This window comes from Specibacter cremeus (assembly GCF_003946885.1).
Taxonomy (GTDB): domain Bacteria; phylum Actinomycetota; class Actinomycetes; order Actinomycetales; family Micrococcaceae; genus Specibacter; species Specibacter cremeus.
In genome coordinates this window covers 31,321-76,711 of sequence record NZ_RWKQ01000021.1, presented here as the reverse complement: position 1 = coordinate 76,711, position 45,391 = coordinate 31,321, and the positions used below count along the sequence as shown (strand labels likewise).

General features: G+C 69.2%; 42 protein-coding genes and 1 pseudogene. 26 read left to right on the top strand and 17 right to left on the bottom strand.

Features of this window, described 5'->3' with window-relative positions; translation table 11 throughout:
- Positions 1 to 93: 93 nt before the first annotated feature.
- From EJC77_RS10140 to holA, 3 genes are all read left to right on the top strand, one after another.
- Positions 94 to 1,065 (top strand): ComEA family DNA-binding protein, encoded by a 972-nt coding sequence (locus tag EJC77_RS10140; RefSeq protein WP_125612208.1) that lies wholly within the window; start codon positions 94 to 96, stop codon positions 1,063 to 1,065.
- Positions 1,066 to 1,238: 173 nt separating this feature from the next.
- A complete protein-coding gene (locus EJC77_RS10135; RefSeq protein WP_125612206.1) occupies positions 1,239 to 3,125 on the top strand; it encodes a ComEC/Rec2 family competence protein in 1,887 nt (628 codons plus the stop codon).
- A gap of 175 nt (positions 3,126 to 3,300) precedes the next feature.
- The gene (gene holA, locus EJC77_RS10130) at positions 3,301 to 4,227 is read left to right on the top strand and encodes a DNA polymerase III subunit delta (protein WP_125612228.1); all 927 of its coding nucleotides are present in this window, start codon (positions 3,301 to 3,303) and stop codon (positions 4,225 to 4,227) included.
- A 133-nt stretch (positions 4,228 to 4,360) separates the two neighbouring features.
- Here the strand turns inward: holA and rpsT are convergent, their stop codons facing one another.
- Positions 4,361 to 4,621 carry a 30S ribosomal protein S20 gene (gene rpsT / locus EJC77_RS10125; RefSeq protein WP_125612204.1) on the bottom strand — a complete coding sequence of 87 codons (261 nt, stop codon included), beginning with the start codon at positions 4,619 to 4,621 and terminating at the stop codon, positions 4,361 to 4,363.
- Positions 4,622 to 4,981: 360 nt separating this feature from the next.
- Between rpsT and lepA the strand changes: the two genes are divergently transcribed.
- Both lepA and hemW read left to right on the top strand, forming a co-directional pair.
- Positions 4,982 to 6,838, top strand: a complete 1,857-nt coding sequence (gene lepA, locus EJC77_RS10120) for a translation elongation factor 4 (RefSeq protein WP_125612202.1) — start codon at positions 4,982 to 4,984, stop codon at positions 6,836 to 6,838.
- The gene (gene hemW, locus EJC77_RS10115; protein ID WP_125612200.1) at positions 6,835 to 8,067 is read left to right on the top strand and encodes a radical SAM family heme chaperone HemW; all 1,233 of its coding nucleotides are present in this window, start codon (positions 6,835 to 6,837) and stop codon (positions 8,065 to 8,067) included. Before lepA ends, hemW begins: the two co-directional genes overlap by 4 nt.
- Positions 8,068 to 8,211: 144 nt before the next feature.
- Here the strand turns inward: hemW and EJC77_RS10110 are convergent, their stop codons facing one another.
- Both EJC77_RS10110 and EJC77_RS10105 read right to left on the bottom strand, forming a co-directional pair.
- Positions 8,212 to 8,604, bottom strand: a complete 393-nt coding sequence (locus EJC77_RS10110; protein ID WP_240630072.1) for a DUF4870 domain-containing protein — start codon at positions 8,602 to 8,604, stop codon at positions 8,212 to 8,214.
- Between the two features lie 101 nt (positions 8,605 to 8,705).
- Entirely contained in the window at positions 8,706 to 9,557 is an 852-nt protein-coding gene (locus EJC77_RS10105) for a DUF3097 domain-containing protein (protein ID WP_125612196.1), read from the bottom strand.
- A 156-nt stretch (positions 9,558 to 9,713) separates the two neighbouring features.
- On the opposite strand from EJC77_RS10105, the gene hrcA reads away from it, so the two are divergent.
- From hrcA to EJC77_RS10090, 3 genes are read left to right on the top strand one after another with little or no spacing between them, the layout of a single operon-like run.
- Positions 9,714 to 10,727 carry a heat-inducible transcriptional repressor HrcA gene (gene hrcA, locus EJC77_RS10100; RefSeq protein WP_125612194.1) on the top strand — a complete coding sequence of 338 codons (1,014 nt, stop codon included), beginning with the start codon at positions 9,714 to 9,716 and terminating at the stop codon, positions 10,725 to 10,727.
- A 52-nt stretch (positions 10,728 to 10,779) separates the two neighbouring features.
- Positions 10,780 to 11,901, top strand: a complete 1,122-nt coding sequence (gene dnaJ / locus EJC77_RS10095; protein ID WP_125612192.1) for a molecular chaperone DnaJ — start codon at positions 10,780 to 10,782, stop codon at positions 11,899 to 11,901.
- Between the two features lie 5 nt (positions 11,902 to 11,906).
- Complete coding sequence (locus tag EJC77_RS10090; protein ID WP_125612190.1) at positions 11,907 to 12,671, top strand: 16S rRNA (uracil(1498)-N(3))-methyltransferase; 765 nt, start codon at positions 11,907 to 11,909, stop codon at positions 12,669 to 12,671.
- 29 nt (positions 12,672 to 12,700) lie between these two features.
- Here EJC77_RS10090 and EJC77_RS10085 read toward each other — a convergent pair whose 3' ends face one another.
- On the bottom strand, positions 12,701 to 13,636 hold the full coding sequence (locus tag EJC77_RS10085; protein WP_125612188.1) for a Gmad2 immunoglobulin-like domain-containing protein: 936 nt from the start codon (positions 13,634 to 13,636) through the stop codon (positions 12,701 to 12,703).
- Positions 13,637 to 13,959: 323 nt separating this feature from the next.
- Here EJC77_RS10085 and EJC77_RS10080 point away from each other — a divergent pair, with 323 nt between their 5' ends.
- The 5 genes from EJC77_RS10080 (at position 13,960) to EJC77_RS10060 (ending at position 19,525) form a co-directional block, all read left to right on the top strand.
- Positions 13,960 to 15,078 (top strand): PhoH family protein, encoded by a 1,119-nt coding sequence (locus EJC77_RS10080; protein WP_125612186.1) that lies wholly within the window; start codon positions 13,960 to 13,962, stop codon positions 15,076 to 15,078.
- Positions 15,075 to 15,548 (top strand): rRNA maturation RNase YbeY, encoded by a 474-nt coding sequence (ybeY, locus tag EJC77_RS10075; protein WP_125612226.1) that lies wholly within the window; start codon positions 15,075 to 15,077, stop codon positions 15,546 to 15,548. Before EJC77_RS10080 ends, ybeY begins: the two co-directional genes overlap by 4 nt.
- Positions 15,545 to 16,867: a hemolysin family protein gene (locus EJC77_RS10070; protein WP_125612184.1), complete on the top strand. Its 1,323-nt coding sequence runs from the start codon at positions 15,545 to 15,547 to the stop codon at positions 16,865 to 16,867. Before ybeY ends, EJC77_RS10070 begins: the two co-directional genes overlap by 4 nt.
- Positions 16,860 to 17,822, top strand: coding sequence for a GTPase Era (gene era / locus EJC77_RS10065; RefSeq protein ID WP_125612182.1), 963 nt, complete (start codon positions 16,860 to 16,862; stop codon positions 17,820 to 17,822). The genes EJC77_RS10070 and era overlap by 8 nt, the downstream gene beginning before the upstream one ends.
- Positions 17,823 to 17,926: 104 nt before the next feature.
- Positions 17,927 to 19,525, top strand: a complete 1,599-nt coding sequence (locus tag EJC77_RS10060) for an LCP family protein (RefSeq protein WP_125612180.1) — start codon at positions 17,927 to 17,929, stop codon at positions 19,523 to 19,525.
- 39 nt (positions 19,526 to 19,564) lie between these two features.
- On the opposite strand, the gene EJC77_RS10055 is transcribed toward EJC77_RS10060, so the two are convergent.
- Positions 19,565 to 21,529 (bottom strand): M13 family metallopeptidase, encoded by a 1,965-nt coding sequence (locus tag EJC77_RS10055; RefSeq protein ID WP_125612178.1) that lies wholly within the window; start codon positions 21,527 to 21,529, stop codon positions 19,565 to 19,567.
- A 266-nt stretch (positions 21,530 to 21,795) separates the two neighbouring features.
- Between EJC77_RS10055 and leuA the strand changes: the two genes are divergently transcribed.
- The 3 genes from leuA (at position 21,796) to EJC77_RS10040 (ending at position 25,318) form a co-directional block, all read left to right on the top strand.
- Positions 21,796 to 23,535 carry a 2-isopropylmalate synthase gene (gene leuA, locus EJC77_RS10050; RefSeq protein WP_125612176.1) on the top strand — a complete coding sequence of 580 codons (1,740 nt, stop codon included), beginning with the start codon at positions 21,796 to 21,798 and terminating at the stop codon, positions 23,533 to 23,535.
- Positions 23,536 to 23,695: 160 nt separating this feature from the next.
- Positions 23,696 to 24,448, top strand: coding sequence for a DNA repair protein RecO (gene recO / locus EJC77_RS10045; protein ID WP_125612174.1), 753 nt, complete (start codon positions 23,696 to 23,698; stop codon positions 24,446 to 24,448).
- A gap of 87 nt (positions 24,449 to 24,535) precedes the next feature.
- Positions 24,536 to 25,318: an isoprenyl transferase gene (locus EJC77_RS10040; protein ID WP_240630069.1), complete on the top strand. Its 783-nt coding sequence runs from the start codon at positions 24,536 to 24,538 to the stop codon at positions 25,316 to 25,318.
- On the opposite strand, the gene EJC77_RS10035 is transcribed toward EJC77_RS10040, so the two are convergent.
- The gene (locus tag EJC77_RS10035; protein WP_125612172.1) at positions 25,270 to 26,316 is read right to left on the bottom strand and encodes an alpha/beta hydrolase; all 1,047 of its coding nucleotides are present in this window, start codon (positions 26,314 to 26,316) and stop codon (positions 25,270 to 25,272) included. The two genes, EJC77_RS10040 and EJC77_RS10035, sit on opposite strands and share 49 nt — an antisense overlap.
- Before the next feature lie 8 nt (positions 26,317 to 26,324).
- Positions 26,325 to 27,986: an FAD-binding dehydrogenase gene (locus EJC77_RS10030; RefSeq protein ID WP_125612170.1), complete on the bottom strand. Its 1,662-nt coding sequence runs from the start codon at positions 27,984 to 27,986 to the stop codon at positions 26,325 to 26,327.
- A 76-nt stretch (positions 27,987 to 28,062) separates the two neighbouring features.
- Here EJC77_RS10030 and EJC77_RS10025 point away from each other — a divergent pair, with 76 nt between their 5' ends.
- Complete coding sequence (locus EJC77_RS10025) at positions 28,063 to 29,130, top strand: quinone-dependent dihydroorotate dehydrogenase (RefSeq protein ID WP_125612168.1); 1,068 nt, start codon at positions 28,063 to 28,065, stop codon at positions 29,128 to 29,130.
- 72 nt (positions 29,131 to 29,202) lie between these two features.
- Here the strand turns inward: EJC77_RS10025 and EJC77_RS10020 are convergent, their stop codons facing one another.
- Complete coding sequence (locus tag EJC77_RS10020; protein WP_125612166.1) at positions 29,203 to 30,207, bottom strand: aldo/keto reductase family protein; 1,005 nt, start codon at positions 30,205 to 30,207, stop codon at positions 29,203 to 29,205.
- A gap of 82 nt (positions 30,208 to 30,289) precedes the next feature.
- Positions 30,290 to 30,892 (bottom strand): DUF3043 domain-containing protein, encoded by a 603-nt coding sequence (locus tag EJC77_RS10015; protein WP_125612164.1) that lies wholly within the window; start codon positions 30,890 to 30,892, stop codon positions 30,290 to 30,292.
- Between the two features lie 74 nt (positions 30,893 to 30,966).
- Here EJC77_RS10015 and EJC77_RS10010 point away from each other — a divergent pair, with 74 nt between their 5' ends.
- From EJC77_RS10010 to EJC77_RS09990, 5 genes are all read left to right on the top strand, one after another.
- Positions 30,967 to 32,469 (top strand): dipeptidase, encoded by a 1,503-nt coding sequence (locus EJC77_RS10010; protein ID WP_420820313.1) that lies wholly within the window; start codon positions 30,967 to 30,969, stop codon positions 32,467 to 32,469.
- 35 nt (positions 32,470 to 32,504) lie between these two features.
- Positions 32,505 to 32,882 (top strand): HesB/IscA family protein, encoded by a 378-nt coding sequence (locus EJC77_RS10005; protein WP_125612162.1) that lies wholly within the window; start codon positions 32,505 to 32,507, stop codon positions 32,880 to 32,882.
- 139 nt (positions 32,883 to 33,021) lie between these two features.
- Entirely contained in the window at positions 33,022 to 33,894 is an 873-nt protein-coding gene (ctaC, locus tag EJC77_RS10000) for an aa3-type cytochrome oxidase subunit II (protein ID WP_125612160.1), read from the top strand.
- A gap of 12 nt (positions 33,895 to 33,906) precedes the next feature.
- Positions 33,907 to 35,613 (top strand): aa3-type cytochrome oxidase subunit I, encoded by a 1,707-nt coding sequence (gene ctaD / locus EJC77_RS09995; protein ID WP_205787079.1) that lies wholly within the window; start codon positions 33,907 to 33,909, stop codon positions 35,611 to 35,613.
- The gene (locus EJC77_RS09990; protein ID WP_125612158.1) at positions 35,610 to 36,011 is read left to right on the top strand and encodes a cytochrome c oxidase subunit 4; all 402 of its coding nucleotides are present in this window, start codon (positions 35,610 to 35,612) and stop codon (positions 36,009 to 36,011) included. Before ctaD ends, EJC77_RS09990 begins: the two co-directional genes overlap by 4 nt.
- A 74-nt stretch (positions 36,012 to 36,085) precedes the next feature.
- On the opposite strand, the gene EJC77_RS09985 is transcribed toward EJC77_RS09990, so the two are convergent.
- A complete protein-coding gene (locus EJC77_RS09985; RefSeq protein ID WP_125612156.1) occupies positions 36,086 to 36,382 on the bottom strand; it encodes an HPr family phosphocarrier protein in 297 nt (98 codons plus the stop codon).
- Positions 36,383 to 36,458: 76 nt separating this feature from the next.
- Here EJC77_RS09985 and EJC77_RS09980 point away from each other — a divergent pair, with 76 nt between their 5' ends.
- Positions 36,459 to 37,241, top strand: coding sequence for a GntR family transcriptional regulator (locus tag EJC77_RS09980; protein WP_125612153.1), 783 nt, complete (start codon positions 36,459 to 36,461; stop codon positions 37,239 to 37,241).
- 89 nt (positions 37,242 to 37,330) lie between these two features.
- On the opposite strand, the gene qcrB is transcribed toward EJC77_RS09980, so the two are convergent.
- The 4 genes from qcrB to ctaE form a co-directional block, all read right to left on the bottom strand.
- Complete coding sequence (gene qcrB, locus EJC77_RS09975) at positions 37,331 to 39,004, bottom strand: cytochrome bc1 complex cytochrome b subunit (RefSeq protein ID WP_125612151.1); 1,674 nt, start codon at positions 39,002 to 39,004, stop codon at positions 37,331 to 37,333.
- A 2-nt stretch (positions 39,005 to 39,006) separates the two neighbouring features.
- A complete protein-coding gene (qcrA, locus tag EJC77_RS09970) occupies positions 39,007 to 40,035 on the bottom strand; it encodes a cytochrome bc1 complex Rieske iron-sulfur subunit (protein ID WP_125612149.1) in 1,029 nt (342 codons plus the stop codon).
- 92 nt (positions 40,036 to 40,127) lie between these two features.
- A complete protein-coding gene (qcrC, locus tag EJC77_RS09965) occupies positions 40,128 to 40,916 on the bottom strand; it encodes a cytochrome bc1 complex diheme cytochrome c subunit (protein WP_125612147.1) in 789 nt (262 codons plus the stop codon).
- Positions 40,917 to 41,006: 90 nt separating this feature from the next.
- A complete protein-coding gene (ctaE, locus tag EJC77_RS09960) occupies positions 41,007 to 41,645 on the bottom strand; it encodes an aa3-type cytochrome oxidase subunit III (RefSeq protein ID WP_125612145.1) in 639 nt (212 codons plus the stop codon).
- Between the two features lie 187 nt (positions 41,646 to 41,832).
- Here ctaE and trpD point away from each other — a divergent pair, with 187 nt between their 5' ends.
- Entirely contained in the window at positions 41,833 to 42,894 is a 1,062-nt protein-coding gene (trpD, locus tag EJC77_RS09955) for an anthranilate phosphoribosyltransferase (RefSeq protein ID WP_276309070.1), read from the top strand.
- A gap of 32 nt (positions 42,895 to 42,926) precedes the next feature.
- Here the strand turns inward: trpD and EJC77_RS09950 are convergent, their stop codons facing one another.
- Positions 42,927 to 43,205 (bottom strand): Lrp/AsnC family transcriptional regulator, encoded by a 279-nt coding sequence (locus EJC77_RS09950; RefSeq protein ID WP_125612143.1) that lies wholly within the window; start codon positions 43,203 to 43,205, stop codon positions 42,927 to 42,929.
- A 30-nt stretch (positions 43,206 to 43,235) separates the two neighbouring features.
- Positions 43,236 to 43,661: a DUF3054 domain-containing protein gene (locus EJC77_RS09945; protein ID WP_240630066.1), complete on the bottom strand. Its 426-nt coding sequence runs from the start codon at positions 43,659 to 43,661 to the stop codon at positions 43,236 to 43,238.
- Between the two features lie 158 nt (positions 43,662 to 43,819).
- Between EJC77_RS09945 and EJC77_RS09940 the strand changes: the two genes are divergently transcribed.
- Positions 43,820 to 44,314 carry a VOC family protein gene (locus EJC77_RS09940; protein WP_125612142.1) on the top strand — a complete coding sequence of 165 codons (495 nt, stop codon included), beginning with the start codon at positions 43,820 to 43,822 and terminating at the stop codon, positions 44,312 to 44,314.
- Positions 44,315 to 44,323: 9 nt separating this feature from the next.
- On the opposite strand, the gene EJC77_RS09935 is transcribed toward EJC77_RS09940, so the two are convergent.
- Entirely contained in the window at positions 44,324 to 44,839 is a 516-nt protein-coding gene (locus EJC77_RS09935) for a YbaK/EbsC family protein (protein ID WP_205787071.1), read from the bottom strand.
- A 282-nt stretch (positions 44,840 to 45,121) separates the two neighbouring features.
- Here EJC77_RS09935 and EJC77_RS20360 point away from each other — a divergent pair.
- Positions 45,122 to 45,391: pseudogene (locus EJC77_RS20360) on the top strand (hypothetical protein); the annotation flags it as partial.

Genomic DNA, 45,391 nt, shown 5'->3' with positions numbered 1-45,391 from the left:
GCAACCATCGACATCGAGATCATCGCCGACAACACCCGCTTGACAACCCGCCAGCCAGCCTAACTACACGGCATTGGCGCTAGCGTCGCGGGCATGGCACGGCACAGCTGGAACGACACCTCCCCGGAACCCTCGCGCGCACCGGCTGCCCGCCCGGACTCGGGCCGGGCCGGCGTTGGGGGCCCGGTCCCCGTTGCCGCGCCCTGCAGTGAGCCGGCCGGCAGCCCGGCTGCCGGCGATTCCGGCGATGCGGGCGGTGCCGGCCTGCTGCCGGCCTCCGGGATGTACACGGCGGCCACGTGGCCGGCCCCGGCGGTCCCGGCCGGTGGTGTGCTGCCGCGGCTGCGAGTGCTCGTGTCGCTCAAGGCCCTGATCGTCGTGCTGGCCATGCTCACCGTGGCGACGGGGGTCCTGTGGCTGCAATCGGCCGGCATCCGCTTCGCGAGCGCGCAAGTGTCCGCCGGCGAGTCGCCGAAGGTCGCCATCCCCGGTCCGGTTCCGCGGGGAAGCTCCGCGGGGGACTCCCCACGGGGGCCGGACCCACCCGCATCGCCATCCCCGGTCCCCGCCGGTGCGGACGCGGCGGTCTTGACCGTCCACGTGGTCGGTGAAGTCAAGCGGCCGGGCGTCGTGCGCCTGCGGCAGGGCAGCCGCGTGCTCGACGCCGTGGCGGCGGCGGGAGGCGCCGGGGCGAATGCCGCACTGCAGGCCGTCAACCTGGCTGCCGTGCTGCGCGACGGCGAACAGGTCGTGGTCCCCAGCAACGCGCAGGTCGGCAGCGGCGCGGTGCCGACCTTCGCGCCAGTCGAGGGGCCCGCCGGCTCCTCGGGGGCCGGTGGTGCGGGCCAAGCGAACGGCGGCAAGGCGAACGGCGGCAGGGTGAACATCAACACGGCCACGGCCGCGGAGCTGGGCACATTGCCGCGCATCGGCGCCGTGCTGGCGAACCGGATCATCCAGTGGCGCACCGACCATGGCCCATTCACCACGATCGACCAGCTGGACGCCGTGCCCGGCATCGGCAGCAAGCTCCTCGACTCTCTGCGGGACCTGGTCGTGGTGTAGCAGCGGACAGTAACCCCGACCATTGCCCGCACGCAACCGACACCGGCCAGCGCACGGTGCGATACAAACGGTGCGATACAAGCGGTGCGATAAAGGAGCCGGCGACGGCTCGACATCCAGCGCGACTGACGGGCCGGCAGGCGGCCCGACGCGGGGAGGGACAAGGGGTGGCCATGGCGGAATCACGTTGGCAGCGTTACACGCGGGCCGCGGTAGAGGGAGCCTCGGAGGGATGCGTCGACGGCGCCGTCGACGGTTCCGCCGGCGGGGCCGGCATGACGCCGCCCCGGGTCCCGGCCGCGGTGGTGTTTCTTGCGCGGAAGGCCCGCGAGCGAATGAACGGCGGGGAGCGGTCCGTGGCGGCCCTGCCGAACGCAACCCTCGACGTCCGGCTCGTCCCGGCCGTGGCGGCGGCCTGGCTGGCCGCAATCGTGGGCCCCGGGATGGCCTGGGGTCCCTGCTTGTTCCTGGCGGCCGGATGCGCAATGGCCGCCGTGGGGCCGGCCGTGTGGCTCGCGGCACGATCCAGCCGAGATGCACGGCGCGCACGCCTCGCCGGGACGAGCCGCACGGGTGCCCGGACAACGACCCGGACGGGCCCCGTGCGGGCCTCCGCCGTCGTGGGGCTGGCTGGGGCCTGTGCTGCCGCGGTCCTGGTCGCCGCGGGACTGGCGCACCGGGGTGCGGACGTGGCTCCCATGGCCGGGGCGATCGCCGCCCGCCAGGGGATCGTGGCGACCCTCGTGATCGAATCGCGTCCCAGTCTGCTGGCCGCCGGTCCCGGGCGGGGCAACCGGTACGTGCTGGAGGCCGTCGTCACCCGGGCCTCGGCCGCCGGTCGCGTGTTCGACGCCGACACCCGGGTCCGCATGATCGCCGGGGACGCGTGGCGTGCCGTGACGGACGGGGACATCGTCGTGGCGGCCGGCGCCTTGGCCCCGGTCGGCGCGGCTGACGCCGTCGGCGCAACCTTCCAACCGGCCACGGCACCGCAGATGGTCGGGCACGTGCAAGGGATCGCGGCGCTGCCGCGTGGGCTGCGTGGCGGTTGGATCGCCGCCGCGCAGCGGACGTGGACCCCGGTCAACACGGACGTCGCGGCCCTCCTGCCGGGCATGGTCATGGGGGATCGCAGCGACGTCCCACCGGACCTGGACGAGGACATGAAGGTGGTCGGACTGACCCACCTGACGGCTGTCAGCGGTGCCAACTGCACGCTGGTGCTCATGTCGCTGCTGCTGGTGGGGAGGTTCCTGCGATTGCACCGTGGCGTGGGCATGGCCGTCGGGGGGATGGGCCTGGCGGGATTCGTCATGGTGGTCGGACCGGACCCCAGCGTCCTGCGTGCCGCCGTGATGGGCGCCATCGGTTGCGCGGCCATGCTGGCTGGCCGGCCGCGGAGGGCCGGCGCCCTGTTGTCCGGCAGTATCGTGGTGTTGCTCGTCTGGGCTCCCCGGCTGGCCGTGGACTACGCCTTCATCCTGTCGGTCCTGGCGACGTTCGGCCTGCTCGTGCTGGGCCGCCGCTGCGCGCGGTGGCTGGCGGTCATGCTGCCGTGGTGGCTGGCGCAGACCGTGGCTGTTCCACTGGCCGCACAGCTGTTTTGCGCCCCCGTCATCGTCTTGCTGCAACCGCGGCTGACCGTGTACGCGGTGGCGGCCAATGTCGCGGCGGCTCCCGTCATCACCCTGGTGACGACGGCGGGCACGCTCGGATTGGCGTTGTCCACGACGGTTCCCGTGGCGGCGGACGCGTGCTCGTGGGTATCCGGGGCGGGCACGTGGTGGGTGGCGTGGGTGTCCCGCGCCCTGGCGGCTCTGCCCGGGGCCGCGCTGCCCTGGCCGGGCGGCCTGACGGGGGTCGTGCTCATGGTGGTGTTCAACGGCGCGATCGTCGTCCTGCTCTGGGGTGCGGTGCATCGCCGCGAGGGTGCCGCCCTGGCGGCCCGCGTGCGCGCGGCCCTGCCCAAGCGGCTGCGTCCGATCGCCGGTTTCCCGGGCGTCGTCGTCGTCGCGGCAGCGGCGGCGGGGCTGCTGGCCGGGGCGGCCGGCAATGGCTGACCCGGCAGATTGGTGAAGCGGGTTGGTGAAGCGGGTTGGTGAAGCGGGCCGGGCGTGGCAAGGTAGAAGCCGTGATCGAACTACACGGCGCGGTGGCGCAGTGACCCCGCCGGCCGCCGCACCGAAGGTGACGGGCGCGGATTGGCGGGACGTACCCGTCGCGCCCATCGTGCTCATGCTCGGCGGCGAGTCATTCATCGCCGGGCGGGCCATGGAAAACCTGCGTCGCAAGTTGCGCGACACGCACGCCGACCTCGAGGTCACCACCCTGGACGCGTCCTCGTACCAAGCCGGGACGCTGACCGAGATCACCAGCCCGTCGCTGTTCGGCGAGCCGAAATTCGTCGAGGTGTCGCAGCTGGCCACGATGAACGACGATTTCCTGCTCGACGCGCTGAGCTATCTGTCGGACCCGCAGCCCGACGTCGTCGTCGGGCTCGCCCACGGCGGCGGCAACCGGGGAAAGAAACTGCTCGACGCCCTCAGGGCCTCCGGTGCGCCAGTCGTCGAGTGCAAGGAGATCAAGCGGGACACGGACAAGGCCGACTTCGTCAGCGGCGAGTTCACCGCCGCCCGCCGCCGCATCGACCGGCAGGCGATCGGGGCCCTCGTGGCAGCCGTCGGGGCCAGCCTCGCCGAGCTCGCCGCCGCGTGCAGCCAGCTCATCGCCGACAGCACGGGCACCGTCACGGCCGAACTCGTCGACAAGTACTACGGCGGCCGCGTCGAGGCGACCGCGTTCAAGGTCGCCGACGCCGCACTGGCCGGCAACGGCCCGCTGGCCCTGTCCACGCTGCGGCACGCGCTTTCTACCGGCGTCGACCCGGTGCCGCTCGTGGCCGCGCTGGCCATGAAGATGCGGGCCCTGGCCAAAGTCCACTCGGCCCGCGGCAGCTCGGCGCAGCTCGCCCGGGACTTGGGGATGGCGCCCTGGCAGGTGGATGCCGCCCGCCGCGACGCCCGCGGCTGGACGTCGGAGGCACTGGTGCGGGCCATCCAGGTCCTGGCCGAGGCGGACGCCCAGGTCAAGGGCGCCTCCCGTGACCCGGTCTACGCCGTCGAACGCGCCGTCACCGTCATCGCCACCTCGGTCCGCCGGTAAACGGTCCGCTGGTAACCGGTCCACCGGTGAGCGCCGGAACCCGGGGCGGGGCACCAAAGCCGGGCATTAAACACGTATGGCCGGCACCCGAGGGTACCGGCCATACGCAAGAGGTGCGAAGCAAATGCCTCCCCTAGAGGGCGTTGACCTTCTTGGAGATAGCGGACTTGCGGTTGGCAGCCTGGTTGGCGTGAATGACGCCCTTGCTGACAGCCTTGTCCAGCTTGCGGCTGGCGTTCACCAGGGCAACCGCAGCAGCATCCTTGTCGCCCTTGTCGACGGCCGTGTTCACTGCACGGACGGCCGTCTTCAGCTCGGACTTGACCGCGACATTGCGCTGACGCGCCTTCTCGTTGGTCAGGATGCGCTTCTTCTGGGACTTGATATTAGCCACGTTTGAACTCTCTTTTTAATGCGTACATTCGGTCGTAGAGGGCGTCGGTTGGCCGTTGACAGCGGCGTGGGGATGCTCGAATCAATGGTGAACGTCAGACCAACCAGCTGCGTCCGCCGACCTGCACGGACACACGCGCGTATCAGTCTAGCAGAGCGGGGTGCCGGTCACCGCCGGCCGTGGCGGACCGGACGAAGGCGCCCCGATGCCTGCCGCGCCGGCGTGGGCGCGTAGGCCCCCGCCCGGTGCCCGCAAGGTGGTGCACCGGTCCGTGTCCGACGGGCAAACGTGGGACACTGGTGGAAGACTTTTTGACCCGTACTTTTGACCCGTCCACGTTGCGACAGTTAGGACCCGCCAGTGTCACCCAAGGCCCGCACCGCACCGGTGCCCGCCGCCACCGATCCGGCGATCATCAGGAATTTCTGCATCATTGCCCACATCGACCATGGCAAGTCCACGCTGGCGGACCGGATGCTGCAGCTGACCGGTGTTGTCGAGCCACGAGACATGAAGGCCCAGTACCTGGACCGGATGGACATCGAACGCGAGCGCGGCATCACGATCAAGTCGCAGGCGGTGCGCATCCCGTGGGAGGTCGACGGCACGGCGTACTGCCTGAACATGATCGACACGCCCGGGCACGTCGACTTCACGTACGAGGTGTCCCGGTCGCTGGCCGCCTGCGAGGGGGCCATCCTGCTCGTCGACGCCGCGCAGGGGATCGAGGCGCAGACACTGGCCAACCTGTACCTGGCGATGGAAAACAACCTCACCATCATCCCGGTCCTGAACAAGATTGATCTGCCGGCCGCGCAGCCGGAAAAGTATGCGGCCGAACTGGCCAACCTCATCGGCGGCAAGCCGGAGGACGTGCTCAAGGTCTCCGGCAAGACCGGCATGGGTGTCGAAGAGCTGCTGGACCAGATCGTCAGGGAACTGCCCGCCCCGGTGGGAAACCCGGACGCGCCGGCACGGGCCATGATCTTCGACTCGGTCTACGACACTTACCGTGGCGTGGTCACCTATGTCCGCGTGGTGGACGGCAAGCTCAGCCCGCGCGAGAAGATCCAGATGATGTCCACCCGGGCCACGCACGAACTTCTTGAGATCGGTGTCAGCTCCCCGGAACCGGTCCCGTCCAAGGGCCTGGGCGTGGGCGAGGTCGGCTACCTGATCACCGGCGTGAAGGACGTGCGCCAGTCCAAGGTGGGCGATACCGTCACCACTTTCCTGAAGCCCGCCGCAGAGTCCCTGGGCGGCTACCAGGACGCCAAACCCATGGTGTTCTCCGGCCTCTACCCGCTGGACGGCACCGACTACCCGGTGCTTCGCGACGCCCTGGAAAAGCTGATGCTCAACGATGCCGCCCTGGTGTATGAGCCGGAGACGTCCGCGGCCCTGGGCTTTGGTTTCCGTGTGGGCTTCCTGGGCCTGCTGCACCTGGAAATCACCCGGGAGCGGTTGGAACGCGAGTACAAGCTCGACCTGATCTCCACCGCCCCGAACGTGGAGTACGAGGTCACGCTCGAGGACAAGAAGGTCATCCAGGTCACGAACCCCAGCGAATACCCGACCGGGAAGATCGCCGAAGTGCGCGAACCCATGGTGGCCGCCACCATCCTGGCCCCCAACGAATTCGTCGGCGCCATCATGGAGCTCTGCCAGTCCCGCCGCGGCATCATGGGCGGCATGGACTACCTGTCCGAGGACCGGGTGGAAATCCGCTACCGGCTGCCGCTGGCGGAAATCGTGTTCGACTTCTTCGACATCCTCAAGTCCAAGACCCGCGGCTACGGCTCGCTGGACTGGAAGGCCGACGGCGAACAGGTCGCGGACCTGGTCAAGGTCGACATCATGCTCCAGGGCGAGCAGGTCGATGCGTTCAGTGCCATCACCCACCGGGACAAGGCCTACGCCTACGGCGTGATGATGACCGGCAAGCTGCGCGAGCTCATCCCACGCCAGCAGTTCGAGGTACCGATCCAGGCCGCCATCGGCGCCCGCATCATCGCCCGCGAAAACATCCGCGCCATCCGCAAGGACGTGTTGGCCAAGTGCTACGGCGGTGACATCTCCCGCAAGCGCAAACTTCTGGAAAAGCAGAAGGAAGGCAAGAAGCGCATGAAGATGGTGGGCCGCGTGGAGGTTCCCCAGGAAGCCTTCATCGCCGCCTTGTCCTCGGACGACACGTCAAAGGACAAGTCCAAGAAGTGACCCCGCCCAGCACGCTGCCGCTCGGCGACCCGGCCCCGGCCGACGGCCTGCTGCCCGCCCAGGCGGCCGACGGCGCGGCGGGACGCCGGTTCAGCCTGTACGCACACATCCCGTTCTGCGCCGTGCGGTGCGGTTATTGCGATTTCAACACGTACACGGCCACCGAGCTTGGCGGCGGCGCGTCGCAGGCCGCCTATGCGGCCACGGCCGTCAAGGAGATCACCTTTGCCGCCCGCGCCCTGGACCTCTCCGGGGTGCCGGCGCGGCCCATGGGGACCGTGTTCTTCGGCGGCGGCACCCCCACGCTGCTGCCGGCCGGCGACCTGACCGCCATCTTGGCCGCCGCCGTCGACCAATGGGGCCTCGCCGCCGATGCGGAGGTGACCACCGAGGCCAACCCGGATTCGGTCACGGCCGACTCGCTGCGGGAACTGGCCGACGGCGGATTCACGCGCGTGTCCTTCGGCATGCAGTCGGCCGTGCCGCACGTGCTCAAGGTGCTGGACCGCACCCACAACCCGCAGCGGGTGCCGCAGGCCGTGGCGTGGGCGCGCGAGGCGGGCCTGAACGTCAGCGTCGACCTGATCTACGGGACGCCCGGGGAGTCCATGGCGGACTGGGAGACGTCCGTGCGGGCCGCGCTGAGCTATGAACCCGACCACATCTCCGCGTATTCGCTCATCGTGGAGGAAGGCACGAAGCTGGCCGCGCAGATCCGCCGCGGCCAGGTGCCGGACATCGACGACGACGACCACGCCGCCAAATACGAACTCGCCGACGCCCTGTTCGCCGAGGCCGGACTGCACTGGTACGAGGTCAGCAACTGGGCGCGCACGCCCGCCGACGCTTGCCGGCACAACCTGGCCTACTGGCGCGGCGACGACTGGTGGGGTGTGGGACCGGGCGCGCATTCCCATGTGGGCGGGGTGCGCTGGTGGAACGTGAAGCACCCCACGGCGTATGCCGGCCGGCTGGAGCAGGGGCTCTCGCCCGCCGCCGGACGGGAGACGCTCGACCCGGCCACGCGGGACGTCGAACGCATCATGCTCGGCTCCCGGCTGGCCGAGGGGCTGGCCGTCGAGACGTTGACGCCGGCCGGGCGGGCCGCCGTGGCGGGGCTCATCGCCGCCGAACTCGTCGACCCGCGGGCCGCGTTCGCCGGCACACTCGTGCTCACCCTCAAAGGGCGGCTGCTCGGCGACGCCGTGACGCGGGCTTTGCTCGACTGACGCAAAAGGTCTCGCGCAAAAGGTCTCGACGGGCTCGACCACCGATCCGGTGGTCGAGCCCGTCGAGACCTGCGGTGATTTCGACAAGCTCAATCACCGGACGGACAAGCTCAAACGCCGGACGGGCAAGCTCAAACGCCTCAGCTACTTGATCAGGCGCAGGTTGAACCGGTAGCGGTAGGGCTGGCCCTTGTTCACCTGCAACGCGGCCGCGACCGAATACACCGTCAGGAATACCCAGACAGCCAGCGCCAGGAGCGCGAAGACGCTGCTCAGGGCCGGGGAGAACAGGCCGAAGATCATGGCGAGCAGGTTCGCCAGGGCGGCCAGGATCGTCGGCGGGAGCGTGAAGTTCAGCGCCTCCAGCGATTCCTGGTCGGTGAACGGGCCGCGCCGGCGCAGGAAGATGTACACCAGCAGCGAGGGGACGAAGCCCAGGATGCCGCCGCAGTGTGCGACGAAGGCCCACTGGCGGTCTTGCGCCGGCGTCAGCGGCGGCCCGTCGACGGCGGGAAGGCGGTTCACCGGGTTGGTCACGACTGGGGTCCTCCGTGCTGCTGTGGACATGCCGTGGTGGGCATGCTGTTGTGGACGCCGCGGCGGGTGCGCGGCGCCCCGCACCTCGATGCGGCTTCCTACTAGGTTAGTGGAACGGTGAGGAAATCGATGACTTCCTCCACCCGGCCCAGCAGCGACGGCTCCAGGTCGGCGTAGCTGCGCACCCGCCCCAGCAGGCGCTGCCAGCCCAGCCCGATGTCCTCGGACGTCGCGTGTGGCCACCCGAAGGCGGCCAGGATGCCGGTCTTCCAGTCCGTGCCGCGCGGCACCACCGGCCACGCCGGAATGCCGAGCGCCTGCGGCCGGATGGCCTGCCAGACGTCGATGTACGGATGGCCGACGATGAGCACGTTCGCGGCGGCCCCGGGCACCCTCATGGCCTCCGCGGCGATGCGCGACTCCTTCGAGTCGGCCACGAGGTGGTCGACCAGGATGCCGAGGCGGCGTTGCGGGCCGGGGGTGAACGCCCGGATGGCGGCGGCCAGGTCGTCGACGCCGTGCAGCGGCTCGACGACGATGCCCTCCACGCGCAGGTCGTCACCCCAGACCTTCTCGACGAGTTCGGCGTCGTGCTTGCCCTCGACCCAGATGCGGCTGGCCTTGGCAACCTGGGCGCGCTGGCCGGCAACCTTCACGGAACCCGAGGCGGTGCGTGCCGGCCCGGCCGGTGCAGTCTTCGCCGCCGGCGCCGTGACCTCGACCGGGTGGCCGTCGATCAGGAACCCGAACCCCAGCTGGAAGGACTTGCGCGCGCCGCGCCGGTCCTCCAGTTCCATGATGTGCATGCCGCCGGACTTCTCGACCCGGACGACGGCGCCCACCCAGCCGGACTGGACGTCCTCGACGACGAGCCCCGCGGCGGCCGGCACGGCCGGCAGCTTCTTCCTCACCGGGGCGGACAGATCCTGCGCCCCCCACCTGCCGTAATCCACGCGGCTCCCTCTCGTCGATGTGCGCACCCATGCTAGCAAGGACGGGGCCACCCGGTGCGCCGGGCCCGCGCGGAAGGTACTAGACTTGGCACTTGAGTAGGCAGAGTGCTAACCGTGGGCCGGACCCGCACACGCAGTCGTGAGGAGGTGCAGGTCATGAGCGAACCGCGCAAGCTGGAGGTGTTGCGTGCCATCGTCGAGGACTATGTGCACTCCCGCGAACCGGTCGGCTCCAAGGCCCTCGTCGAACGGCACCGGTTGGGCGTCTCCAGCGCGACCATCCGCAACGACATGGCCGCGCTCGAGGAGGAGGGGCTGATCACGGCCCCGCACACGAGTTCCGGGCGCATCCCCACGGACAAGGGCTACCGCCTGTTCGTGGACCAGCTGGCCACCGTCAAGCCGTTGTCGGCGGCCGAACGGCGCGCCATCCACAGCCTGTTGGACGGGTCCCATGACCTCGACGACATCCTGGAACGCACGGTCCGCACGCTGGCGCACCTGACGAACCAGGTCGCCGTCGTCCAGTACCCGCGCTCCGGGCAGGCGACGCTGCGGCACATCGAATTCGTGTCGCTGGGTCCCGGGCAGGTGCTCGTCGTGCTGATCCTGGCCTCCGGGAAGGTGGAGCAGTGCGTCACGGATGTGGGCGCCGTCCTCGACGATGACACGCTCACCGGGCTGCGCAACCAGATGCTGGCCACGCTGAACGGGGAGACCGTCAACCGGCTGCCGTCGCTGCTGCGGGACCTGCCGGCCGACATCGCGGAACCGCTGCGGGGTGTGGCCGGCCGGCTGGCCGGCGCACTCGCCCAGCTGACCGAGGCGGCCCGTGAGGACCGGATCGTGATGGCCGGCACCGCCAACCTGGCCCGCTCCAATGTCGACTTCCCGCTGAGCATCGGCCCCGTCCTGGACGCGCTGGAGGAACAGGTGGTGCTGCTGCGGCTGTTGGAGGACATGGCCCAGGACTCGCTGGGCGTGGCGGTGAGCATCGGCCGGGAGAACCCCTACCGGGCGTTGGCGGAGGCGTCGGTCGTCGCCACCGGCTATGGCCCGGGCGAGGCGGCGAAGCTCGGCGTCCTGGGCCCTACCCGCATGGATTACCCGAACACCATGGCCGCCGTCCGCGCGGTGGCCCGGTACCTGTCCAAGATCCTGGCCGGCTAGCCGGCCCCGCAACCAAACAAGACACACACGATTTCGTAAAGGCGTAAAGACTTTGACCAACCACTACGACGTACTGGGAGTATCCCGCGGCGCGACCGGTGAGGAAATCAAGAAGGCATACCGGAAGCTGGCCCGCAAATTCCACCCGGACGTGAACGGCGGCGACGACGCGCAGGAGAAGTTCAAGGCCGTCACGCACGCCTACGAGGTGCTCTCGGACCCGCAGAAGCGACGCGTGTACGACACCACCGGCAACGAGAACGGCTCCGACAACGGCGCCGGCGGGTTCGCCGGGCAGGGGTTCGCGTTCCAGGACATCTTCGAGACGTTCTTCGGCGGCGGCGGCGGCCAGGGTCCGGAGCCGCGCATGCGCCGCGGCCAGGACGCGCTCATCAACGTCCGCATCGACCTCAAGGAGGCGGTGTTCGGCGTCAACAAGAAGATCGAGGTCGAGACCGCCGTCGTGTGCCCCACCTGCGAGGGCAGCTGCTGCCGTCCGGGCACGCACCCCACCACCTGCGACGTGTGCGGCGGCCGCGGGCAGGTCCAGCGGCCCATGCGCTCCATCCTGGGCCAGGTCATGACGATGGCCACCTGCGGCAGCTGCCAGGGGTTCGGCACCATGATCATCGACCCGTGCAACGAATGCTCGGGCGAGGGCCGCATCCGCAGCCGGCGCAGCCTGACCATCAAGGTTCCCGCCGGCGTCGGCACCGGCACCCGCATCCAGCTGGCCGGGCAGGGCGAGGCGGGCCCCGCCGGCGGCCCCGCCGGCGACCTGTACGTGGAGATGAAGGTCAACAACGATCCGGCGTTCATGCGCGAGGGCGACGACCTGCACGCCACCTTGAGCGTGTCCATGACGGCGGCGGCCCTCGGCACCGGACTCAACCTTGCCACGTTCGACGGCGAGCAGGAGATCAGCATCAAGCCGGGCACCCAGGCCGGCGAGGTCATCACCCTGCGCGGCCTCGGCGTCACCCACCTGCGCGGCTACGGCCGCGGCGACCTGAGGGTGCACGTCCACGTCGAGACCCCCACGAAGCTCGACGCCGCCCAGGAGGAACTGCTCAAGCAGCTGGCCAACCTGCGCGGCGAGGAGTTCACCGAGGGCAAGCTCGTCACCAGCGGCGGCATGTTCGCCCGGCTGCGCGACAAGCTCGGCAACCTCTAGCGCCCGTGACCAACCCGATCTTCCTGGCCGGCGCGGCGGAACTGGCGCCGCTGCGGCCGGGGGACGCGTTCACGCTGACCGGCGCCGAGGCGCGGCACGCCGTGACCGTCAAGCGGTTGGCCGCCGGGGAGGCGGTGGACCTGTCCGACGGCGGCGGGTTGCGGTTGACCTGCACAGTCACCGCCGCGGTGGCGGGGGAGCTGAGCGTGCGCGTCGAGGTGCGGGAGGACGAGCCGGAACCGCCACTGCGGCTGGTGCTCGTCCAGGCGCTGGCCAAGGGTGATCGGGACGAACTGGCCATCGAGACGGCCACCGAGCTGGGCGTCGACGCCGTCGTGCCGTGGCAGGCGGAACGCTCGATCGTGCGGTGGAAGGGCGAGAAGGCGGCCAGGGGTGCCGCCAAGTGGCGCAATGTCGTGGCCGCCGCCGCCAAGCAGGCGCGACGCGCACGCATGCCCGCCGTCGACGAACTCGTCACCTCCCGGCAGCTGGCCGCCCGGGTGGCCGGCGCCGCGCTGGCCATCGTCCTGCACGAGGATGCCACCGACCGGGCCAGGGACGTCGTACGGGATTGGCGGGCCGGCGTGCCCGACACGACCGGGGACATCCTGCTCATCGTGGGACCCGAGGGCGGCATGAGCGCCGCCGAGGTCGACGCGTTCACGGCCGCCGGGGCGCGGCTGGGCCTGCTGGGCCGGCACGTGTTGCGGTCCTCGACGGCGGGACCGGCGGCCGTCGTCGTGCTCAGCGACGAACTGGGCCGCTGGTAGGACCTTGTCCCGGGGGCGTTGGGGGCCGCCTATTTGAGCGTGAACGTCTTGGAATCGACGCCGACCTGGGAGCCCGGCACCGACGGGTCGGCGGTGAACACGCGGATCTCATAGGTTCCCGGCGCGGTCGTCACCTTGAAACTGAAGTCGCCGAGCTTGTCGGCGCCCGCCGCGATGGCGGTGGTCCCCGACTGCACGACGCCGCCACCGACGGCACGCAGCTGCCAATCGAGCGTGCCGGTGCTGGAGATGGCGCGGCCGGAAACCGTCACGGGCGACACCGTGAGCGCCGCGGCCTCGGGCGGGTTCACGACCCAGATGGGCGCCACGAACGTGTTCTCCCGGCTCAACGGATGGTCCAGCACCACCCGGCCGAACGCGTTGAATCCGGTGTGCCCGTCGACCAGGATCGACACCTGCAAGTTGGCGGCCGGGTCGACGAGCCCGGCCATGCTGGCCGCGGCCGTGGCGGTGTAGACCAGTTGGGCGATGGCGCGTTCGGCGATGCCGAGGTCGACCTTCGCGGCGAACGCATCGGCCGAGATGTCAACCGTGATCGTGTTGGTGCCCGAGATCGACACGCCCAGGCGCGACGGCTTGCGCCAGACCGTGAAGTAGTCCGGGTCGGCCGGGCGCTGGCTCGTCATGGCCGTCAGTGCGGCAACGATCGGATCCGCGTCCGGCTGGGCCTTCAGGAACTCCCGGTACAGGAACACGTCGTCGCCGCTGTGTCCCAGCCAGTACACGGGCATGGTGGCGGCCGCCGCCGCGGTCTCCAACGGCAGCGACGTGACCAGCGCGGACGCCGAGCCGCCGGAGGATGCCGGCATGGAGCCGTTGCCGCTGCTCGGGCCGCCGGCCATGCAGCCGCCCAGCGCGAGCACGAGCACGGCCGCCGGAACAACGCCGCCGAGCCCGCGGCGCAGCCGGCCACGGCGGACTGCTGGTGTGCGCGCTGCGGACATGACCGGGCTCTCTCGCTTCGTGTGTGGTTGGTGAGCGCGCACCGCAGACGGCCGGCTCGAACCGTTCAAGCTTGGCACAACCACGGTCGCCGAATGGCCGGTACGGGCCCGGCCGCGGCAACTGCAACCGTATCGAGACACATTCGAGACCGGCACTTGACCGGCCGGCCGACGGCCACCGTCCCCGGGCACTCGGGAAGCACGCGGCCGGGCGCTATATTTAAGGGGAACAACGCCCGACCCGGGCACCCCCAACACGGGATCGTTCACACAGGATCGTTCACACCAAGGAGAGATCGCGAGGCCCCGAGGGGGCCGAACCTATGGCGGAATCAACTTCGGCTCATCCGAGCCAGACAACCGCGGACGGCCTGGGCGCCGCCTTCCCGCACTCCATCGACCATGTCCGCACCGAGCTGCTCAGGTTCGACTCCACCGAACAGATGGTCGCCACGCTCGGCGCCGAGGACGAGGCCCTGCGCATCATCGAGGCCAGCTATCCCGGCGTGTCGCTGCTGGCGCGCGGCAACGAGCTGTCCATCAGCGGCCCCGCCGCCGAGACCGCGACGATCCTGCGGCTGATGACCGAGGCGCGCGGGCTCGTGGCCCGGGCCACGGTGCTCACGCCGGCCGTCTGGGAGCAGCTGGTGTTCATGCTCAAGGCCCGCACACCCTCGTCGCCGGTCGACGTGCTCACCCATGACATCCTGTCCAGCCGCGGGCGCACGGTGCGCCCGAAGACGCTGAACCAGAAGAACTACGTCGACGCCATCGACGAGTTCACGATCGTGTTCGGCATCGGCCCGGCCGGCACCGGCAAGACGTACCTGGCCATGGCCAAGGCGGTGCAGGCGCTGCAGCAAAAGGACGTGACCCGGATCATCCTGACGCGCCCCGCCGTCGAGGCGGGCGAACGCCTCGGCTTCCTGCCCGGCTCGCTCAGCGACAAGATCGACCCCTACCTGCGCCCGCTCTACGACGCGCTGCACGACATGATGGACCCGGAGACGATTCCCCGGCTCATGGCGGCCGGCACCATCGAGGTGGCCCCGTTGGCGTACATGCGCGGCCGGACGCTCAACGACGCGTTCATCATCCTCGATGAGGCGCAGAACACGACGCCGGAACAGATGAAGATGTTCCTCACCCGGCTCGGCTTCGGCTCGAAGATGGTCGTCACCGGCGATGTCACCCAGGTCGACCTGCCGGCGGGCGCCCGGTCCGGGCTGCGCGTGGTCCAGCAGATCCTGCACGGCGTCGAGGACGTGAACTTCTCCCTGCTCGACGCCTCCGACGTCGTCCGGCACCGCCTCGTCGGGGCCATCGTGTCGGCCTACAGCGTCTGGGACGAACAGCAGAACGCCGGTCCCGGGCCCCGCCCGCGCGGGCACAACACGACCGCCGGCACGCCGGCGCAACGAAGGGAACCGTGGAACCGGTGAGCATCGAGGTCAACAACGAATCCGGTGTCGAGGTCGACGCCGAGGACCTGGTCCGGCTCGTCAAGCACGTCCTGTCGGCCATGCACGTGCACCCGGAGACCGAGGTGTCCATCATCCTGGCCGACCTGGACACCATGGAGAAACTGCACATCGAATGGATGGACGAGCCCGGCCCCACGGACGTGTTGTCGTTCCCCATGGACGAGCTGCGCCCCGGCACCCCGGACCGGCCCACCCCCGCCGGGCTGTTGGGCGACATCGTCCTGTGCCCCGCCGTCGCACTCGACCAGGGGAAGGCGGCCGGCCACTCCATGGCGGAGGAGCTGCTGCTGCTCACCACCCACGGGCTGCTCCACCTGCTCGGCTACGACCATGCCGAGCCGGAGGAGAAGGAGGAGATGTTCGGGCTCCAGCGTGAGCTGCTCGCGGGCTTCCTCGGCCGGGCGGCGCCCCGGGAGACCATGCAGTGACAGCCGTTGCCCTGACGGCGGCGGGGATCGTCTTCGTGGCCGTGGCCGCCGTGCTGACGGCCGTCGAGGCGGCACTGAACTACTTCCCGCGCCACGACGCCGAGACCATCGCCGAGCACAGCCGCGGCCGGTCGCTGCAGCGCCTCCTGGCCGAACCCGGCGCGCACATGAACGCGCTGCGCTTCTGGCGGGTCTGGTTCGAGATGGCCGCCGCCGTCGCGGCCGCACTGGCCCTGTCCGCGGCGTTCGGCAACGAATGGCTGGCCGGGCTCGTGGCGACCGTCATCATGGCCGGCATCGGGTTCGTGCTGGTCGGTGTTTCGCCCCGGCAGTTCGGGCGCATGCACGCGGCCGCCGTCGTCGGGCGCACGGCCGGGCTGGTGCACTTCCTCAACCGCGTGCTCGGGCCCGTGCCGCAGTGGCTGGCCGCCCTGGGGCGCACCGTCGCAAAGGACGCGCCCGGCAGCGACGTCGCCTTCGTCAGCGAGGAGGAACTGCGCGAGTTCGTCGACCGGGCCAGCGACTCGGCGGCGATCGAGGACAGCGAGGCCGAGATCATCCAGAGCGTGTTCGACCTGGGCGACACGCTGGTCCGGGCCGTCATGGTGCCGCGCACCGACATTGTCGGCATCGACCAGGATGCCAGCCTCGACGACGCCCTCGACACGTTCCTGGGCTCCGGTTTCTCCCGGATCCCGGTCATCGGCGAGGACACGGACCACATCCTGGGCATCCTGTACCTCAAGGACGTCATGGCGGCCACGCACCGCCTCGCCGAGGCCGGTGCGGGACGCCGGGTGGAGGGGCTGGCCCGGCCGGTGCGGTACGTGCCCGAATCCAAGCCGGCCAGTGACCTGCTGCGCGAACTGCAGCTCGAATCAACGCATGTGGCCATCGTCATCGACGAGTACGGCGGCACGGCCGGGCTCGTGACGCTCGAGGATCTGCTCGAGGAGATCGTGGGCGAGATCATCGACGAATACGATTCGGAGGCCCCCGACGTGACGGACCTGGGCGAGGGCCGGTACCGGGTCCGGGCCCGGCTCGCCGTCGACGAGCTCGGCGAACTGTTCGACCGCGACCTGGACGACGACGAGGTGGACACGGCCGGCGGCCTGCTCGCCAAGCATCTGGGCCGCGTGCCGGTGGTGGGCAGCGTCGTGGTCGTGGCCGGCATCCGGCTGCTGGCCGAGCGGATGGAACCGCGCCGCAACCGGGTCAGCCACATTATTGCCTCCGCCGCCCCGGCGGCGGACACTGAAACCAGGCACGCTGACTCCAGTTCCCAGGGTGCCGCCCACAGGAGTGAAAATGACTAAGCCCGCCCCCGGACGCTTGCCGGAACCCGAGAACGTGGACCACCGGTCCGGCTTTGCCGTGCTCGTCGGCCGGCCCAACGCCGGCAAGTCCACGCTCACCAACGCCCTCGTCGGCGAAAAGGTCGCCATCACCTCGGCCAAGCCGCAGACCACCCGGCACACGATCCGCGGCATCGTGCATCGTGACGATTACCAGCTGGTGCTCGTCGACACGCCCGGGCTGCACCGTCCCCGCACCCTGCTCGGCCAGCGCCTCAACGACCTGGTCGCCGACACGCTCGCCGAGGTCGACGCCATCGGCTTCTGCCTGCCCGCCAATGAGAAGATCGGCCCCGGCGACCGGTTCATCGCACAGCAGCTGGCCAACGTCGGCCGCAAACCGGTCATCGCCATCGTCACGAAGACGGACACCGTGGACCGGCAGGGCGTGGGCGAGGCGCTCATCGCCGTCGAGTCGCTGGGACGGGAGGTCTTCGGCGCCGACGGGTTCGCCGCCGTCGTGCCGGTCTCCGCCGTCAAGGACTTCCAGGTCGACACCGTCGCGAAGGTCCTCTCCGGCTACCTGCCGCTCGGCCCGGCGCTGTACCCGGACGGGGAACTGACCGACGAACCCGAGGCCGTGATGGTCGCCGAGCTGGTGCGCGAGGCCGCGCTGGAGGGCGTGCGCGACGAGCTGCCGCACTCGCTGGCCGTCGTCGTGGAGGAGATCGTGCCCCGTGAGGGCCGCAGCGAGGACAACCAGCTGCTCGACGTTCGCGTGAACCTGTACGTGGAACGGCCGTCGCAAAAGGCCATCGTCATCGGTCGCGGCGGCGCCCGGCTCCGGGACGTCGGGACCACCGCGCGCAAGGGCATCGAGGCGTTGCTGGGCACCCGCGTGTACCTGGACCTGCACGTGAAGATCGCCAAGGACTGGCAACGCGACCCCAAGCAGCTTGTCAAGCTCGGATTCTGACCCCGGCGCCACACCCGCGACGTGCACAGCCGGCGTGAAGCTGGTTTCCAGAGAGCACCCGTAAGCTTGTCTCTTGTTCATTGAAGTCTTCGAGAGGTTCATCCATGGGGCGACGCCGCGCCAGCACGCCGGCCGACAGGTCTGCCGGACCCGGACAGCCTGACTCGGCCCCGGCCGGCGAGCCCGCCGGCCGGCACTTCGCCGTCCCCAAGTCCGCACGGCTGTGGCTGAAACTCACCGCGCTGGGCCTGGCCCTCGTCCTCGTCGTCGCGGTGGGCGGCGCCGGTTTCCTGTTGTGGCGGTTGCAGCAGAACGTGCACACCGACGACCTGAACGCGGCGGTCACGCTGCCGAAGTCGACGACGACCGAGGACACCGGGTCGATGCAGATCCTGATCCTGGGCACCGACACGCGCGCCGGCGCCAACAGCGAATACGGCACCACGGCGGACTCCGGCGGCTCGGGCAACTCCGACGTCATGCTGCTGATGAACATCTCCGCGGACAACTCCAACGTGAGCATCACCAGCTTCCCGCGCGACCTCATGGTGCCGATCCCGGCCTGCCGCAACTCCCAGACGGGACAGGTCATCCCGGCCCAGCCCATGGCCCAGCTGAACTCCGCACTGCTGGAGGCCGGGCCCGGGTGCACCGTCGCGGCCATCAACCAGCTGACCGGCCTGACCATCGACCACTTCATGCTGGCCGACTTCACGGCCGTGAAGGAACTGTCCAACGCGATCGGCGGCGTGCAGGTGTGCGTCGACCACGCCATGTACGACGACAACGGCTCCGGCCTGCGCCTGCCGGCCGGCAAGAGCCTGGTCCAGGGTGAACAGGCCCTGGCATTCCTGCGCACGCGGCACGCGTTCGGGGACGCCAGCGACCTCGCCCGCATCAAGGCCCAGCAGTACTTCCTCGGCTCGCTCGTGCGCAAGATCAAGACCGACGGCACGCTGACGAACCTGCCCATGCTCTACAACCTGGCGAACGTCGTCACGAAGAACCTGACGATCGACAAGGGCCTGGCGAACATCCCGGACATGATCTCCATCGCGACCCGGCTGAGCAAGATCGACCCGGCCAATGTCGCGTTCATCACCGTGCCCAACGAGGCGTGGGTACAGGACTCCAACCGCGTGCAGCTGAAGGAGCCCGACGCCGGGCAGCTGTTCGCCGGGCTGCGCAACGACGCCGACTTCACCGGTCACGCGAAGGCGTCCCCGAGCGCCACGGCACACCCCACGGCGGGCGGCGCGTCCGGCACGCCGGGCGCCACGCACTCCACGGCGCCGTCCCCGGCAGCGCCGGCGGCCCCCGCCTATGACAAGGCCGTGCAGCCGATCGGCGTCGTGAACGCCACGGGTGCCCCCGGCCGGGCCGACGACCTGCTAGCGGCGCTGGCCAAGGACGGGTTCACGGCTGCACAGAACTTCGGTGACGTCGCCGCGCAGCACACCACGAAGATCGCCTACGGGCCGAACATGGGCGACGTGGCCGCGGATGTCGCCAAGCTGTTCCACATCCCGGCCTCCGCCGTCGTCAGCGACCCCACGGTCAGCGGCGTGCAGCTGGTCGCCGGGACCGACTGGATCTCCGGCACCACCTTCGGCAAGACCGAACTGCCGAAGGACATCGTCTCCAGCACGGCGGCCGAGAAGAACGAGTGCCTGGTCGTCAATCCGTTGTTCTACACGAACTGACGCCAGGCATCCGACCGGCGGTTCATGGCCGGCGGGCCGCTACCAGATGCTCACCCGCGCATCCGGTTCCAGCCACAGCCCGTCCGCCGGCCCCGTGCCGAACGCCTCGTGGAAGGCGTCCAGATTGCGCACCACGGCGTTGCAGCGCCATTCGGCGGGGGAGTGCGGGTCGATGGCCAGGCGCCGGACCGCCTCCTCGGTGCGGATCTTCGAGCGCCAGCATTCGGCCCACGAGTAGAAGAACCGTTGCGCGCCCGTGAGCGAGTCGATCTCCGGTGCCGGGGAGCCGTCCAGGTCGAGCAGGTACGCCTTGTAACCGATGGCCAGCCCGCCCAGGTCGCCGATGTTCTCGCCGAGCGTGAGCTTGCCGTTGACCGTGTGGCCGGGCGCCGCCGCCGGTTCAAGCACCTCGTACTGGCCCACCAGACGCGCCGTGAGGGCCTCGAACGCGGCCCGGTCCACATCGGTCCACCAGTTGCGCAGGGCGCCGGATCCGTCGAACTGGGAACCCTGGTCGTCGAACCCGTGGCCGATCTCATGGCCGATCACGGCCCCGATGCCGCCGTAATTCGCCGCGGCGTCGGCCTCGGCATCGAAGAACGGCGGTTGCAGGATGGCGGCCGGGAACACGACCTCGTTCATGGTCGGGTTGTAGTAGGCGTTGACGGTCTGCGGGGTCATGAACCATTCATCCCGGTCGATGGGGGCGCCGATCTTGGCCAGCTGGCGCGCCAGCTCGAACGCATACGACCGTTCCACGTTGCCGGGCAGGTCGCCGTCGACGATCTCCAGCGTCCCGTAGTCGCGCCACTTGGCCGGGTAGCCGATCTTCGGCGTGAACGCGTCGAGCTTCGCCAGCGCCTTCGCGACGGTGTCCTCGCTCATCCAGGCCAGCCCCGCGATGGACTGCCGGTACGCTTCGACCAGGTTGCCGACCAGGGCCTCCATGCGCGCCTTGTGCGTCTGGGGGAAATGTTCGGCCACGTACAGCTGGCCGACCGCCTCGCCCAGGGCCCCCTCGACGAGGGCGACGCCGCGCTTCCAGCGGTCCTTGATGACCGGCGTGCCGCTGAGGGTGGTGCCGTAGAACGCGAAGTTCGCGTCGACGAAGTCGTCCGACAAATAAGGGGCCGCCGCGGATACCGTCCGCCAGGCCAGCCACGCCTGCCAGTCCGCCAACCGGTCGGCAACGAGCAGGGGGGCCTGGCCGCGGAAGAAGTCGGGCGTGGCGACGACGATCTCGGCCGTGTGCGCCGCGGACAGGCCGAGGCCCTCGAACCAGTCACGCAACAGCGGCAGCATCGCCACCACGTCCGATCCGGACATCAGGTTGTATGTTTTCTGCGGGTCGCGCAGCGTCACGGTGTCCCAGTGCGTGGCGGCGATCTCCGTCTCCAGGGCCAGGATCCGCGCGGCCTTGGCACCGGCCCCGGGCACTCCGGCCAGGGTCAGCATGGTTTCGATGTGCGGGACGTAGGCGTCGCGGATGCCCGCGTACTTTTCCTCCCGGTAGTACGACTCATCCGGCAATCCCAGCCCCGACTGGTGCAGGTGCAGCAGCGCGCGGTCGGGATTGCCGGCGTCGTTGTTCACATAGGTGCCGAACAGGCCGTCGCCGCCGGCGGCGTCGAACGCGCCCATCAGGGTGACGAGCGCGGACACGGAGCCGGCCGCCTCGATGGCGGCCAGCTTCGGTGCCAGCGGGGCGCCCGCCCGTTCGGCGATGCCGGCCTCGTCCATGAAGCTGGCGTACAGGGCCCCGATCTTCGCCTCCACGCTGCCGGCCTCGGCCGCACCGAACGTGGCCCGGTCGGCGGCGCGTTCGATGATGGTGCGCACGGCCGCCTCGGCGTCATCGCGCAGCGCAACGAACGATCCGCTGATCGCCCGGTCATCGGGGATGGTCTCCGCCGCCAGCCACTTGCCGTTCACATGCTGGTACAGGTCGTCTTGCGGCCGGACCGCCTGGTCAACATTGGCGAGGTTGATGCCGGAGTGCGTCATGGGAGAGGCTGCCCTTCGGGTCGGGGATGCTGGTGCGTTTCCTCCTCATCGTACGCGGCGTGCTAGGCTGAAATCGTGCGCACTGGAATGCTTCTTCTTAGCTGCCGCGGCGAGGCCTCCTTCACGGCGTCCTAGGTTTCCCGAGCCGGGTTCTTCCGAACCCCCGGGCCCTGACCTGCCGGATGATTTGGCCGCCCCTCGCTGCGGAGTTCGTGGTGCCCGGCCGACCTTCATCCTCATCGATTCACACGCAAAGGTCACATCCCATGCAGAACGCACAAAAGCCCTCGGGCATGCCCGTCCACCGCTACATCCCGTTCCAGGACCAGATCACCGTCGAACTGGCGAACCGCACCTGGCCGGACAAGCTCATCACGAAGGCGCCGCGCTGGTGCGCCGTCGACCTGCGCGACGGGAACCAGGCCCTGATCGACCCGATGAGCCCGGCCCGCAAACTGAAGTTCTTCAAGCTGCTGGTCCAGATGGGCTACAAGGAGATCGAGGTCGGCTTCCCGTCCGCCTCGCAAACCGACTTCGACTTCGTCCGCCAGCTCATCGAGGGCGGCCACATCCCCGACGACGTCACCATCCAGGTCCTCACCCAGGCCCGTGAACACCTGATCGAGCGCACCTACGAGGCGCTGGCCGGGGCCAAGACGGCCATCGTCCACCTGTACAACTCCACCTCGGTGCTCCAGCGCAAGGTCGTGTTCCGCCAGGACCAGGACGGCATCATGGACATCGCGCTGCAGGGCGCCCGGCTGTGCAAGAAGTACGAGGAAACGCTCGAGGACACGAAGATCACCTACGAGTACTCGCCGGAGTCGTTCACCGGCACCGAGCTCGACTACGCCGTGCGCGTGTGCAACGCCGTGGCCGACATCTTCGAGGCGTCCGCCGACAACCAGGTCATCGTGAACCTGCCGGCGACCGTGGAGATGGCCACCCCGAACGTGTACGCCGACTCCATCGAATGGATGAGCCGCAACCTGCACCCGCGCGAGGGCATCATCCTCTCCCTGCACCCGCACAACGACCGGGGCACCGGCGTGGCCGCCGCGGAACTGGGGTACCTGGCCGGCGCGGACCGGATCGAGGGCTGCCTGTTCGGCAACGGCGAACGGACCGGCAACGTCGACCTGGTCACCCTGGGCCTGAACATGTTCAGCCAGGGCATCGACCCTATGATCGACTTCTCCAACATCGACGAGATCCGCCGCACGGTCGAGTACTGCAACCAGCTGCCCGTCGGGGAGCGTGTCCCGTACGGCGGCGACCTGGTCTTCACCGCATTCTCCGGCTCCCACCAGGACGCGATCAAGAAGGGGCTGGAGGCCCTCGAGGCGGAGGCCGCGGAGGCCGGCGTCCCGGTCGACGACTTCACGTGGGCCGTGCCGTACCTGCCGATCGACCCGAAGGACCTGGGCCGCAGTTACGAGGCCGTGATCCGCGTCAACTCGCAGTCCGGCAAGGGCGGCGTGGCCTACCTGCTCAAGAACGAACACAACCTGGACCTGCCGCGGCGCGCCCAGATCGAGTTCTCCGGCGTCATCCAGAAGCGCACCGACACGGTGGGCGGGGAGGTCAGCGCCGACGAACTGTGGGGCATCTTCTCCGACGAATACCTGCCCGCCGAGGACCACGGCAGCGCCTGGGGCCGTTACCGGATCGGCCCGTTCAGCGCGTCGACCGACGACGCCGGCGAGGTCACCCTTGTGGCGACCCTTTCGATCGACGGGACAACGGTCAAGCGGACCGGCACCGGCAACGGCCCGATCGCGGCCCTGCTGGCCATCCTGGGCGAGGACGGCGTCGACGTGCGCGTCCTGGACTACACGGAGCACGCGCTGTCCGAAGGCGGCAACGCCCGCGCCGCCGCCTACGTCGAATGCGCGGTCGGCGAACGCGTGCTGTGGGGCGCCGGCATCGACGCGAACACCGTCACGGCGTCGCTGAAGGCCGTCATCTCCGCCGTCAACCGGGCGGTGCGCGACTCCCGCGCCTGAGCAGGGTCGCGCTCCCCAGCCGCTCCCCACCCTCGCAAGCTCGGGCGGGGCCCCTCGCGGCCGTGGGCCCAGGCTCGACCACCGGTGGTCGAGCCTGTCGAGACCCCGTGGGGCGAGACCCCGTCGAGACCCTGTCGTACAAGAGTGGGAGAATGGGATGGTGTCCAATTCTTCGTTCGCCGCACGCACCTACCGGGACGACGCCGTCGTGCTGCGCACGCACAAGCTGGGCGAGGCCGACCGCATCATCACGATGCTGACCCGCCGGCACGGCCAGGTGCGTGCCGTGGCGCGCGGTGTCCGGCGCACCAGCAGCAAGTTCGGCGCTCGGCTGGAGCCGTTCATGGTGGCCGACGTGCAGTTCGTGCACGGGCGCAGCCTCGACATCGTGGCCCAGGCGGTGGCCACGGGCATCTACGGGCAGGCCATTGCCGCCGACTATGACAAGTACACGGTCGCCGCGGCCATGACCGAGACCGCGGAACGGCTCACCGACATCGACGGGGAGACGTCCACGGCGCACTACCTGCTGCTCGTCGGGGCGCTGGCCTCGCTGAGCCGCCACGCGCACGCGCCCGAGCTCATCCTCGACTCGTACCTGTTGCGGGCCATGTCGATCGCCGGCTGGGCCCCGAGCTTCGGCGACTGCGCCCGGTGCGGGGAACCCGGCCCGCACCAGGCGTTCAACGCCGCCCTGGGCGGGGCCGTGTGCACCGGCTGCCGCCCGCCCGGTTCCGCGTCGCCCGCGCCGGAGACCATGGCGCTGCTGGGTACCCTGCTGGCCGGCGACTGGGCCGGCGCGGACGCGTCCGTGCCCGGCGCCCGGCGCGAGGCGGCCGGGCTGGTCGCCGCCTATGTGCAATGGCATCTTGAACGAACCGTCCGATCCCTGAAACTCGTGGAGCGTGCATAACCCGTGTCGTCCTTGCCAGGCAGGCAGTCAAGAACGCCGTCAGCGAAACCCTCCGGCACCGGCCGGAACCCGGCCAAGCCCCCCGTCGTGGCGCCGTGGCCGCATCCGTCCGGCGCCGTCGCCCCGGCCATCCCCGCCGGGCTCGTGCCGCGGCACGTGGCGATCGTCATGGACGGCAACGGCCGCTGGGCGAACCAGCGCGGGCTGCCACGCATCGAGGGGCACAAGGCGGGGGAGCCGGCCCTGCTGGACGTCATGGCCGGTGCCATCGAGCTGGGCATCAAGTATGTGAGCGTGTACGCGTTCTCCACGGAGAACTGGAAGCGGTCGCCGGAGGAGGTGCGCTTCCTGATGGGATTTAACAAGGATGTGCTGCGACGCCAGCGCGACCAGCTGGACGCCTGGGGCGTGCGCGTCCGCTGGGCGGGGCGCAAGCCACGGCTGTGGGGGTCGGTGATCAAGGAACTCGAGGTCGCCGAGGAACATACACGGGACAACGACACCGTGACGTTGACAATGTGTGTTAATTACGGCGGCCGGGCCGAGATCGCCGACGCCGTGGCGGCACTGGCCCGCGACGTGGCCGACGGCAGGGTCAGCCCACGCGCCGTGAACGAGAACACCATCCAGCGCTACCTCTACAACCCCGACCTGCCCGACGTGGACCTGTTCCTGCGCTCCAGCGGCGAACAACGGTTGTCCAACTTCCTGCTGTGGCAATGCGCCTATGCCGAGTTCGTGTTCATGGACACGCTGTGGCCGGATGTCGACAGGCGCACGCTGTGGCGGGCCGTGGACGAGTACGCGCGCCGCGACCGGCGCTACGGGGCGGCCGTCGACGCGGCGCCGGCGGGCACGGCCGGGCCGTAGGCGCGCAGCCAGTCCGCCAGGTCGGCGAACAGCTGCCGGCGCACCGGCGCGGCGGACAATGCGACATCGTGCAGGGCCCCGTCGTACCTGTTGACGGTGACGCGGCGGCCAACCGACAGGGCGAGGCGGGCCATGACATCGACCTCGATCACGGCGTCGGCGCCCATGGCCGCCGGCGTCCACAGCGGCTGGATCAGCGAGCGGCGGCTGAGCAGCACCAGCACGGGGGCGTCGATGGCCAGTCCGGCGTTGACCTGGGCGTGCCCGGCCAGCACGGCCCGCATCCAGCCGGCCCGGAACGGGAACGAACCCCTGGGCCGCCAGTCCGGGTTGATGTCCCATTCGCCGTGCGCCTCATTGGACAGGCTCTCCCAGTAGGCCGGCCACTCCGGGTGCCTGAACACGCGCAAGGGGTCGGACTTCGCGAACGGGCCCAGGATGGCCGTGGCGATCTGGCGCAGGAACCGGCTGCCCTGCAGCTCCAGCCAGGGGGAATTGAGGATGAGCGAGGCCAATTCGCCCGGGTGCCGGTGCGCCCACAGCGCGGACGTCAGACCGCCCAGCGAGTGGCCCATCAGGTGGATGCGCGGCGGGCCGTCCGGGGTGGCGGCCTCCCGCCGGATGACCGCCAGCGCCGCGCCCAGGTCGGCGTCGTAGTCGGCCAGGTCGGCCACGTAGCCGCGCAGCGAACCCGGGACCAGGCTGCGGCCGTAGTTGTGCAGGTCGATGGCGTAGAACCTGACCCCGTGCCGGGCGAAGAAACCGGCGAGCCCGGTATTCATGAAATAGTCGCACCATCCGTGCACGTAGAGCACGGCATGGGGGGTAGCCGCCCGGGCGGCGGCCCGGGCCGGCGGGACATGCCGGACCAGGGTGGCCAGGATGGGGCCGCCGGCGTCCTCGCCCAGGGGCAGCCGGAGCCGCTCGAACCCCGGGCCCAGGTCGTCGGGCTCCCACCCCGTCGCCTCCCGCCTGCCGTGCGTGCCGTCGTCGTCCATGTCCCGACTCAGGACGAAGCCGCGGCCGCGCGCCCGGCGACCCGGCCGGAGAACAGGCAGCCGCCCAGGAACGTGCCCTCCAGGGCGCGGTACCCGTGCACCCCGCCACCGCCGAACCCGGCCACCTCGCCGGCGGCGTACAACCCGGGGATGGGGCGGCCGGCCGCGCCGAGCACGCGCGCCTGAAGGTCCGTCTGCAGGCCGCCGAGGCTCTTGCGGGTGAGCACGGACAACCGGACGGCGATGAGCGGACCGTGTTCGGGGGCCATCATCCGGTGCGGGGGCACCACGCGCATCAGCTTGTCGGTGGCGAAGCGCCGGGCCGCGCGGATGGCGGCCAGCTGCCCGTCCTTGCCGAGCCCACAGGCCACCTGCGCGTCGCGGGCCGCGATCGTGTCGAACAGGGCCTGCGGGTCGATCAGGTCGGTGCCGGTGAGCGTGTTCATCCGGATGGCCAGCTCCTGCGCGGTGGTGGCCTGCAGGAAGTCGACACCGTGGTCCAGGAAATGCCGCACCGGACCCACCGAGCCGGGCAGCGCGCGTTTGGCCAGCAGCAACACGTCGCGGCCGGTCAAATCCGGGTTCTGCTCGGACCCGGACAGGGCGAACTCCTTGTCGATGATGGTCTTGTTCAACACGAACCATGAATAGTCGAAACCGCCGACGGTGATGTGCCGCAGCGCGCCCAGCGAGTCGAAGCCCGGGTACAGCGGCCCCGGCAGGCGGCGGCCGGTCGCGTCCAGCCACAGCGACGACGGCCCGGCCAGGATCCGGATGCCGTGGTCCGGCCAGACCGGGTCGGTGTTGTGGATGCCCTCCGGGTAGTGCCACATCCGGTCCTTGTTCACCACGCGCCCGCCGGCCGCCTCCACGACCGCCTGGAACGCCCCGTCCACCGACGCCGGGACGCCGGTGATCAGGCGTGCCGGCGCGCCGCCGGGCCACAGCCGGCGGACCAGGTCGTGATTGCCGCCGATGCCGCCGGTGCCGACGACGACGGCGCCGGCCGCCTCGAATTCGCCGGTGACCTCCCGGCTGCTGGCCTCCCCGCGGGCGGCCCCGGACGCGGAGAGCACATGGCCGCGCACGCCCGTGACCCGGCCGTCGTGCACCACCAGTTCGGTGGCGCGGTGCCGGAACGCATACGTCACCCGGCCGGCCGCGACGCCCTCGGCGACCTTGGCGATGAAGGGGGCCAACACGCCCGGGCCGGTGCCCCACGTGACGTGGAAGCGCGGCACCGAATTGCCGGGCCCCTGCCCGTCATAGCCGCCACGCTCGGCCCACTGCACGAGCGGGAAGAAGCGCACCCCCAGCGCGTGCAGCCAGGCGCGCTTCTCGCCGGCGGCGAAGTCGACGTAGGCGTGCGCCCACTTCCGCGCCCACCCGTCCTCGGGCCGGTCGAACCCGGCCGAGCCGAGCCAGTCGGAGAGCGCCAGCTCGGCGTTGTCCTTCACGCCCAGGTGGCGTTGCTCGGGGGAGTCGACCAGGAACATGCCGCCGAACGACCAGTGCGCCTGCCCGCCGAGGGACGCCTCCGGCTCCTGGTCCAGCACGATTACGCGGCACCCGGCGTTGTACGCCTCGGCGGCCGCGACAAGGCCTGCCAGGCCGGCGCCGACCACGACGACGTCGGCCTGCATGCTTGCGATGGTGCCCACGGTGTCCATGGCGCCATGCTATGCGATGCGCGCCGGGGTGGTCGCGGTTTTGGAATCGGGGTGGCCACACGGGAAACTGGTAGCCATGCGCATCTACCCCGCCTTCTTCCGTGTGTGCTTTTCCTGGATGGACGCCGAACGGGCCCACACGATCGGTTTCACCCTCATCAAGGCCGCCCACAGGGTGGGGGCCGGCGCGGTGCTGCGGCGCATGTTCGCGGTGCCGGCGTCGCTGCGCACCGAGGCGCTGGGGTTGACATTCCCGAGCCCGTTCGGACTCGCCGCGGGCTTCGACAAGGAGGGCCGCGGCATCGGCGCACTGGCCAACCTGGGCTTCGGGCACGTCGAGGTCGGAACCATCACCGGCGCCGCGCAGCCGGGCAATCCGCAACCCCGGCTGTTCCGCCTCGTGGCGGACCGGGCCGTCATCAACCGGATGGGATTCAACAACGACGGCGCCGCCGCCGTCGCCCCCCGGCTCGCGGCCGCAGCCCGCGAACTGCACAACACCTATGGGGACGTGCGCCCGGTCATCGGCGTCAACATCGGCAAGACGAAGGCCGTGGAACTCGACCAAGCGCTGGCGGACTATCTCGTCAGCGCCCGCACGCTCGCGCCGACGGCAGACTACCTGGTGGTCAATGTCAGCTCGCCCAACACGCCCGGGCTGCGACTGCTGCAGGACGTGGGGACGCTGCGCCCGCTGCTGGCCGGTGTGCGCGCGGCGGCCGACGAGTCCGCCGGACGGCACGTGCCCTTGCTGGTGAAGATCGCCCCGGACCTCAGCGACGGGGACATCGACGACGTGGCCGCCCTTGCCCTGGACATGGGCCTGGACGGCATCATCGCCACGAACACGACGATAGGCCGCGATGGCCTCGTCTCCGATCCGGCCCTCGTCGCCCGGCACGGTGCCGGCGGGCTGTCCGGGGCGCCGTTGAAGGAACGATCGCTGGAGGTGCTGCGCCGGCTCAAGGCCGCCACGGGGGACCGGCTCGTACTCATCGCCGTCGGCGGCGTGGAGACGGCCGCCGACGTCCAGCAGCGGCTGGACGCCGGCGCCACGCTCGTGCAGGGCTACACGGCGTTCCTGTACGACGGCCCGTTCTGGGCCAACCGCATCAACAAGGGGCTGGCCAAGCTGCGCCGGTGATCGGGCCCCCGGCGATCGAGCCCCCGGTGGTCGAGCCGCCGGTGATCGAGCCTGTCGAGATCTGGGCGATCCTCACGCGACGCGCGTGGGTGGGCTGAGCGTCAGCGCCGGGTCGCGTTCGACGACGCCCGCCAGGGCGTCGTCGATGGCTGCCAGCAGTTCCGCCGGGATCCGCACCCCGGACGCCTTCACGTTCTCGGCCACCTGTTCCGGGCGGGACGCGCCCACCAGGGCGGTGGCCACGTTGTCGTTCTGCAGCACCCAGGCGATGGCCAGCTGTGACATGGCCAGGCCGAGCTCGTCGGCGATCGGGCGCAGCCGCTGCACGCGCTCGAGCACGTCCTCGCCCATGAAGCGCTGGATGGTGTCCTTGCCGCCATGCTCATCCGTGGCCCTGGACCCGGCCGGTGCGGGCTGGCCGGGCAGGTATTTGCCCGACAGCACCCCCTGCGCCATGGGGGACCAGACGACCTGTGACATGCCAAGTTCCCGGCAGGCGGGCACGACCTCGGGTTCGATGACCCGCCACAGTGCCGAGTACTGCGGCTGGTTGGAGACGAGCGAGAAGCCGGCCTGGCGGGCCAGGACCTGGCCGCGGCGCAGCTGGTCGGCGGACCATTCGCTCACGCCGATGTACAGCGCCTTGCCGGCCCGCACCACGTCGCCGAACGCGGCGATGGTCTCCTCCAATGGCGTCTCGTGGTCGAAGCGGTGGGCCTGGTACAGGTCCACATAGTCCATGCCGAGCCGGCGCAGCGAGCCGTTGATGCCCTCCATGATGTGCTTGCGGGACAGGCCGGTGTCGTTCGCCCCCTTGGGCCCGACCGGCCAGTACACCTTCGTGAACACCTCCAGGGACTCGCGCCGCTGGCCGGCGAGGGCCTTGCCGAGCACTTCCTCGGCGGCGCCGTTGGCATAGGCGTCCGCGGTGTCGAACGTGGTGATGCCGGCATCAAGGGCGGCACGCACGCAGGCGGCCGCGACGTCGTTCTCGACCTGCGAACCGTGCGTGAGCCAGTTGCCGTACGTGATTTCTGTGATCTTCAGGCCGGAGCGGCCAAGGTAGCGGTATTCCATGCGCCCAGCCTACCCACCCCATCGACGACGACGCCGGTCCCCTCCGTGGGAGGGACCGGCGTCGTCGGAATGTGGTTGGGGACTATTTGGGCCACTCGCCGCGTTTGACCATGGGCTTGGGCAGGCGCAGCCGGCGGAACTGCAGCGAACGCATGCTGGCGTACCAGACGACGCCCGGATTGACCGAACCGAACTTGGCGCCGATCTGCCGCTTGAGCTTGCGGGTCATGAGGAACGCGTCGATGACGACGGCGAGCACCAGGACCCAGAAGAAGCCGAAGACCAGGATCTGCGTCTGGCTGGTCACCGGCACGGCGATGGAGAGCACCACGATGGCCAAGGCGGCGAACATGACGTACTCGCCCAGGCTGAAGCGGGCGTCGACGAAGTCTCGGGCGAAGCGCTTCTGCGGGCCCTTGTCACGGGCCGGCAGGAACCGTTCGTCGCCGGTGTCCAGGGCGCGGCGCATCCGGGCCTGCTCCTCGCGGCGGGCGTCCCGGGCGGCCACCTTCGCGGCGGCCCGGTCGTTGGGCACCAGGGGACGCTTGCGGGCGGCCTCCTGCGCCTTGCGCGACGGGGTCGGTGCGCCCTTGGCGGCCCGCGGGTCGGTGGCCCGGGTGGCGGCCTCGCTCGGTGCCGGCGTCACCGGCTGGGCACTGGGGTCGTCTTTCTTTCGTCCAAACACCCCTCAAGACTACCGTGGCCGACGCCCCGCGGGCACCGGTGCCCGACCCGGTCCCCGACGGTAGGGTGAAGCACATGACAACTGAACCCACCACGCCGCCGGCACCGGCCGGGGCCCCCGCCGCGCCGATGCCCGGGTCCGTAATTCCCGTCGACGCACCGGCCGTGGACGCGGTTCCGCTGGACCGGCTGCGCGCCAGTGTGTCCGCGCGCTTCCCGCGCACGGTCGCCGACCTGGCCGACCTGGTCGCCATCCCCGGCATCGCGTGGGACGCGTTCGACGCCGCCAACCTGCAGCACAGCGCGGAGGCCGTTGCCGCCCTGATCCGTGACACGGGCATCGAGGACGTGCGCATCCTGCGCGCCAACAAGGAGGACGGGACGCCCGGCGGTCCCGCCGTCGTCGCGCGCCGGCCCGCGGCACCCGGCAAGCCGACCATCCTGCTGTACGCCCACCACGACGTCCAACCACCCGGGGACCCGGCCCTGTGGCAGACCGAGCCGTTCACCGCCGTCGAACGCGACGGCCGCCTGTTCGGCCGCGGCGCCGCCGACGACAAGGCCGGGATCATGGCCCACGTCGGTGCCCTGCACGCCGTCAACGAGGTGCTGGGCGACGGCTTCGGGCTCGGCGTCACGCTGTTCATCGAGGGCGAGGAGGAGGCCGGGTCGCCGACGTTCCGCACGTTCCTGGAGACCCACCAGCAGGAACTGGCGGCCGACGTGATCGTCGTGGCCGACTCCTCCAACTGGAAGGTGGGCGTCCCGGCGCTGACCACGAGCCTGCGCGGCCTCGTCGACGGCACCATCGAGGTCCGCGTGCTCGACCACGCCGTGCACTCCGGCATGTTCGGCGGTCCGCTGCTGGACGCGCCGACGCTGCTGGCGCGCCTCATCGCCACCCTGCACGACGACGACGGCTCGGTGGCCATCGCCGGGCTGGTCACCGCCGACCATGCCGAACTCGACTACCCGGAGGCGACGTTCCGGAATGACGCCGGCGTGCTCGACGGCGTGCGGCTGGCGGGGACCGGCAGCATCACCTCTCGGCTGTGGGCGAAGCCGGCGTTGTCGATCATCGGCATGGACATCCCGTCCGTGGCGCTGAGTTCGAATACACTGCTGCCCGCGGCCCGGGCAAAGTTCAGCCTGCGCCTGGCTCCCGGGCAGGACCCGGACGCCGCGCTGGCCGCCATCGAGGCGCACGTGGCCGCGCATGCGCCGTTCGGGGCGCGGGTGACGCTGGTGCCGGGGGAGCGCGGCCAGTCGTTCGCCACCGATACCGGTACCGCGGCCGCGCGCGCCGCCCTGTGGGCGCTCGGCGAGGCGTGGGGCGTGCCGCCGGTCGAGAGCGGCATGGGCGGCTCGATCCCGTTCATCGCCGACCTGCACGACGTGTTCGGCGCCGCGCAGATCCTGGTCACCGGCGTCGAGGATCCCGATTCCCGCGCCCACAGCGCCAACGAGTCGCTGCACCTGGGCGACTTCCGCAACGCCGTACTGGCCGAGGCGCTGCTGCTGGCCCGCCTCGACGCCCAGGGCCCGGCGGCTGGTACCGGGACGGCGTCCCTGACGTAGCATGTAGTAGGAGCACCCCCACGTAAGGAATAGCCATGACCGCCAATACCACCGAACAACTGGCCGCCGAAGCCGCGGAACCGACCGAGCACGGCGTCAAGCTCAGTGATGTCGCCGCCGACAAGGTCCGCTCCCTGTTGGAGCAGGAGGGCCGGACGGATCTGCGTCTGCGCGTGGCCGTCCAGCCCGGGGGTTGCTCCGGCCTGATCTACCAGCTTTACTTCGATGAGCGCCTGCTCGACGGTGACGCCGTCCGCGATTTCGACGGCGTCGAGGTCGTGGTCGACAAGATGAGCGTGCCCTACCTGGACGGGGCCAGCATCGACTTCGAGGACACCATCGCGAAGCAGGGTTTCACCATCGACAACCCCAACGCCGGGGGCTCTTGCGCCTGTGGCGACTCGTTCCACTAGGACACTGCCGACGCACGGGGGCGGTTGTACGCATTTCGCGTGCCGTGGCGGTAAGCTCTACATCGAGTAGTAAAACTAAATTCGCACCTGCGGCTGTTTCCCGCCGCCTGGAGCACAGCAACAAGAGGAAGGGCCGTCTGTGAGTTCGCAGGACCGAACCGGCAGCCGACGCGCAAAAGTCATCCCCATCGCGGGTTTGGCGCTTGCTGGATCGTTAGCTTTGTCAGGATGCACGGCAGAGAGCAAGAACGGCTTCTTGCCGTCAGAGCGGAACATCACCAACCACACCGCGGGCATCATCGACCTGTGGGTCAACTCCTGGATCACCGTGCTGATCGTCGGCCTGATCACCTGGAGCTTGATGATCTGGTGCATCATCGCGTACCGCCGTCGCAAGGGCGCCACCGGCTACCCCCGCCAGACCAGCTACAACCTGCCGCTTGAGGTCTTTTACGTCCTCATCCCGCTGTTCATGGTCTTGGTGTTCTTCTACTTCACCGACCGCGAGGTGAGCTCGATCGAGACCCGGAATCCGAACCCGGACGTCAAGATCGATGTCCGCGGCAAGCAGTGGTCCTGGGACTTCAACTACCTCCAGGGCAATGAGGTCCAGGCGGCCGTGTACGACACCGGCGTCCAGGCACAGCTCAATGGCAAGCCGTTCGACAAGGACAAGCTGCCCACGCTGTACCTGCCCGTCAACCGCAGCGTCGAACTGGCGCTGAACTCGCGCGACGTCATCCACTCCTTCTGGGTTCCCGCGTTCCTGGACAAGAAGGACATGTTCCCGGGCAAGACGAACTACATGACGTTCACCCCGACGGCCGAGGGCACCTATGACGGCAAGTGCGCGGAGCTGTGCGGCGAGTACCACTCCGAGATGCTGTTCCGCGTCAAGGTCGTCTCCGAGCAGGAGTTCCAGGCACACCTGGCCTCGCTCAAGGCGAAGGGCCAGACCGGCACCCTCGGCGCGGACTATGACCGCAATTCCGCTCAGCTAGAGACGAAGTAAGGAGCGGCGAAAGTGTCGACTTACGAATACTCGACCACCGTGGGTGCCTCGAGTGTGGAGCGTGTGGTGCCGGTGTCCAAGGGGCGCATCGTCGTCAACTGGATCACCTCCACCGACCACAAGACCATCGGGTACATGTACCTGATCACCTCGTTCATCTTCTTCTGCCTCGGCGGCGTCATGGCGTTGGTGATGCGTGCGGAGCTGTTCGAACCGGGCATGCAGATCCTGCAGACCAAGGACCAGTACAACCAGCTGTTCACCATGCACGGCACCATCATGCTGCTGCTGTTTGCCACCCCCTTGTTCGCAGGCTTCGCCAACGTCATCATGCCGCTGCAGATCGGCGCCCCGGACGTCGCCTTCCCCCGGTTGAACGCCCTGGCGTTCTGGCTCTTCCTGTTCGGCGGCACCATCACCGTTGCCGGCTTCATCACCCCGCAGGGTGCCGCGGCCTTCGGCTGGTTCGCCTACGCGCCGCTGTCGAACACGACGTTCAGTCCCGGCATCGGCGGCGACCTCTGGGTGTTCGGCCTGGCCCTGGCCGGGTTCGGCACCATCCTCGGGTCGGTCAACTTCATCACCTCGATCATCTGCATGCGGGCCCCGGGCATGACCATGTGGCGCATGCCGATCTTCACCTGGAACACGCTGATCACCGCGGTCCTGGTGATGATGGCGTTCCCGCCGCTGGCGGCCGCCCTGTTCGCGCTCGGCATGGACCGGCGCTTCGGTGGCCATATTTTCGACCCGGTGAACGGCGGCGCCATCCTGTGGCAGCACCTGTTCTGGTTCTTCGGCCACCCCGAGGTGTACATCATCGCCCTGCCGTTCTTCGGCATCGTCTCGGAGATCTTCCCGGTCTTCAGCCGCAAGCCGATCTTCGGCTACAAGGGACTGGTCTTCGCCACCATTTCCATCGCCGCACTGTCCGTGACCGTCTGGGCACACCACATGTATGTCACCGGCCAGGTCATGCTGCCGTTCTTCTCCTTCATGACCATGCTGATCGCCGTACCGACGGGTGTGAAGTTCTTCAACTGGATCGGCACCATGTGGCGTGGCTCGCTGACGTTCGAAACCCCCATGCTGTGGAGCATCGGCTTCCTGGTCACGTTCCTGTTCGGCGGCCTGACCGGCATCATCCTGGCCTCCCCTCCGCTGGACTTCCACGTCTCCGACACCTACTTCGTTGTCGCCCACTTCCACTACGTCGTGTTCGGCACCGTGGTGTTCGCCATGTTCGCCGGATTCTACTTCTGGTGGCCCAAGTGGACGGGCAGGATGCTCAACGAGCGCCTCGGCAAGATCCACTTCTGGCTGCTGTTCCTGGGCTTCCACGGAACGTTCCTCATCCAGCACTGGCTGGGCGTCCTGGGCATGCCGCGTCGTTACGCCGACTACATGGTGGAGGACAACTTCACCTGGATGAACCAGTTCTCCACCATCTCCTCCTTCGTCCTCGGTGCGTCGATGATCCCGTTCTTCTGGAACGTGTACATCACCTGGCGCAGTGGCAAGAAGGTCGAGGTCGATGACCCGTGGGGCTTCGGCGCCTCGCTTGAGTGGGCCACCTCGTGCCCGCCGCCGCGGCACAACTTCACGTCGCTGCCGCGCATCCGTTCGGAGCGTCCGGCCCTGGACCTGCACCACCCCGAACTGGCACCGCACTATGTTCCCGCGCAGCCGGCTACGACGTCCACGGGAGGCGAGAAGTGAAAATCGAGAGCTGGCTGTTCATGCTGATGGGCGTGTTCTTCATCCCGGTCGGCATCGTGTACGGCTTCATGGTCAACTGGATGGAGCCCGTCGGCTTCCTGGGCATCTTCCTCCTGTGCGGGCTGTCCTTCATGATCGGGCTGTACCTGAACTACACGGGCAAGCGCGTCGGGCCCCGCCCGGAGGACCGGGTCGACGCCGAGATCCATGAGGGCGCCGGCGAACAGGGCCACTTCAGCCCCTGGAGCTGGTGGCCGTTTTCGCTCGGCATCGCCTGCGCCACCGGCTTCCTGGGCCTGGCCGTCGGATGGTGGATCGTGATCATCGGCGCCGGCTTCGCGGCCGTCGCGATCATCGGCTGGGTGTACGAGTACTCCCGCGGCGACCACGCCCACTAGGAGGACACGCACGCAAAAGGGGCGGTTGCCACCATCATGATGGTGGCAACCGCCCCTTCGGCGTTCACGCGGCCCTAGCGGGCATCCACCAGGTCGGTGGCCAGTAGCCCGGCCAGATGGTCGACGGCGGCGCGCACGGTGTCGTCGTCGGCCGCGGTCCCGGCGGCGGGATCGACGGACACGGCCACCTCGTCGCCGCAGGCGAAGTCCTCGCTCATCACGGCCAGCAGGGACCGGGCGTCGACGGGGGCATGGCCGGGCTTCGCCAAGGTCACGGGCAGGCCCGTCAGGGTCACGGCACGGACAAAGACGGCGGCGGGTCGGGCGTGCAGGCCGACGCTGGCCGCGACACGCGCATTCCGGGTGTACATTCAAGCTCCTTGCTGTAGTTGTTCTGGAATGAGCGTAGTCGGCATCTAGGCTGGGACATGAATGGAGGAGAGCACGATGGCGAATTTCGTTCCCCCCGCCCGGAACGTGCCGGGCGTCATTGACCGGGACACGGGCGTGGCGGTCCACATTCAGCTGCGGGAACTGCTGCGCCGGTACGCCGAGGACTCGCTCCAGCCGGGGGCCCAGCTGCCGTCCGAGCGCGACCTGTCCGAACGATTCGGGGTGGCCCGCATGACCATCCGTCACGCCATCGATTCACTGGTCGAGGAGGGGGTGCTGGACCGCGTCGTGGGGTTGGGCACATATGTGTCCAAGCCGAAGTTCGACCTGCAGGTGCGGCTGACGTCCTACTCCGAGGAGATGCAGCGGCGGGGCATGACCCCGGCGGCCCAGGTGCTCAGCTTCGAGCAGATCCCCGCCACGGCCCGCCTGGCGCGTGAGTTGAAGCTCGACGAGGGGCAGGCGGTGATCCGGTTCCGCCGGCTCCTGCTGGCCGACGAGGAGCCCATGAGCGTGGATGAGAACTTCATCCCCGCCTGGCGCGTGCCCGGCATCCTCGACCTCGGTCCGCCCACGTCGCTGTACAACCTGTTGAGCGAGAAGTACGGGCTCGTCATCGAGTGGGGCGAGGACACCATCGAGGCCAATGCGGCCACCCCGTCCATCGCCCGGCTGTTGAAGATCGACATGGGCGCCCCGGTGCTGCGCCTGGAACGGCGCGCCTATGTGGCGCGCGAGGTCGCCGTCGACTATTCCGTGTCGTTCTACCGGGCCGACCGTTACAAGCTGCGTGTGCCCCTCCAACGCCCCGGCGCCCGCCCGCGGCGCACGTACTAGGCTGCGTCGCCGCGGGCTGCCGGCGGGGCCTTTAAACGACGGTGAGGGCGGTTCCCCCCAGGGGAACCGCCCTCACCGTGTCCGCTTCGCTAGTGCGAGACCTGCTTCGTGCCGTCACCGGCGGTGATTTCCTCGTGGTGCCCGTGCCCGGCGGCAAGCTCCGCCGGCGTCACGGGTGCCACCCGGTCCTCGAAGAAGAAGTGGCTCAGTTTCGAGCGGCGCTTCTCGCGCTTCGTGACGATCCCGTTCTCATTCGGAATGCCCTGCTCCGGCTTCGGCGATTCGAAGCTGACCAGGCGGTAGCGCTTGTATTCGTCCAGCTGGGCGTGGATCTCCTGGAACTCGCCGTGCGGCAGGCGCACGATGCGGCCCGTCTCCCGGCCGTGCAGCGCGATCTCGCGGTCCTTGCGCTGCAGCGCCAAGGCGATGCGGCGGGTCACGATGAAGCCGAGGATCGGGCCGAGGAAGAACAGGGCGCGGAGCCAGTAGATCACATCGTTCAGGGACACCTTGAAGTGCGTCGCGATGAGGTCGGAGCTGGCCGCGGCCCACAGCACGCAGTAGAAGATGACGCCGGCGGCGCCGATGGCCGTCCTGGTGGGGGCGTTGCGCGGTCGGTCGAGCACGTGGTGCTCGCGGTCGTCGCGGGTGATCCAGCGCTCGATCCAGGGGTAGGTGAACAGCAGCGTGAAGACGATGCCGGCAGGGATCAGCGCCGGGACCAGCACGTTCAACGACAGCGTGTTCACGCCCCACGGCAGCGGGATGTTCCACTCCAGGGGGACGCCGAACAGCCAGCCCGGCATCAGGCGCAAGGCGCCGTCGACCCAGCCGATGTACCAGTCGGGCTGCGTACCGGCGGAAATTGGCGAGGGGTCGTACGGGCCGTAGTTCCAGATCGGGTTGATGGTGAACGCGGCCGCGAAGAACGCGATCACGCCGAACACGATAAAGAAGAAGCCGCCGGCCTTCGCCGCGTACACCGGGCCGAGCGGGTAGCCGACGATGTTGCGATCGTTGCGGCCCGGGCCGGGGAACTGGGTGTGCTTGTGCACCACCACCATGAACAGGTGGATGGCGACCATGAGCAGGATCAGTGCCGGGATCAACAGGATGTGCAACACGTACAGGCGCCCGATGATGGCCGTGCCGGGGAACTCGCCACCGAACAGGAAGAACGAGATGTACGTGCCGATGATCGGGATCGACTTGATCACGCCGTCGATGATGCGCAAGCCGTTGCCGGAGAGCAGGTCGTCGGGGAGCGAATAGCCGGTGAAGCCGTCGGCCAGGGACAGGATCAGCAGCACGCCGCCGACCACCCAGTTCAGTTCACGCGGCTTGCGGAACGCGCCGGTGAAGAACACGCGCAGCATGTGCACGGCCACGGAGGCGGTGAACAGCAGGGCCGACCAGTGGTGGACCTGGCGCATGAACAGGCCGCCGCGGATCTCAAACGAGATGTGCAGCGTGGAGTTCATGGCCACCGACATGTCCATGCCCTTGAGGGGTACGTAGGGTCCGCTGTAGACGGACTCGGCCATGGACGGGTCGAAGAAGAACGTCAGGAACGTGCCGCTCATCAGCAGGATGATGAACGAGTACAGCGCGACCTCGCCGAACATGAACGACCAGTGGTCGGGGAAGATCTTGCGCCCGAATTCACGCACGATGCCGGAGCCGCCGACGCGCTGGTCGACGTAGTCCGTGATGCGCCCGGTCCGGGTTGCCGGCTTGTAGTTGGACTGCGTTGCGGAACTCATGATTAGCCACGCTCCCAGAAGCTCGGTCCGACGGGTTCATGGAAGTCGCTCTGCGCCACCAGGTAGCCCTCGTTGTCAACGGTGATGGGCAGCTGCGGCAGCGGCCGGTTGGCCGGGCCGAAGATGACCTTGCACTCCTGCGTCAGGTCGAAGGTCGACTGGTGGCAGGGGCACAACAGGTGGTGGGTCTGCTGTTCGTACAGGGCGACGGGGCAGCCGACATGGGTGCAGATCTTCGAGTACGCGACGATGCCGTTGTAGGCCCAGTCCTCGCGGCCCTGGGACGGGTGCAGCTCATCCGGGTTCAGGCGCATGAGCAGGACGACCGACTTGGCCTTCTCGTTCAGCTTGCCCTCGGTCAGCTCGTTCAACCCGTCGGGGATGACGTGGAAGGCGGAACCGTTGGTGACGTCGGTGGCCTTGATCGGCGTGCCGGTTGGGTCACGGACCAGGCGCACACCCTTGTCCCACATGGTGTGGCGCAGGCTGTTGCCGGGCAGCGGGCCCAGATCGCGGAACAGCACGATGGCCGGGAACGGCGTCAGCGCCAGCGCCCCGATGAGGGTGTTGCGGATCAGCGGGCGGCGCTTGATCCCGGTTTCCTCGATGATGTCGTCGACGATCTTCACGGCCACCTGGCGGTCGTCCTCGGTGCGGACCACGTGGCGTTCCTCCGACACCTCGTGATCGGGCATGAGCGTCTTCGCCCAGTGGACGATCGCGACCCCGATGCCGAGCATGGCGAACGCCGTGCCCAAGCCCAGGAACAGGTTCTGCAAGCGCAGGGTGCCGATGGTGCTGTCCAGCCGGATCCCGAAGTACGCAAAGAAGAAGACCAGCGTGCCCACGATCGAAATGGCGAACAGGATCGCCACCTGGCGTTCGGCCCGCTTGGCCGCCCTGGGGTCCGTGTCGGCCAGTCGCAGTCGATGCGGCGGAAGTCCCGGGTCCTGGAACTTCTCCACCTCACCGTGACCAGCCTTAGCTACGGCGTCCGACGTTGTCGGCGTGCCGTCACTATGGTCGCCCATAATCCCCTCATCCTTCTCTTGTCCCGGCCGGGGCCGGGGTGGTTATGTATGTTTCTCGCGGTTGCGCGCGGCAACCGAAAATTGCTCGAGGACTAGGAGGTCCGTGAGGTCAGCCAGATCGTGAACACAATGATGATGCCGATGCCGGCGATCCACATGAACAGGCCCTCGGAGACGGGGCCCAGCGAACCGAGCTGCGCGCCGCCGGGGGAGCCCTGGCTCTCGATGGTGTTCAGGAACGTGATGATGTCGCGCTTGTTCTGCGGCGGGATGTTCGCGTCGTTGAAGACCGGCATGTTCTGCGGGCCGGTCACCATGGCCTCGTAGATGTGCTGGTTGGAGACTCCTGCGAGGGCGGGGGCGAACTTCCCGCGGGTCAGGGCGCCACCGGCGGCGGCGGCGTTGTGGCACATGGCACAGTTCACGCGGAACAGCTCGCCGCCGAGCGTGGCGTCACCCTTGCCGTCGAGGTAGCGCGCGTCGGGGATGGCCGGGCCGGCGCCCAGCGAGGCGACGTAGGCGGCCAGCTGGGAGGTCTGCGAGTCGGTGAACTGGACCGGCTTCTGCTCGGCCTGGGGTCCCTGCATCTGCATGGGCATGCGGCCGGTGCCGACCTGGAAGTCGACGGCGGCGGCGCCGACGCCCACGAGCGACGGGCCGTTGTCGGAGCCGGAGGCGCCCAGGCCGTGGCAGGTGGCGCAGTTGGCGACGAACAGCTTCTCGCCCTGGTTGACCTGCTCGGAGGAGTAGGTGGTGGTATCGGCCTTGGCCTCATTGACGGTGGTGACAACGGCGTACAGTCCGCCCGTCAGCATGAGCCCCATAACCAGCAGCGCGACAGCTGCGAGTGGATGACGTCGCTTCCGCGATAGTGCCTTCACGTGGTGGTTCCTTTGATCTGTGTGCGGCGGTTAGGTCCTGCCACCGCCAATGTAAATTCTGCCTCGTGTAGAAGAAAGTCGTCTGCCAGCCTACTTCAGGACGTAGATGACCAGGAACAGGCCGATCCACACGACGTCGACGAAGTGCCAGTAGTACGAGGTGACGATGGCGCTGGTCGCCTCGAAGTGTCCGAACTTCTTGGCCGCGAAGGCGCGCCCGATGATGAGCAGGAACGCGATGAGGCCGCCCATCACGTGCAGGCCGTGGAAGCCGGTGGTGATGTAGAACGCGGATCCGTAGGCGTTGGCGTTGATGGTGACGTGCTCGGAGGTGAGCATCGCGTATTCGGTGCTTTGGCCGGCAACGAAGATGGCTCCGAGGACGAAGGTGAGCAGGAACCATTCGGTCATTCCCCAACGGGTGAATGCGAACCGGCTTCCTGTGCGGCGCGGCTGGAGGCGTTCGGCGGCGAACACGCCCATCTGGCAGCTGAAGGAGCTGGAGACCAGGACGAGCGTGTTGACCAGCGCGAACGGGAAGTTCAGCTTGGCCGTTTCTTCAGCCCACAAGCCGCTCGAGGTGGAGCGGAGGGTGAAGTACATGGCAAAAAGGCCGGCGAAGAACATCAGCTCGCTGGAGAGCCACACCACGGTTCCAACGGAAACCAGGTTGGGGCGATTCAGCGTCGGATGCGCCGGGGTACTGGGGGCATGGGTCGCAGTTGTCACATAGACATTATGTCTGCAAAAGTTCCCGCTGCCCAATGCAAACGGCCGTTTCGGTGATCTTTTTCTACAAAGTCGCGAAAAACGGGGCAGGCATCCAGCGTTAACCCAGCAACCTGTGCCGCGCTCCGGCAGATGCCGGTGCGGTCACATTGCGTCGGCGGGTCCGGGCATCGGTACCATCGACACTGTGACTCCTACAGTTTCCGTCCCCGTGAACACGCCGACCTGGCCCAACCTGATTGCCGCACTGATCGCCGGCACGGACCTCACGGCGGCGGACACCGGGTGGGCGATGAATACCATCATGGCCGGCGACGCGTCCCCGTCGCAGATCGCCGGCTTCCTCGTGGCCCTGCGGGCCAAGGGGGAGACGGTCGCGGAGCTGGGCGGCCTGGTCCAGGCCATGCTCGACAACGGCAGGCCGCTGGTCGTCGACGCCGAGGCGCTGGACATCGTCGGCACCGGCGGCGACCGGTTGAACACGGTCAACATCTCCACCATGGCCGCGCTGGTCTGTGCCGGCGCCGGCGCCACGGTGGTCAAGCACGGGAACCGCGCGGCGTCGTCGTCGGCCGGCTCCGCCGACGTGTTGGAGGCCCTGGGCGTGCGGCTGGACATGCCGATCGACCGTGTGGCCGACGCCGCATCCGAGGTGGGCATCACGTTCTGCTTCGCCCAGGTGTTCCACCCGTCGATGCGGCATGCCGGCGTCACCCGGGCCGAGTTGGGCGTGCCCACGGTCTTCAACCTGCTGGGGCCGCTGACCAACCCCGCGCGTGTCGCCGCGTCCGCCATCGGCGTCGCGGATGCGCGCATGGCCCCCCTGATGGCCGGCGTGCTGGCCGATCGCGAGGTGCGCGCGTTGGTCTTCCGCGGCAGCGACGGGCTCGATGAACTGACGACGACGGGCCCCTCCACGATCTGGGAGGTCCGGGACCATGCTGTGACGGTGGGGGAGTTCGACCCCCTGGCGATCGGGATCCCGCGCGCCACCATCGCCGATCTGCGCGGGGGGGACGCGGTCCACAACGCCGAGGTGGCGCGCCGCATCCTCGGTGGGGAGCGCACCCCGGTGCGCGACGCCGTCGTGCTCAATGCCGCGGCCGGGCTGGTGGCCTACGACCGGACGGCGAACGGGCCGCTGGTGGACCGGATGAAGTTTGCCGCGGCGCAGGCGGAGGCCGCCATTGACGACGGCGCGGCCGCCGCCGTGCTGCAGCGGTGGGTGGAGCACTCCACCGTCGTCTAACGGCACCGTCGTCTAACGGCCGGAGGTGCCACTCATTCGAAACCGAGCGAGAACGCGGCATCCAGGTCGTGCTGGGAGTACGCCCGGAACGAGATCTGCGTCGTGGTCGAGACGACCGAGCGGACCTTCGAGAGCTTGTCGGCGATGACGTCGGCCAGGTCCTCGTGCTGGCGCACGCGGGCTATGGCGATGAGGTCCCACTCGCCGGTGACCGAATACACCTCGCTGATGCCCTCCAGTTCGGAGATTTCCTGGGCCGTCTCGGGGATGCGGGAGGCGTCGGTCTTGATGAGGACGAATGCGGTGATCACTGTGGGATCCTGTCTCTTCGGGTCTGGCTGCTAGCTGCGGGCGGCGCGCCGCAGCACGAGGGCGGCAAGGGCGCGGTGGCCGAGCAGGAACACGCCCAGCACCACAGTCGCCACGATAACAAAGGCGGTGGCCGCGGTGCCGCCGGACACGACGCGCAGGATCATGCCGCCCATGACCGTGATGACCCAGATGCACACCCCGTTGGGCCAGACGCGCACGGGGCTGCGCCAGTTGCGGCTGGCGACCCAGCCGGCCAGCAACGCCGCCACGAACGGCCAGGCCGTGGTGAGGATGCCGCCCACATCCAGGGACTCGTGGTGCGAGCTGCGGCCGGAGAGCGCGAACACCAGCACGAGCACGACGTCGGCGATGATGGCGTAGGGCAGCGTCTTCTTGGACGGCAATCTCTTGGACGGCAGGGTCTTGGGGGCTTGCTTCATGGTTAGGTCAGGCACGGTACAAGTTTAGGCGTCGTCGCGCCGTGGCCTGGACCGGCACGGGGTTACCGTTCCTTCATTACCGTTCCATCATTACTGTCGGGTAGGCATTGAGCCATGGCCGCGATGGCCCTAGGCTGTGGCGCACCGAAGACTTTCTTGCAAGGGGTGGGACCATGACTGCAATCGGCTCCCGGGCGATCGGAACGTGCCTGTGGTTCGACGGGCGCGCCGAAGAGGCGGCCAATTTCTATGCCGGCCTGTTCGACGACGGCCGGATCCTCGACGTCGCCCGCTACGGCGACGCCGGCCCCGGGGACGCGGGATCCGTCATGACGGTGTCGTTCGAACTCGGTGGGCGCGGTTTCCGGGCGCTCAACGGCGGGCCGGAGTACACATTCAACGAGGCCGTCTCGTTCGAGCTGTTCTTCGACACGCAGCAGGAGCTCGACGATGCCTGGTCGGCGCTCACGGCCGGCGGCGGCGAGGACGGCCCCTGCGGCTGGCTCAAGGACAAGTTCGGCGTGTCCTGGCAGCTGATCCCGAACATGCTGATGTCCGTGCTGGGTGGCTCCGACCCGGCCGGCCGCGAACGGGCCATGGCCGCCATGCTCGCGATGCACAAACTGGACATCGCCGCGCTGCAGGCCGCGTACGACGGCGGTGCCTGAGAACCGCTGTCAGTGCGCGTGGGCGCGGGGCAGGGCGAGGTCCTCGACGATCTCGACGCGGGGGAGCTTCACCAGCTCCCCCGGGTCCAGGAAGATCTTGCTTGTCCGGTTACCGCCGCCCATGACGACCTCCTCTTGGGCGAGCACCGCGGCGTCGACGTAGATGGGCAGGCTGTCGATGCCGACGGCCGTGACGCCGCCGATCAGCATGCCGGTGAGTTCCGTGGTCGTGTCCGCGTCCGCGAACGAGGCGCGCTTGACGCCCATCCGCCTGCGCACGGCGCTGTTGACGTCCAGCCGGGTGGTTCCCAGGACGACGCAGAGGGCGTAGCTGGGCGGATCGGCCTTCTTCGATGTGACGAGAATGGTGTTGGCGGCCTGCTCGAGGGCGATGCCGAAGTGCTCGCAGAACTCGGCGGTGTCGGCCAGGTCCGCGGGGCAGGCCACGACGCGGTGTTCAAGGCCGTGGCGCGTGAGCGCATCGGCGACGGCCGGGTGCAGTTGGGGTGCTTCCTGCGATGTCATGGGTCCAGACTATGCGAGACCCGGTGGTCGAGCCTGTCGAGACCCGGTGGTCGGCGCTCGTCCGGTGGTCGAGCTTGTCGAGACCGCGGCCGGCGCCGGGTTTGTCGGTGGGGTGTTCTAGCGTGGGGGTATGGGTATTCCGGGTGGCTCCGGGGGACGGGGCCGAGGAGCGGACGACGGCGCACCGGCGGGTGTGGCGGCGGCCCTGGCCGCCCTTGCCCTGCCGCAGGTTGAACGCTTTGATCCGGTGGCCGAGCACCGCCNGAGCGTTTTGACGCCGCGGTGCGCTTCGAGACGGCCCTGGTGGAGTCGGATCGGTGGCGGGCGCAGGTCGCCGGGATGTCGGCCGTCTCGGAGGTCGCCGCCTGCGTGTCGATCCCGGACCGCACGGCCGGGACACTGCTGGCCCAGGCGTGCACGCTGGTGCGCCACCGCCCGGTGCTGTTGTCCGCGCTGCGGGATGGGTTAATGTCGTGGCGGCACGCGGTGGTGATCCTGGACGAGCTGGCCACGCTGGAGCAGCTCGGCACGGTCCCGGCGGCGGAGCTCGAC

Excerpts from the sequence above, each read along its gene's own strand:
- EJC77_RS09985 (WP_125612156.1), bottom strand. The coding sequence starts at position 36,382 with ATGTACACCCGGAATGCGCGTGTCGCGGCCAGCGTCGGCCTGCACGCC.
- era (WP_125612182.1), top strand. The coding sequence starts at position 16,860 with ATGACTAAGCCCGCCCCCGGACGCTTGCCGGAACCCGAGAACGTGGAC.
- EJC77_RS10080 (WP_125612186.1), top strand. The coding sequence starts at position 13,960 with ATGGCGGAATCAACTTCGGCTCATCCGAGCCAGACAACCGCGGACGGC.
- EJC77_RS10030 (WP_125612170.1), bottom strand. The coding sequence starts at position 27,986 with ATGGACACCGTGGGCACCATCGCAAGCATGCAGGCCGACGTCGTCGTG.
- EJC77_RS09980 (WP_125612153.1), top strand. The coding sequence starts at position 36,459 with ATGGCGAATTTCGTTCCCCCCGCCCGGAACGTGCCGGGCGTCATTGAC.
- leuA (WP_125612176.1), top strand. The coding sequence starts at position 21,796 with ATGCAGAACGCACAAAAGCCCTCGGGCATGCCCGTCCACCGCTACATC.
- EJC77_RS10060 (WP_125612180.1), top strand. The coding sequence starts at position 17,927 with ATGGGGCGACGCCGCGCCAGCACGCCGGCCGACAGGTCTGCCGGACCC.
- EJC77_RS10135 (WP_125612206.1), top strand. The coding sequence starts at position 1,239 with ATGGCGGAATCACGTTGGCAGCGTTACACGCGGGCCGCGGTAGAGGGA.
- EJC77_RS10140 (WP_125612208.1), top strand. The coding sequence starts at position 94 with ATGGCACGGCACAGCTGGAACGACACCTCCCCGGAACCCTCGCGCGCA.
- EJC77_RS09935 (WP_205787071.1), bottom strand. The coding sequence starts at position 44,839 with ATGACATCGCAGGAAGCACCCCAACTGCACCCGGCCGTCGCCGATGCG.
- hrcA (WP_125612194.1), top strand. The coding sequence starts at position 9,714 with ATGAGCGAACCGCGCAAGCTGGAGGTGTTGCGTGCCATCGTCGAGGAC.
- EJC77_RS10025 (WP_125612168.1), top strand. The coding sequence starts at position 28,063 with ATGCGCATCTACCCCGCCTTCTTCCGTGTGTGCTTTTCCTGGATGGAC.
- EJC77_RS10005 (WP_125612162.1), top strand. The coding sequence starts at position 32,505 with ATGACCGCCAATACCACCGAACAACTGGCCGCCGAAGCCGCGGAACCG.
- holA (WP_125612228.1), top strand. The coding sequence starts at position 3,301 with ATGCTCGGCGGCGAGTCATTCATCGCCGGGCGGGCCATGGAAAACCTG.
- EJC77_RS10055 (WP_125612178.1), bottom strand. The coding sequence starts at position 21,529 with ATGACGCACTCCGGCATCAACCTCGCCAATGTTGACCAGGCGGTCCGG.
- EJC77_RS09940 (WP_125612142.1), top strand. The coding sequence starts at position 43,820 with ATGACTGCAATCGGCTCCCGGGCGATCGGAACGTGCCTGTGGTTCGAC.
- EJC77_RS10085 (WP_125612188.1), bottom strand. The coding sequence starts at position 13,636 with ATGTCCGCAGCGCGCACACCAGCAGTCCGCCGTGGCCGGCTGCGCCGC.
- EJC77_RS10010 (WP_420820313.1), top strand. The coding sequence starts at position 30,967 with ATGACAACTGAACCCACCACGCCGCCGGCACCGGCCGGGGCCCCCGCC.
- qcrB (WP_125612151.1), bottom strand. The coding sequence starts at position 39,004 with ATGAGTTCCGCAACGCAGTCCAACTACAAGCCGGCAACCCGGACCGGG.
- EJC77_RS10035 (WP_125612172.1), bottom strand. The coding sequence starts at position 26,316 with ATGGACGACGACGGCACGCACGGCAGGCGGGAGGCGACGGGGTGGGAG.
- EJC77_RS10020 (WP_125612166.1), bottom strand. The coding sequence starts at position 30,207 with ATGGAATACCGCTACCTTGGCCGCTCCGGCCTGAAGATCACAGAAATC.
- qcrA (WP_125612149.1), bottom strand. The coding sequence starts at position 40,035 with ATGGGCGACCATAGTGACGGCACGCCGACAACGTCGGACGCCGTAGCT.